Origin of the sequence: Terricaulis silvestris (genome assembly GCF_009792355.1) — a bacterium.
Lineage (GTDB): Bacteria > Pseudomonadota > Alphaproteobacteria > Caulobacterales > Aquidulcibacteraceae > Vitreimonas > Vitreimonas silvestris.
On record NZ_CP047045.1, the window covers coordinates 3,727,485 to 3,782,202 of the forward strand.

The following is a 54,718-nucleotide window of genomic DNA, read 5'->3' on the forward strand; positions in this document are numbered from 1 at the left end:
TCGGAGACGGCAAGGCCGGTGCGGCCCAGTTTGCGATAGCGCATGCTCAAGTTCCTTATGGACGCGAAAGTCCGGCCTGCGTTCGAGCAATCGCGGGCGCACGCGTGTGCGGCGTCATGAGAGCGATGTGAGACGTGAAGGTCGGAGAGCCGCGCCAGATTTGGCGCGACCTTCATTTACTAACATGAGATCGGCGTTTTGTCGAGATTGTCGTGGCGTCAGCGCACGCCGTGCTGGCGGAACCACGCCAACGCACGCGCCCAACCATCCGCCGCGGCCTCTGCATTGTAGCTATCGCGATAGTCGGCGTGAAAGCCGTGATGAACGCCCGGATAGACGACAATCTCCGAGCCCGTCGGATTGTCGGCCGCCGCCAAGCCCGCGCGCATGCTCTCGACAGTCTGCAGCGGAATGCCTTGGTCCTCGCCGGCGTAGAGCCCGAGCACGGGCGCCTCGATCAACGCAGCAACGTCATATGGCCATTGCCGGCCGGCCTCATTCGCGAAGCCACCAGGCTCGGGCGACACCAGGCGCCCGTACCACGCAACGCCGGCCTTGATGTTGGTGAGATGTGCGGCCGCCATCCATACAACTGTGCCGCCCCAACAGAAGCCGGTGATCCCAATGGCGTCGTCATTCACGAATGACTGCGCCTTCAGCCAATCGATCGCGCCTGACGTATCGCCCATCACTTGCGAGTACGTCGCCGCGCCCACGATTTCGCGAATGGCGTTGAAATCCGTCATCGGCGCCGGATCGCCGGCGCGGTCGAAATAGTCCGGCGCGATGGCGCCGTAACCTTCGCGCGCAAAGCGGCGGCAGACATCCTTGATGTAATCATGGATACCGAAAATCTCATTGACGACGATGATTGCACCCTTGCGGCCCGCGCTGCTCGGCCGCGCGACATAAGCGGGCAAACGATAATTGTTGAAGCCGGGAATGTGTACGTCTTCCACGATCAGTTCATCGCTTGGCGTCGTCACCGGCGACGCGCACGAGGACACCGCAGCGGAGGCGTAGCCGGCGAAGAAGAGCGACGTCGCAATGGTGCGGCGGGTGGGATCGAAATTGCCTTCGGGCGTCAGCAGTCTCACGCGCGGGCTCCCCTATCGCAAACGGACCGCGCGCCACGCGCGTCCCCTTGCGCGAGATGTGGGGCGGCGTAAGGCTGGCGGCCAGAAAAATCTTGGGGGATCGGGATGCGTTTGATCGGATTGGCCGCGTTCGCGGCGATGGTTCTGTTTGCTGCGCCGGCAATGGCCGCGGCGCCTGCTTTCGACCCCGAAGCCGCGACCCGCGCCTGGCTTGACACCATGGGGCCCGAAGCAACCGCGCGATCGAACCGCTATTTCGAAGGCGGCTACATCATCGCATTCGTCGGGCCGATCCTGTCGATCGCGATTTCGATGGTCATGATGATGCTAGGCTGGGCCAAGAGTGTGCGCTCGGGGCTCGAGAAGACGGTGAAGCTCTACTTCCTCGTCGCGCTCGGCATGGCGCTGTTCTACCAGTTCGTCTCCACCGTCCTCACTTTCCCGTTCAGCTACTACGTCGGCTTCGTGCGCGAACACGAATTCGGACTCTCGACGCAAGATTTTGCGCACTGGTTCACCGAGTATCTGCAAGCCTCGGCTATCGGCTTGGCGATTGGCGCCATCGCGATCGCCCTGCTCTATCTCATCATCCGCGCCACCAAACGCACCTGGTGGATCTGGGGCACGATCTTCGCGGGCGCGTTCGCCGCTGTGGCGGTGATGCTCGCGCCCGTCTACATCGCGCCGATTTTCAACGAGTACCAGCCGATGCGCGAAGGCGCGCTGAAGGTCAGCATTCTGCAAATGGCGCAGGCCAACGGCGTTCCGGTGAACGATGTGCTGGAGTTCGACATCTCGCGCCAAACCAACCGTGTCACCGCAAACGTTTCGGGCTTTCTCGACACTACCCGCGTTTCACTGTCCGACACCTTGATCGAGCGCGCATCGCCTGGCGCGGTGCGGTCCGTGATGGGGCACGAGATCGGCCACTATGTCTTGCGGCACGTGATGTCGATTCTGCTGATGTTGTTGGTGCTGATCGCGATCACATTCGCGCTGGCGAACTTGATCTTCGAGCGCGTCAGTAAAGGCGAGCGATGGGGCGTCCGAGGCGTCGCCGATCCCGCCGGCATGCCGCTCCTGTTCGCGATCATCTCGTTCCTCGGCATCATCTCCATGCCGATCAACAACAACATCGTGCGTTTCCACGAGAGTCAGGCCGACATCTTCGGCTTGAACGCTTCGCGCGAACCGGATGGTTTCGCTGAAGCCGCGCTGCTGCTCAGTGAGTATCGCAAGATGGAGCCAAGCGCGCTCGAGGAATGGTTCTTCTACGATCACCCGTCGGGTTACGCGCGCGTGCGCATGGCGATGCAATGGAAAGCGCACGAAATGGCGGCAGGTCGCTATCCCGCTGGCCCCGGCGGACCGCCTGCCGGTTGGCGACCGGACTTCGTCGTCATGAGCGCGCGTCCTGAAAACGCGCCGAGCGCTACTGTTGCGCCTGCTGAGCCTGCGCCGCCGGCATCGTCACCCGCCGCACCGTGAGATTGATCCGGCCGCCTTTCGGCAACAGCCGCGAGGTGCCCGGCATCACGCGATCGACGCCGTGATACGCGCGCCGGCTTGGGCCCCCGAGCATGCACACGTCGCCTGATGCAAGGCGCACGCTGCGCGTCGGGTCGGAGCGCAACACGCCGCCGATACGAAACAGCGCGGTGTCACCAAGCGAGATCGACAGCACCGGCGCATCCCACGCGTCTTCGTCGCTATCGACGTGAAGGCCCATGCGCGAATCCGTCTCGTAATAGTTCACGAGGCATGCCTCCGGCGGCGCGGCGTAACCGGAAAGCTCGTCCCACAATTCCCGCACGCGCGGCGGCATCGCTGGCCACGGATGATCGGTGTCGGGATGCGTCGCCTGGTAGCGATAGCCGTGCTCTTTGTCGGTGACCCAACCGAGCGGGCCGAAGTTGGTCATGCGCACGCTCATAGGCGCGCCGGATTTCGGCATGCGCGGAATGTAGAGCGGCCCTGCCCGCATCCGCGCGAACACCTCGTCGCGCAACGCCTCCTGCTCGGCGCGGCTGAGCAAGCCGGGCCACAGGCGGAAGCCATCAAGATCGGCGCTCGCGCGGGTCATCTTCTCCGCCTATCTAGGCATTCGGTTTCTTTTTTGTTCCGCCGCCCCGCAACCCATCCCCTATTCCCATGCGGCGAATGCGGATAGGTCGCCGGAAAGGCTTGCACCTTCCGGGGGATACACCACATGAACCCGGAACGAAGGCGGCTCGAAGCTTGAGGGGGCGACGGGCCGATTTAATATTTGGACTAGAGGCAGGACGCGCGCATCGGGGACGCCAAGATTTGGGTCCAAGAAGCCGAGCCGCGCCGCTGAAGAAAGGAATGAGGACGTAGAGATGGGCAAAGTCATCGGGATCGATCTGGGCACGACGAATTCGTGCGTCGCCGTCATGGAAGGCGGCTCTCCCAAAGTGATTGCGAACTCTGAAGGCTCGAACACCACGCCATCTGTGGTCGCCTTCCGCGACGATGGCGAACGCCTAATCGGTCTTACCGCGCAGCGCCAAGCGGTGATGAATTCCGAGCAGACGTTCTACGCCGTGAAGCGCCTGATCGGCCGTTCCTTCAATGATCCGATCACCAAGAAGGACGCCGAGCTTGTTCCGTACAAGATCGTGCAGGGTCCCAACGGCGACGCCTGGATCCAAGGCCGTGACAAAAAATACGCGCCGTCCGAAATCTCCGCGTTCGTCCTGCAGAAGATGAAGCAGACGGCCGAGGATTATCTCGGCGAACCGGTGACGCAGGCCGTCATCACGGTTCCCGCTTACTTCAACGACGCCCAGCGCCAAGCCACCAAGGACGCCGGCAAGATCGCCGGTCTCGAAGTGCTGCGCATCATCAACGAACCGACCGCGGCCGCCCTCGCCTACGGCTTGGACAAAACCAAGGAACCCGGCACCAAGACCATCGCCGTGTATGACCTCGGCGGCGGCACGTTCGACGTCTCGATCCTCGAGATCGGCGATGGCGTGTTCGAAGTGCGCTCAACCAACGGCGACACCTTCCTCGGCGGCGAGGATTTCGACATCCGGATCGTCAATTACCTGGCCGATGAGTTCAAAAAGCAGACGGGCGTTGATCTGCGTCAGCAGAAGGACGCGCTTCAGCGTCTGAAAGAGACGGCCGAGCAGGCGAAGAAGGAGCTTTCCTCGCGCAGCGACTACGAAGTGAATATCCCCTTCATCACGCAAGACCCGAATACTCGGAATCCCCTTCACCTCAATATGAAACTGACGCGCGCAAAGTTTGAAGCGCTGGTCGAAGATCTGGTTCAGAAGACGATCGCGCCGTGCAAGGCCGCGCTGAAGGACGCTGGACTCTCTGCCTCCGACATCAAGGAAGTCGTGCTCGTCGGCGGCATGACGCGCATGCCGAAGATCCAGCAGGTCGTGAAAGAATTCTTCGGCCGCGACCCGCACAAGGGCGTGAACCCGGATGAAGTCGTCGCCGTTGGCGCCGCGATCCAAGCCGGCGTGCTGCAGGGCGACGTCAAGGACGTCGTGCTGCTCGACGTCACCCCGCTTTCGCTCGGCATCGAAACGCTCGGCGGCGTGTTCACGCGCCTGATCGAACGCAACACCACGATCCCGACCAAGAAGAGCCAGATCTTCTCGACCGCTGAAGACAATCAGCAGGCCGTGACCATTCGCGTCTTCCAAGGCGAACGCGAAATGGCGGCGGACAACCGCCCGCTCGGCCAGTTCGACCTCGTCGGCATTCCGCCCTCCCCGCGCGGCATGCCGCAGATCGAAGTCACCTTCGACATCGACGCCAACGGCATCGTCTCGGTCGGCGCCAAGGACAAGGCGACCAACAAAGAGCAATCGATGCGGATTCAGCCCTCGGGCGGTCTCTCGGATGGCGACATCCAACGCATGGTCAAGGAAGCCGAAGAGCACGCCGGCGAAGACAAATCGCGCCGTGAACTCGCGGAAGCCAAGAACCAGGGCGAAGCTCTGATGCACGCCACTGAAAAGCAGCTGGTCGAAAACGGCGACAAGATTCCAGCAGGCGACAAGGCCAGCATCGAAGCCGCGATCGCAACGCTGAAGACAACGCTCGAGACCGACAACACCGCCGAGATCGCCTCGGCTACGCAGGCTCTTGTGCAAGCGTCGATGAAGATCGGCGAAGCGCTCTACGGCGGCGCGGGCCAAGGGGGCATGGGCGGCGACGACGATGCAGGCGGCCAGCCTAACCAAGAAGGCGTAGTTGACGCCGACTTCGAGGAAGTCGACGGCAGCAACAAGAAAAGCGCTTAAGCGCGGATCGGCTTTGAGGTTAAGCGATGCGGCGGCGCTTTCTTCCAACTGACACGAGGCGGCGCTCCTCCTTGCGAGGCGGCCGCCTCTTTCTCATGTCAGTGCAATCATGAGCGCCGGTCGCGATTATTACGAAGTGCTGGGCGTCGCCCGCGACGCTGACGCGGCCACGATCAAGTCGTCCTTCCGCAAGCTCGCGATGAAGCTGCACCCGGACCAGAACCCGGGCTGCAAAGTCTCCGAAGATAAGTTCAAGGAAATCGGCGAAGCCTATTCCGTGCTCTCGGATCCCGAGAAGCGCGCGGCCTACGATCGCTATGGCAAAGCCGCGTTCCAAGGCGGCGGCCCTGGCGGCGGCTTCGGCGGCGCCGCAGGCGCTGGCGACTTCTCCGACCTCTTCAACGAAATCTTCGGCGGCGGCTTCGAGGAGATGTTCTCGCGCGGCGGCCGTGCTGGTCCGCGCAACGGCCCGCAACGCGGCAACGACCTGCGCTACGACGTCGAGATCACGCTCGAGCAAGCTTTCCGCGGCAGCGAGCGCGAAATCGTCGTGCCGCGCGCGCAAGCGTGCGAACCGTGCGGCGGTACCGGCTCTGAAGGCAAAGCGCCGCTCGAAACCTGCGCCACCTGCCAAGGCGCCGGCCAAGTGCGCGCCAGCCAAGGCATGTTCCGCATCGTGCGCACCTGCCCTGCTTGTCACGGCCGCGGTCAATCGATCAAAACGCCGTGCAAGAGCTGCGGCGGCCGCGGGCTCACCCAGAAGGAGCGCACGCTCTCCGTGAAGATCCCCGCTGGCGTCGAAGACGGCACCCGCATCCGTCTCGCCGGCGAAGGCGATGGCGGCATCCGCAACGGCCCGCCGGGCGATCTCTATCTCTTCCTCTCGGTGAAACCGCACGCGCTGTTCGAGCGCGACGGCGCCGATCTCTACTGCCGCGCCCCCGCGCCGATGTGCAAAGCTGCGCTCGGCGGCGAGATGGAAATCCCAACCATCGACGGCGATCGCGCCAAGGTCACCATTCCCGCCGGCGCCCAAACCGGCCGACGCTTCCGCCTCAAGGGCAAAGGCATGACCCATCTCCGCGGCAAAGACCGCGGCGATCTCCATGTCGAGCTCTTGGTCGAAACGCCGGTAAACCTCACCGCCAAGCAAAAGAAGCTGTTGGAAGAATTCTCCAAGGACTGCACCGAAGAAGCCCACCCGCAGTCCAAAGGCTTCTTCGACAGCATGAAGCACTTCTTCGAAGCCAACACTGAGCCACCGACGCGGTAGGGTCGGTGGTTCGAAGGGAGTGGACGTTCTGTCTTCATAGACCTCCGCGAGACCCTCCGGGCTTGGCGCTATGAGGATTTGCCTTGAACGCCAAAGGCAATGCGGATGCGCCCCTGATCCATCGGCGCGCCGCGCGCGCATTCAATGGCCAGCTTGCCGTGTTGGGAGCGTCCTTGGCGCGAACCCTGGGAAGGTCTCCGCTAGCGATGCCGCATCGGGCAAGATGTAGAACACTCCGCCTCTCTCGAACGTGGAAAGGACGACGCTTTCGTAAAACTCGGGCGCGACGTTGATGCAGCCGTGGGTGATACGGTTGTCGTCCGGCGAGGGCGATGCCAAGCGTTCGGCGCGTCTCTCCGTCGCGACGCCCGTAGCGGTAGGGTGGATGGAGACCGCGGACTCGTAATCCACCCACAGCACGCGCCCCGCGTCGATTGACGGGCCGAAACCGCCTATAAAGCGACCAGCAGGCGTTGTGCGATCACGGCCCGGGATTTCGCGAAGCGCGAGACCAGCGATGCCCGGTGCAACATGATCTCCGGTCGCCGAGCCAAAGAGCCCAGGCGCCGCACCGCGAAGACGGCCGTCGGGACCGAACACCAAGATCTGTGCGGCGCGCTTGTCGATGATCGCGAACGGATAGCCTTGGCTATCCCTGGTGGCGACAACCCAGCCCGCGAGTTCAATCGCGGTCTCGGACACATCCTGGCCTGGCGGAAGCTGATCGACGGCGGAATCCGCTTGTGCGCCGGCATCCTCGGCTTCGGCCACGCCGAAGGTCGCGAACGCCAGCGCCAGCGAGCCAACAACGGCCCTGATTGTTTGCCTCCACATGCTCATGAGGCGGTTCCCTATCTCCCCGAGTCAAACCGTCGTCACGAATTGTGCAGGACGGTACTAACCGCGCGCCCGGCGAGCCGGTTGCGTTTCGAGCTGCTGGATGCGGCCTTCCATTTGGTCCAGCCGTTGGTTGGCGCGCTGCGCCGACTGATTGGCGGATTCGGCGCTCTGGGCCGCGCTCTGCACACGCGCGTCGATTGAATCGAGGCGCGAATTAATCGCTTCAATGTCGCTCCGGGTGGCGCAGGCGCCAAGGCTCAGAGCGGCGAAGATCACGACGCCGAGTGTACGCGCCGCTGTCAGATATTGTTTCATTCTAAAGTTCCCTCATTCTGCGCGGTTGCGGATCGCAACGTACCCCCTCACCGCAAGCGGCCTCCCAAGCGGACGCAACGCGGATGGCAAGAAGTTGTTCCTCGGCAGCGTGTCAGCCGCCGCATAACGCGCCGGCTTTCAAGCAAGGAAAACGACCGGAAAACGGGGCGCGCGAAGCGCGCAGCGCGGTTCAGAGATGAACAGCCCTACGGACTACCGATGTGCGGACCGCGCGCCCCGCTCCCACTTTCGTGTGAGCGAAAGTGTCCCGCCGAAGCCTTGGCGAAGGCGGACGGCACGAAGCAAAGGCCAGAAACCGGCGCGCCGCTTGCGGGTAACGCCGCGAACCGTCATGAGGTGAGCATGACTGTTTCCATTGCCGTCGCCGGCGCGGCCGGCCGCATGGGGCGCGCCATCATCGCCGCCGCCGCCGCCGACAACCGCTTCCGTCTCGCCGGCGGCACCGAACGCACCGACTCACACGCGCTCGGCATGGATCTGGGCGCGCTTGCGGGCGGCGACGGCTTCGGCATCGCCGCCGCCGATAGCGTCCACACCGCCGCCACCAGCGCCGATGTCTGGCTCGATTTCACAACCCCCGAAGCAACGCTCGACGCGCTCGATGCGTTGGCGTCCACGCAAGTGAAAGCCGCCGTGATCGGCACCACCGGCTTGAGCGCCGAACAAGAAGCGCGCGTCGCCGACGCCGCCAAGCGCATCGCCATCGTCCGCTCCGGCAATTTCAGCTTGGGCGTGAACCTGCTCGCCGGCCTCGTGCGCCAAGCCGCGGCAAAGCTCGGCCAAGGCTGGGACATCGAGATCACCGAAGCCCACCACCGCCGCAAAGTCGACGCGCCCTCCGGCACCGCCCTGCTCCTCGGCGAAGCCGCTGCGCAAGGCCGCGACGTCTCGCTCGACAACACGCGTCTCAAACTGCGTGAAGGCATCACCGGCGAGCGCCCCGACGGCGGCATCGGCTTCTCCGCCATTCGCGGCGGCGGCATCGTCGGCGATCACGACGTGGCGTTCGTCTCCGAGCGCGAGATCGTCACGCTCTCCCACCGCGCCCTCGATCGCGCCGTGTTCGCCGATGGCGCGCTGGCGGCAGCACTCTGGGTCGCGGACAAACCGCCGGGGCTCTATTCGATGCAAGATGTGCTCGGTCTCTAAGCGCCGCGTTTGGCGCGAAACAACGCCGCGTCCAACGCCGCCGCAAACGACTCGCATTCCTTCGGCGAGAGAAACGCGCCGATCCGCATTTGCCCCTTCCCTGCGCGAATGAGTACACCCGGCCCGTCGCGCGCCACCCGCGCCCACAACGGATTAAGCACCCAGTGCCGTTCGCCATCGGAATCAAAGCTGGCCACATGCACCTTGCCCGCGACGACGCGCACCCGCTCCACACGCCGCGCGGCCTTGTAATTGAACCGAAACGCCAACCACAACGCCAACACGTCCAGCCCAAGAAAACCCGCAACCGGAAACGCGCCCTGCACCCAAAAGAACACCGCCACCGCAACGTTGATCACGATCACGCCGATCAGCATCAGCTTGAACGCGGCGACGCTCAGGCTGCGATGCGGCCGCAGCTCCGCATCCATATAAAGCGCGCCATCCAGCTCCGGCGGCGCGGGCGTGCGTTCCCAGCGCGGGGTCATGCGCGTTAGACTAACGCCGCCGCGCCGCGCGCCAAGGGACCTTTCAGTGGCAAAACGCCTGACCAAAGCCAAAGCCAAAGAGCTCTACGCGCGCCTCGCCAAAGTTCGGCCCGATCCCAAGACGGAGCTGGACTACGTCAACCCGTACACACTTTTGGTGGCCGTGGTGATGTCCGCGCAAGCCACCGACAAAGGGGTAAACCGCGCGACAGCCGAGCTGTTCAAGACCGTCAACACGCCAGAAAAAATGGTCGCGTTCGGCGAAGAAAAACTCGGCAAGCAGATTCAAACCATCGGCCTCTGGCGCAACAAAGCCAAGAACGTCATCGCGCTATCGGAAGCGCTCATCGCCAACCACAACAGCGAAGTCCCGCACGACCGCGAAGCGCTCGAAGCCCTCCCCGGCGTCGGCCGCAAGACCGCAAACGTGGTGCTGATGGAGATCTTCGGCGAAGGCACAATCGCGGTGGACACGCACGTCTTCCGCGTCGCCAACCGCACCGGCCTCGCCGACGGCAAGACACCCGCGGACGTCGAAACACAACTGATGCGCATCACGCCGCCAGCATATCTCCACGGCGCACACCACTGGCTGATCCTGCATGGCCGCTACACATGTCTCGCGCGCAAACCCGAATGCCCGCGTTGCGTCATCGCCGATATCTGCTTGTATCAGCCCAAGACGCGCGCGATCGCGTCGACAAAGAAGCCGGCGCCCTCAGGCGCGAAGTCCAAGAAGAGATAAGGTTCGATCGCCTCGATCTCGATCACACGCCAACTGCCGTCGTTGGCCATGACGAGATCGATGCGAACATAAAGCAAATCCTGCGGCGCTCGAGCCCGCGCCGCTTCGGCAGCTTCCATCGCAGCAGCAGGCGCTGCTTCCGCAACAAAGTGAGTTTTCCCTGGAATGTTCGCCAGCCAATCGCCGCTCGCCGGCACCTTACGGATCGCATGCGAAAACACGCCGCCAAACCAAAACAGCGAGCGCTCCCCTTCCGTCGCGATCGAATTGAGGAACGGTTGGATCATCGCGGCGCCCGGCGGACCGTCGGCGAGATCGCCCGCGCTCCACGCGTTTTTCTTCAAACGTACCGTAGCCACCGAGCCCGCGCCGACTTGCGGTTTCACCACAATCTCGTCTGCGCCAAGCTCGTCAAACGCACGCGTCACCGTGGCTTCATCGACCTTGTCCGCCCACACCGTCTCGATCGCCGCAGCGCCAAGGTCTTTCAGATATGTCTTGCGAAAATTCCAGCGCACAACGTCGGACGAATTCAGCACGCGCAGGCCAGCGCTCTCATGCGCGCTCAACGTATCGAGAAACTGTCGCGCACGGCTCGTGTAATCCCAGCAGGTGCGGATCACCGCCAGCTCGTACCCGCGCGACGCCAAATCCATCTCGTCCCAATAGACGACATCGAACGCAATCCCGCGTGCGGCGCCCGCGTCCTTGATCAGGCCAAGACTTACAGTCTCAGCATCCGGCACCACGCCTGGCGGCAACGGCGTGCCGCGATACGAGCGCCCCGTCAGATACGCAACGCGCCGCATCTTACGAACCGCGGTTCGATGCTTCCGCCGCGCATGTTTCCAAGCTCGGCGCCGGCTCGCTTGGCCGCCGTGCGCTCGGATGCGCTTCCGCGAGCCGCATAGCGTTGCGCTGATCGGCGACGAACAACAGCAACAGCGCGCAATTCTCAAGACGGTACGTCAGCGCCGTGCCCGCACCCTCGTGGCGCTCGATATCGGGTGCGCCAAGCAAGCGGACCACATCCGCTTGGGTTGCAGCGTTATCGCGCCCCGCGGTCGCAAGCATCTGCCCAACACGCGACGACGCCGGCGCCGAAGCGGTTGGCGTGGGGGTCGCGGTCGGCGCTGTTGCCGTCGTTGTTTCGCACGCGGCGAGCAGGGCAAGGGCGACGAGCGGAATGATGAATCGCATGGCGCGACAATGCCGCTCAAAACCCGACACCGCAATGCTTGCCAGACCAACCGCCACGCGCTTAAACGCCTCAACCCCCACAGGATTCCGTAATGTCCAATTCGAGCTACGACGTCGTCGCCGTCGGCAATGCCATCATCGACATTCAGCAACAGGTCTCCGAGACATTCCTGGTTGAAGAAGGCATCACCAAGGATGCGATGACTTTGATCGACGAGCCGCGCGCCGATCACCTCACGGCGCGGCTCACGTCGGCCACGCCAGCCGCGGGCGGGTCTGCCGCGAACACGGTGACAGGCGTTTCAAGCTTCGGCGGCCGCGCGGGGTATATCGGCAAAGTCGCTGACGACGAACTCGGCGCACGATTCACGCAAGAGTTCCGCGCCGCGGGCGTGAGGTTCAACACGCCGCCGCGGTCCGCTCCGCCAGGCACGGCGCGATCGCTGATCGTGATCACGCCAGACGGCCACCGGTCGATGAACACGTATCTCGGCGCATCCACCTTGCTATCGCCGGAAGACATCGACGCCGATCTCATCGGCGCCGGTGAGACGCTGTTTCTTGAAGGCTATCTATTCGACCGCGACGAAGCAAAGGCGGCTTTCGTTCATGCCGCGGAGATCGCGCGTACTGCAAAGCGTAAAGTTGCGCTCACCTTGTCCGATAAATTCTGCGTCGACAGGCACCGCGATAGCTTTCGCCATTTGGTTTCCGGACACGTCGACATTCTGTTCGCGAATGAATCGGAGATCCTTTCGCTGTACGAAAGCGACGACCTCGGCGTGGCCATGGCGGCCGCGCGCAGGGATTGCCCGGTGGTCGCTGTCACGCGCGGGGCGTCCGGATCGTTGATCGCGGCGCGCGGGGCCACGGTCGAGGTAAAGGCTTTCCCGGTGGACCAAGTGGTCGATTCCACCGGCGCCGGCGATCTCTACGCTGCCGGGTTCCTGTTCGGTTTCGCACAGGAGCGGCCATTGGCCGAGTGCGGCAGTTTCGCTTCATTGGCAGCTGCGGAAGTAATCTCGCATATGGGGCCGCGCCCGGAGCAAAATCTCCGCGCGCTCGCGCTGAAGCACGGCTTTCGCGTTTAGAGAATAAACCGCGACAGATCAGCGTTCTTGGCGAGATCGCCAACGTGTATGCGCACGTACTCAGCGTCAACGTGCACGGTTTCGCCGTTGCGGTCCGGCGCAGTGAAGCTGATGTCGTCGAGCAGCCGTTCCATCACGGTTTGCAGCCGGCGCGCGCCGATATTCTCGACGGCGGCGTTCACGTCCGCCGCTGTCGCCGCGATCGCCGCCACGGCTTCATCGGTAATGTCGAGCGTCACGCCCTCAGTTAGCATTAATGCTTTGTACTGCTTGACCAGGCTCGCTTCCGGCTCGGTCAGAATGCGGCGGAAATCCTCCCGCGTAAGCGCTTTCAACTCCACACGAATCGGCAAGCGGCCTTGCAATTCCGGCAGTAAATCCGACGGCTTGGCGACATGGAAAGCGCCCGAAGCGATGAACAGGATGTGGTCCGTCTTCACCGGACCATGCTTGGTGCTGACGATGGTGCCTTCGATCAACGGCAGCAGATCGCGCTGCACGCCCTCGCGGCTGACATCCCCGCCGCCCACCCGTTCGGAACGCGATGCGATCTTGTCCAGCTCATCCAGAAACACGATACCGTCTTCGGCCGTCACGCGGAGCGCTTCCTTCACCAGCGCGTCCTGATCGACCAGCTTGTCGCTCTCTTCGCGGATCAGCGGCTCGTAAGCCTCATCCACGGTCATGCGCACGCGCTTCGTCCGCCGGCCGAACGCCTTGCCGAAAATGTCGCCAATATTGACCATACCCACGCCGGGTTGGCCGGGAATATCGATGGCGCCGAGCGGCGAACCCATGTCCTCGACATCAATCTCGACCGCCGATTGGCCAAGCTCGCTGTTGCGCAGCTTCTTGCGAAACGACTCCCGCGTCGCCGCCGACGAGCCCTGCCCCACCAGGGCATCCAGTACGCGCTCTTCGGCCGCCGCTTCGGCGCGCGCGCGCACTTCGCGGCGGCGCGTCTCGCGCACCATGTTTAGTGCGACTTCAACGAGATCGCGGATGATTTGCTCGACGTCGCGGCCGACATAGCCGACCTCGGTGAACTTGGTGGCTTCCACCTTCAGGAACGGGGCGTTCGCTAGTTTAGCCAGCCGCCGCGCGATTTCGGTTTTGCCGACGCCCGTTGGCCCGATCATCAAGATGTTCTTCGGCGTCACTTCCTCGCGCAGATCCTCCGGCACTTGCTTGCGTCGCCAGCGATTGCGCAGCGCAATGGCGACGGCGCGCTTGGCGTCGTGCTGGCCGACAATGTAGCGATCGAGTTCCGAGACGATTTCGCGCGGCGAGAAATGGGTCAATGGGCCCTGACTTAACGGGCCGGATGGCGCGCGTGAAGGGCGGCGCACGGTCACGTTTCGGACAACGTTTCCACGGTCAGATTGCCGTTGGTGTAGACGCAAATATCGGCTGCAATAGCCATGGATTTGCGCGCGATGGCTTCGGCGTCGTCCATGTGGTCGTAAAGCGCGCGCGCCGCAGCCAGCGCGTAATTGCCGCCGGAGCCGACCGCAATCACTTTGTGCTCAGGATCAAGCACATCGCCGGCGCCGGTGATGAGAAACGTCTCCCGCGCGTCCGCCACGATCAGCATCGCATCAAGACGCCGGAGCGCGCGATCCGTGCGCCAGTCCTTCGCCAGCTCAACGCAAGCGCGCGCAAGCTGACTGGGAAACCGTTCCAGCTTCTGCTCGAGCCGTTCGAATAGGGCGAATGCATCGGCCGTGGCGCCGGCAAATCCCGAGATCACGGCGCCGTTCGCCAGTGGGCGCACCTTGCGCGCATTGCCTTTTAGAATGGTCGGTCCCGCCGAGACTTGCCCGTCTCCGGCGATCACGACCTTGCCGCCCTTGCGCACGCACAGGATCGTCGTGCCATGCCAATTTTGTTGTTCGCTCATGCCGCTGATGTGGCGGACGGACCCGCCGCAATCAAGCCGCGTCTTCGGCTTCGATCTCTTCGCCGGCCTGGCGGCGCAGCATTTCGCCGAACTCGGGCGCCGACACGGCCGCGCCAAAGAGGAAGCCCTGCACCCAATGGCAGCCGCGCGCCGCGACGAAGTCCACGTCTTCGCGCCGCTCCACGCCTTCAGCCACGACTTCCATGTTGAGCGTGCGCGCCAGCGCCAAGATCATCTCGACGATTGCCGCGGACTGTGGATCGCCGCGCTCCAACGCGCGAATGAATTGCTGATCGATCTTGATCACATCGAACGGCAGCTTCGACAACGCGGCCAAGCTCGAATGCCCGCAGCCGAAATCATCGATCGCCAACCGGACACCCGCTTCCTTCAGCGGGCGGATCACGTGTAGCGCCCGATCGGGATCTTCCATCACTACCGACTCGGTGATTTCCAATTCGAGTTGCGAGGGCGCGAGGCCGGCGTGCTGGACGATGCGCAGTACCTGATCGGCGAACTTGTCGCCTCGGAACTGCAGCGCCGAGACGTTCACCGCGACATTCGTCGGCCGCCCTGCTCGCGCCCAGGACGCCGCCTTCCAGCACGCTTCGCGCATGATGGCGTCCGACAAGGCGCCGATCAGCCCGCTCTCTTCGGCGACCGGAATGAAGCGACCGGGGCTGATGATGGTACGGTCTGGACGGATCCAACGCGCCAGGGCTTCGCACGCTTCGATCCTGCCGGTCGCCAAATTGATCTTGGGCTGGAAGTAGGCGCGAAACTCGTTGCGCTCCAATGCGCCGCGCATTTCGCGCTCGAGGGTGATGCGGGCGACAGCTTCGCGGTCGAGAGAGGGCGTGAACACTTTGAGCCGCGCAGGCGCGGTCTGTGCTGCGCCCAAGGCCATGCGTGCGTGGCGGATCACCGAGTCCGCGTCGCGTCCATCGCGCGGCGCCATTGCCACACCGCAACATGCGCCCAGCGTCAGCTTGTGGCCGCGCCAATCGAAGGCTTGGTTAAGCGCGGCGTTCAAATGCTGTGCAAAGCGCGCGGCGTCGGCCTGCGACGCAACCCCAGGGGCGAACACCGCGAACTCCGCGACGCCGATCCGCGCTACGGTTGCGCCGCGTTCGGTCGCAGCACACAAGCGAATGGTGCGATCGACCGTGCGCACAGAAGCGGTCAGGCGTTCAGCCACAACGCGCAAGAACTCGCGCGCCGTGAGGTTGTCCAAGGTTTGCATCAAGCGCGGCAGCCGTTGCAGCTCGAACACCGCAACAACACCAGTTTCCGGCTTTTCGGCCGTCTGCAGGATGAAGTGATCGATTTCACGCACAAACCGATCCTGGTTCGGCAACCGTGTCACCGGATCGACGAACGCGATTTCCTGGATTTGCCGCATCGACGCGTCGAGGCGGCTCGTCATACTGTTGAAGGCGTTTGCCAGGGTCTCGAACTCATCGCCGGTGCGCAAGTCGATCGGCGCCGCTTCTCCCCGCTCAGCGACGCCTTCAGCAAACCGTGCGAGTTCGTCCAACGGCGCGATGGCGCGGCGAACGAGGTAGGCCGTCAACGGAATCGCGGCGAGGCCGATGCAGGCGATGATCAGCAAGAACGGCGCAAGCGCCGAGAAGGCGGCAAACCGGTAAGCACTGCCATCCCACATGATGAGCGCGACACCGACGAAGTGTCCGTCGCGCACAATGGGTGCGCCCAAGGCCAAGCCGTCGTCTCGACTGCGCTGGAATTGGAACGTTTGCGTTTGCAGCACGCTCGCCGCCACGGATTCGATCACCAGTGCGTCCGGCATCGCGCCGCCGCTTTCCATGATCACCGCGCCCGATGCGTCGCGCACCGAGAGCCGGCGTACATCCGCGCGCTCGGCGGTTTGCGTGATCATGGCCCGCATCGTGGCCATGTCCCCTTCGGCCATCATCTCGCCGGTTATCGTGGCCATGTGCATGGCGAGCGCGCGCGTAGTTTGGAGCTGCTGGCGCTCGCTTTCGCGCTGCGCGCCGAACAGCAGCGTCGCCGCCGACACAGCCGCTGTCACGGCGAGCAACAAGCTGGTGAACAGCACCGCGCGCGCAGCCAGCCCCTTGGGGCGGCGCAGCGAAGCGAGGCTCTTAATCGGCCGCATGACGTCTCCAGAGAGCGCGCATAAGCGCGCACGCGCGTGGGACATTTGCGGCGATTTGGTTAGGGCGGGCTGAATAACGCTCTGTTTTCAGCGCGTTTTTTGGAAAGACTCTGTCAACCACGTTTAAGCAAGCATTGCGAAAAGCGGTCAATCCCGCGGACGCTTCAGGAAAACGTAGTACGCGCCAGTGCCGCCATGGCTGCGATGCGCTTGCGCGAAGCCGCTCACGAGCGCACGCAAATCACTATCCGCCAGCCACTCCGGCAAGGCCCGCTTCAGCACCCCCTCCCCACCGCGACCAGCGCCCGTAATCACGATGACGGTGCGCTCGCCCCGCTTTGCCGCCCCGTGCAAAAAGCGGCCAAGCGCAGCACGACCGCTGTCTTGCGTATGGCCATGCAGGTCCAGTGAAGCACCGATATCCAGCTTGCCGCGACGCACGCGCTTTTCGCCGGCGCGGTTTGCCGGCGGTGTGGCAACAGGGCATTTGACGACTGGCGTTTGTGGCCGCGGCGTCGGCGATGCACGCGCCGGTCGCTCGCGCGCGACATCCCGCGCGGGCTCCGGCGACAGCTTCTTGCGCGTCTTTACGTGTGACGCCACGCGACGCCACAGAGCTTTTTCTTCGTCAGTGAGATCGCGGCCGCGCTTGCTCACGCAGCGGTGACACGCGCCAAACGCCAGTTCGGATCGGGCGAACGCACATCGCGCTCGAACGTCCACTTTTCGCGCGCATCGCGCACGCCATGGGCGCCCTCGGCCAATTCCGCTTCGAACTTCACGGTCACGCGCGCGATATCGCCTTGCAGAGCCGCGTCGGCGATCTCGCCGCTCTTCAAGCGCACCAGCTCGGGTCCAAGCTCGCCCTTCTCTTCACGGGCAGTGATCGCCGCCACGTAAGACTCATACACACGCGGCGTAAGCAGATCGCGCAGCGCGTCTTTGTCGCCCTTGGCGAAAGCGTTGACGATAAGTTCATAAGCGCCACGCGCGCCCGAGACGAAGTACTCGGCGTCGAAGCTCGGGTCGGCGCGGACGATCGCCATCAAACCATCCGCTGCGGCCCCACCTTGCAGTGCGGCGGGAAACGGCGTTGGCGCTGCGACATCAGGCGCCAATCCGGCCTGCGCGGGGGCCGGGCGCGGCTCTGGGCGCTCAGCGCCAGTGCGGCGGCCAAGCGTGGTGTAGAGCCGGAACAGAACGAAACCGGCGACGAACGCCAGCACCAGAATCTCGATCGTGCCCTGATCCAACGAACTGCTCCCGAGCGCCCCAAACCGACGGGGTTAGCACATACCCACATAAGATAGTGCCAACAGGCGCCCTCCGCCAGCTTGGTTGCGTTGGCGCCGGACCCGCAGCATGGTAGCGGGCCTCCCCCCGGCCATTTTCAAACACGAGTTGGCGCATGAACCAGCACGCCGCCACGCCTGAAGGCGCCCCTGTACCAGCGGATTCCCCGCATCTGAGAGTTCTCACACAGTACGTGAAGGAACTGTCATTCCGTAATCCTGCAGCCGCCGTGGCGCAGGCCTACGATGTGCAGCCCACCATCGACATGGGCGTCGAAGTAAAGTCGCGGTCGATGGGCGAGCGCAGCGACGCCTTCGAGGTCGATCTCTGCGTCAATGTCACTGCGCGGCGAAGCGACGAGACGATGTTCTCGGTGAACTTGGTTTATTCCGGCGTCTTCCAATTCATGAACGTGCGCCAAGAAGACATCGAGCCGTTGATCTGGGTCGAGTGCCCGCGCCTGTTGTTTCCATTTGCGCGCCAGATCTTGGCTGAGATCACGCGCGAGGGCGGCTACCCGCCGCTGCTGATCAACCCGATCGACTTCACGCCGCTCTACTGGGCCGAGCTACGCGAACGCCAAGAACGGGGCGCGGAGCCGCTCGCAAAGCAAGCCGGCTTCTAGCTTCCGGTTTTCAGCCAGAGCGCGTTGGGGCCGAGCGTCGCGATGAACGCTTCGTGCGCCGCCATCTCTTCAGTGTTCATGCGTGACGCAAGCGGCGCCGTGCGCGGTTCGCGACGCATGAACTGCACCGGCCGCGCTGATTCCGCGCTCTCGATCGGAACTTCCGCCTCGAACACAAGCCGCTGTTCGCGGCCGCCTCTGAGCTGAAGATATACTTCTGCCAGAATGCGCGCGTCGATCAGAGCGCCGTGGCCCCCCGCCCCTTTGCGCGCGGCAAGGTCGAAGCCGTAGCGATCAAGCTGATAACGCCTTGCCAACGCATCGAGCGAGCAGGACGCGCCGGGAAATTTCTTGCGTGCGATCTGAAGCGTGTCGATGAAGCGATCCGACGGCGCCTCCGTGCGGCCGAGCCGGCGTAGCTCTGCGTTGATGAAGCCTTGATCGAACGCGGCGTTGTGCGCGACCAGCGGAGAGTCCCCGACGAACTCAAGGAACAAGTCCGCGACTTCCGCGAATTTGGAGTGCTGCAGCAGAAAATCGCGCGTGAGGCCATGCACGCGCACGACCTCTTCCGGCACGCTGCGCTCGGGGTTGAGATAGACGTGAAACTCACGGCCGGTGCGTTCGAGATTGACGATCTCGACGCATCCGATCTCGACGATGCGGTCGCGGAATTCCGCTTCCGCGTGGTCCGGGAAGACACCCGTTGTTTCCGTATCGAACACGATTTCGCGCATGAATCCGGGCTATTCCTGTTCGCGCAGCGCGTCCAGTACGGCTCTGACTTGCGCCCGAGTCGCGTCAAGTTCGCCGCTGGTATCGATCACGAAATCCGCCCGGGCGCGCTTTTCGGCGTCGGGCAGCTGGCGAGCTAGCAGCGCTTCAAACTTCTCCTCCGTCATACCTGGTCGCGACAGAACACGCGTGCGCTGCACTTCCGCCGGCGCCGACACGACGACAATCTTGTCCACCAGCGCCGAGCCGCCGCTTTCGAACAGGAGTGGAATGTCCAGCACAACGGCGCTGACGCCAGCGTCTCGATTGGCTTGCAGGAACTCTGCCTGGGCTTGCCGGACGAGCGGATGCACGATGCGTTCAAGCCGTGCGATGGCTTCGTCATTGTTCACGACTTGCGCGGAGAGCAGCGCGCGGTCGACGGCGCCATCGCGCACCACGCCGGGAAACGCTTCTCTTACCGGGGCCACTGCCGCGCCGCCGGGGGCGTAGAGTGCATGCACCGCGTCGTCGGAGTTGAACGCCGGCGCGCCCTGCTCGGCGAACATCGCGGCCACGGTCGACTTACCCATGCCGATCGAACCGGTGAGACCAATAACGATCATTTCAGCGCCGCGATCAAACGTTCGCGAGCCTTCGCCGTATCCGGCTTGATGCCGAACCACAGATCAAATGCGCGCGCGCCCTGATGGATCAACATCCCGAGACCGTCCATCCCAAGCAGTCCCCGCGCACGCGCGGCGCGCAAGAACTCGGTTTCCAGCGGGCGATAGACGATATCGGCGGCGATCACCGTCGGCCGGCAATAGTCGAGCGGCCAAACCTGCTCGGGCTGACCGTCCATGCTCAGCGTCGTCGTTTGCACCACCAGATCCGCGGCGCCGAAGCCGCGCTCAAGATCATCCCAGCGCAACACACGCCCGTTGCGGATCGCGCTGGCTGCCGTTTCCGCGCGTGCTGCGGTCCGGTTGGCGAAGTGGATGGTGACGACGTGCGGTGACAGCGCTTGGCCAATTGCTTGCGCCGCACCGCCGGCGCCGAGCATCAGCACGCGTTGCACCCGTCCGCGCCAATCCGGGGCGGTTTCGCTCAGCGCGTCGAGAAAGCCCGCGCCATCGGTGTTGAACGCCGAGACCGAGCCGTCCTCTTCCCAGCGCAACACGTTGGCGACTGCGCCTTCGCTGCGGTCAGCAGCCGCGGCAGCCGCTTCCTTGTGCGGCACCGTGACGTTCAAGCCCGAGAAGCCTAAGCCTTTCATTGCGCGGATAGCGGCGGTGGGGTCGTCGCTCTTCAGTGGCAGCGCGACATAAACCGCGTCCAGACCGTGATCAGCGATCCAAGCATTGTGCATGATCGGCGACAAAGAATGGCCGACTGGATCGCCGATGATGCCGAAAACTTTGGTGGCGGCAGTGATGCTCATGCTTGCGCGATACCGTGTTCGCGCAGGAACGCCAGCAGCGGCAGCAGCGGTAAGCCGAGCACTGAAAAGTAGTCCCCGTCCACGCGCTCGAACAATTGTGCGCCGAGACCTTCGAGCTGATAGGCGCCGACTGAATGCAACGTCGTGTCACCGGCGCGCGCGAGATAATCATCCAAGAAGGCATCCGAGAACGCGCGCATCTTCAGCTTGGGCGTATCGACATGCCGCCAAATGATCGCGCCCTCGCGCGCCACCACGGCGGCCGTCAGCAATTCATGCGTCCGACCACGCAGCCGCAGCAAATGCTCGCGCGCTTCGGCAACGCTCTTCGGCTTGTCCAGCGTATCGCCTTCAATCGCCAGCATCTGATCGGCGCCGATGACGAACCCGTCGCGTTTGCGTGAAACCGAGAGCGCCTTCAGTTCGGCCAGCGCATCGGCCTGATCGCGCGGCTTCAACCCATCAGCGCGCAAGCTGGCCTTCGCCGCTTCCTCATCCACACGCGGCGTTTCGACTTCAAACGTGAGGCCAACGTCCTCAAGCATGCGCCGCCGCGCAGCGCTCCCGGAAGCAAGAATGAGCGTCACGGCTCGCGATGCTCCGCCAGCAAGTTCAACACGGCCGCCGCGGTTTCCTCGATCGAGCGGCGTGAGACATCAACCGTCGGCCACCCTTCCCGCTCGAACAATTTCTGCGCATCCATCACTTCGCGGCGCACATCTTCTTCGTCTGTGTAACTGCCCGCGCGCGTCTCTTTCATCGCAACCAGGCGATTGCGCCGGATGTGAATGAGGCGATCTGCCGAGATTAACAGGCCAACCACGAGCGGGCGATCCTTCGCGAACAATTCCGGCGGCAACGGCACACCCGGCACCATCGGCACGTTCGCCGCCTTCACACCGCGGTGCGCGAGATAGACGCTGGTCGGTGTTTTCGAGGTGCGGCTAACGCCGACCAGGATCACGTCGGCTTCGCTCAGCTCGATGTGCTGCTGACCGTCGTCGTGGTACATCGCGAAATCCAGCGCATCGATGCGCTTGAAATATTCCGCGTTGAGCTTCCGCGCCGCGCCGACCCGATGGTTCAGCTCCTGGCCCAAATAGCGCGAGGTGATGTCTAGCACTGGGTCGAGCACGGCCACGCAGGGCATGTCCATTGCCTTGCAGGCATCTTCCAGCAACGCCCGGTGCTCTAGGTTCGAGAGCGTGAACATTACGATCCCAGGCGCCTCCTCGATTTCCTTGATCACCCGCTCGAGCTGCCGGGCGGATCGAACCAGGAAGTAGGAGTGTTCCACTGGCAGGATGTTGTCGAACTGAGCGCAGGTCGCGCGCATGACGCCGGCCAAGGTCTCGCCGGTCGCGTCCGAGACCAAGTGGACGTTGCAATAGATGGCCAGCCGTTCACGCATGGGGTTCACATATCAGCCCTGTAACCGTTGTGGACAAGCTGTTGAGCAAAGCAGGGACTGGGGTGGCTTCTCGAGTGGAAAGCCTCCGACGAGCCGATCCACTCTCCCCTCGTGGGCGATTCCTCCCCGCGATGCTCACAGCGCGACAACGCGTGCACAAAGGAATCACCGCGACCCACTCACCCCACCAAGCCGTTTCCGTGTAAGCACTTTCTGGCTGGCGCCGGCAGGAGCAAGTCTGTGAGCAGCATGTGGAGAACGAACTTCTCCCGCTTTGAATGTCGCTACAACAACGAGTCCCAATACATTCGGATTCAAATTTAAGTTTAAGAGGGAGCAATGGGGACACGGGAGAACCTTCCTGCTCTCTTACGTGTCTTGAGCGGAGAGAGGCTCGATCCTCCTCCGATCTGGATCATGCGCCAAGCAGGGCGATACCTCCCGGAGTACCGTGAGCTTCGAACCCGGGCGAAGAGCTTCCTTGATTTTTGCTATTCCCCTGCCCTGGCGACAGAGGCCGTGATGCAGCCGCTCCGGCGCTTCCCGCTCGATGCCGCTATTTTGTTCTCCGACATCCTGGTCGTGCCCGATGCGCTGGGTCGGAAGGTCTGGTTCGTCGAAGGCGAAGGCCCAAGGCTGGAGCCGCTGATCGGTGAGCAGCGCTGGAGCTTCGGTGAAGCTGAGAAAGCGATCCAACGGCTCGCGCCTGTCTATGAAGCTGTCGAACGGATCAAAGCAGCCATCCCGGCTGGCACTGCGCTGATCGGATTTTGCGGCGGGCCGTGGACGGTCGCGACTTACATGCTGCAGGGTCGTGGTGGCGATAAGGACGAAGCGCGCCGCGCGGCCTACCAGCGGCCCGAGGACGTCGACGCTCTTCTCTCCCTGCTCGCCGAAGCCAGCGCGCAGCATCTCGCGGCCCAAGTCGCCGCCGGTGCTGATTGCGTACAGATTTTCGAAAGCTGGGCTGAGGGGCTGTCGCAGCCGTTGTTCGATCGGCTGATCATCAAGCCCACTCAGCAACTCGTGAAACGGTTGCGCGCGCTTGGCGTCACAGTACCGATCATCGGATTTCCGCGCGGCGCGGGCCTGCTCATTGCTGAGTATGCACAGCACACCGGCATCGATGCGATCGGCTTAGACACCGCTGTTCCCTCCGCGGCGGCGCTCCCTTCTTCAATGCCCGTGCAAGGCAATCTCGATCCACAATTGCTCGTCGTCGGCGGCGATGCGCTGAGGCGCGGCGTTGAAGAAGTGCGCGAGCGTTTTTGTGGAACACCGCACATCTTCAATCTCGGCCACGGCATCACGCCACAAGCGTCGCCCGAAAACGTCGCAGAACTCGTACGCTTGGTGAAAGGCGCATGAGCGCAGTGCCGATTGAAGACGATGGCCCGCGTGAGGATGGCCACGGTCTGCGCGTGATGACATCGCGCCGCGTCGCCATCATTCTCTTCAATCTTGGTGGGCCGGATAAGCAGGATGCGGTGCGCCCGTTTCTATTCAACCTCTTCAACGACAAAGCCATCATCGGCGTACCGCAACCCTTTCGGTATTTCATCGCGCAACTGATTTCGCGCCGACGCGAAAAGTTGGCGAAGGCGAACTACGCACTGATGGGCGGCGGTTCGCCCATTCTGACGGAGACACGCAAACAAGCCGAAGCGCTCGAAACCGAGATGGCCAAACGCGTCAGCAACGTGACGTTTCGATGCTTCATCGCGATGCGTTACTGGAAACCGTTTATCGTTGAAGCGGCCGAAGCCGCGATCGATTGGCACGCGACGGACGCGATCCTGCTCCCGCTCTATCCGCAATTCTCAACCACCACGACAGCCTCGGCTCTCGAGGCATGGACGAGCATTTGCGACCTGCCGGTTTCCACGATCTGCTGCTACCCGGCTGGCCAAAAGCTCGCGCAATCCCATGCCGACGCCATTCTCAATGCCTGGCGTGAAGGCGGCTCGCCGGAACGGCCCCGCGTCCTCTTCTCGGCGCACGGCTTGCCGCAAAGCATCGTCGATCGCGGCGATCCCTATCAGTGGCAAGTCGAGCAAAGCGTCGCCGCCGTGCGCAAATTGCTGCCCGCGGAATGGGACACGCGTATCTGTTACCAGTCGCGCGTCGGTCCAATGAAGTGGCTCGCGCCGTCCACTGAGCACGAGATCAAGGTCGCGGCGAAAAACAAAGCCGGCGTCATCGTCGCGCCGATCGCCTTCGTCTCGGAGCACGTTGAAACGCTGGTCGAACTCGACATCGAGTACCGTGCGCTTGCGAAACGCTTGCAGCTCCCCTTCTACCTCCGCGCCCAAACGCCTTCCGCCGCGCCGCGCTTCATTGACGCGCTGGCGGATCTGACCGAGCGCGCTTTGTCGGCGCCGGGTAAGCTGCAGTCGGAAAGCGGCGGCCGGCTCTGCCCGGCGGCATTCGGCCTGTGCGCGCAGGGAAGCGGGACCTGATGGAACACCTGATCGGCTACGACCTCGCGCGCGGGCTGCACATCATCGCGGTGATCGCCTGGATCGCGGGCCTGCTGATGCTGCCGCGCTTCTACGCCTACATCACCGCCAGCCAGCCCGGCGGCGAGATGGAAGCGGCGATGCTGAAGGCGGCCCGCAGCCTCCGCAGCATCATTCTCATCCCCAGCTTCATCCTGGCCTGGGCGTTCGGCATCTTCCTGTTCGCAACCTACCTGACGGGCGACTGGACTGGCCCGATCCCCGAGGTGCTCTCCCACGTCCCGCACTGGTTCTGGGCCAAGTTTATCCTGGTGCTGGGCTTGAGCGGGTATCAAGGCTTCCTATCTGCGCAGGGCCGCAAGCTCGCTCAGGGCCAGCGCCCCCACTCAGAGAAATTCTGGCGGCTGATGAGCGAGATTCCCTTCCTGGTCGCCATCGCCGCCGTGCTTCTGGCGACACTGGAACCTTAATTTCGGCGAGGGGACCCGGTAACTCCGGCTTGACCCTTTCGGCTGTATGTGGTGTTCCTGCGCTCAAGCGCGCTTTCCCAAAGCGTGTGCGCGACGGCGGCGCCCAAACTTCTCCACCCGCTGAATTTTCCTTTCCCAACTAACGGCCCTGCCCGCGCGACATCACGCGCGAGGTCCGTTCCCCGAGATAGATATGACTGACGAACAAGCACTCGAAGAGCTCACGTCGATGACGCTGCAAGAGCTCAAACGCAAAACCCCCGCCGAAATTCTCGCTCTCGCTGAATCGCTTGAGATCGAGGGCGCCAACACGCTCCGCACCCAGGACATGCTGTTTTCGATCCTGAAGGCGGTCGCTGAGCGTGGCGTCGAGATCGGCGGCGCTGGGGTCTGCGAAATTCTATCTGACGGCTTCGGCTTTCTTCGCTCGCCGCAATCGAGCTATCTGCCAGGGCCTGACGATATCTACATCTCGCCCCAGCAGATCCGGAAATTCGGCCTGCGCACCGGTGATACGGTTGAAGGCCAGATCAAAGCTCCGAAGGATGGCGAACGCTATTTCGCGCTGACCAAGGTGAACTCGGTCAATTTCGAAGACCCGGACAAGGTCCGTCACAAGGTTCACTTCGACAATCTGACCCCGCTCTATCCGACCGAGCGGCTGAAGATGGAAATCGAAGACCCGACACTCAAAGACAAAACCGGCCGCATCATCGACATCGTTGCGCCGATCGGTAAAGGCCAGCGCTCGCTGATCGTCGCGCAGCCGCGCACGGGTAAGACCGTCATCCTGCAGAACATCGCCAAGGCGATCGAAGCCAACCATCCGGAAGTGTTTCTGATGGTGCTGCTGATCGACGAACGCCCCGAAGAAGTCACCGACATGCGCCGCACCGTGAAGGGCGAGGTCATCTCCTCCACCTTCGACGAACCGGCCACGCGCCACGTCGCGGTTGCCGAAATGGTGATCGAGAAAGCCAAGCGCCTCGCCGAGCACGGCAAGGATGTTGTGATCCTCCTCGATTCCGTTACGCGCCTCGGCCGCGCCTACAACACCGTCGTGCCCTCTTCCGGCAAGGTGCTGACGGGCGGCGTCGACGCCAACGCGCTGCAGCGTCCGAAGCGCTTCTTTGGCGCGGCGCGTAATCTCGAAGAAGGCGGTTCGCTCACCATCATCGCGACGGCGCTGATCGATACCGGCTCGCGGATGGACGAAGTCATCTTCGAAGAGTTCAAGGGCACCGGTAACAGTGAACTCCAGCTCGACCGCAAAGTCGCCGACCGCCGCATCTTCCCGGCTATCGATGTGCTGAAGTCCGGCACCCGGAAAGACGAACTCATCACACCGAAAGAGCACCTGCAGAAGATGTACGTGCTCCGCCGCATCCTCTCGCCGATGGGTACGCAGGACGCGGTCGAGTTCCTGCTCGACAAGCTCAAAGGCTCGAAGAACAACGACGACTTCTTCCAGTCGATGAATACGTGAGGCACGAAACGCTATGGCGAACGATCTCTACTACGCAGTAGCGAAGGCGGCGGCGAAGAAAGTGAAAGGCCACCCGATTGGGCAGGAGCGGATGCTGGTCTGCTGGACCAAACTTGGCGGCGGCAACGAGCAAGCGCGGATCAAGCAACGGCTCGCGCAAGAAGGCTGGGACGTGATCGACTTCCGCGACAGCAAGCCTGTGTCGAGCGACGATGACGCCGGCGACGAAGCCATTCGCGCTGCGCTAGACGAAGCCCGCAAAAACGGCTTCGCGTTCATCGTCTTCTCCCGTCCTCCACTCTAAGCGGAGCTCACATGCTCAAAGTCTATCACTCGCAAGGCGCACGCTCGCTGCGCGTGCTTTGGCTGTGCGAGGAAATGGGCGTGCCGTACGAAACGGCGGAAGCCTCGTTCTTCAAACCCAGCGATGAGTTCAAGGCGGTCAACCCGCTCCGCACCGTGCCGGCGATGACCGACGGCGACGTGCGGATGATCGAGTCTGTCGCCATGATGATGTACATCATGTCAAAGTACGGCCCGACCGAACTCGAAGTGAAACCCGATGAGTCGGGCTACGCCAGCTATCTGCAATTCATGCTGTTTGGCGAAGCCGGCGTCGCCGCCTACGGCAACCCCCTCGTCGCCACCCGCTTCATGGCGCCCGACGACCAAAAGCAAAACTGGACCGCGGGCTATCTCAAGACCGCCATCCTGAAGCGCCTCGAATTCGTCGCCGATTGTCTCGGCGGCAAAGACTTCCTCGCCGCCGATCGCTTTACCGCCGCCGATATCTCCGTCAGCTACATCGTCACCGGCGCCAAATTCGCTGGCATCGAGGGCGACATTCCCGCCGGTGTGAAGCTTTACGTCGACAAGCTCTGGCAGCGCCCGGCGTTTCAGCGGGCCGCCGCGGTGAAGTAACTACGGCGCCAGCACCAAGCTGCCGGTCGTCTTGCGGCCTTCCAGATCGCGATGCGCTTGCGCGGCGTCTGCCAATGGATAACGCGCTGGCGCCGCAATCTTCACCGCGCCGCTTTCGAGCACCGCGAACAAACCTGCGGCTGTCTTATCGAGCTTCTTGGTTGTCGCCGTGTAGTGAAACAGCGTCGGCCGCGTCAGAAACAGCGAGCCCTTTTGCGAGAGCACCAGCGGATTGATATCTGGCGGCGGGCCGGATGCGTTGCCGAACGACACCAACATCCCGAGCGGCCGCAAGCTATCGAGCGATGCGAGGAACGTGTCTTTGCCAACGCTGTCGTACACAACGTGCGCGCCCTTTCCATCCGTCAGCGCGCGCACGCGCTCAGCGATGTTCTCGCGCGGCGTGACGATGACGTGATCGGCGCCAAGCGCGCGCACGATATCGGCCTTCTCATCGCCACCAACGATCGCAATCACGGTCGCGCCAAGATGCTTGGCCCATTGCACGGCGATCTGACCAACGCCGCCGGCGGCTGCGTGGATCACGACGACGTGGTCACGTTCCACGCGAAACGTCTTTCGCAGAAGATAACGCGCAGTCATGCCCTTCAGCATCGAGGCCGCCGCAACGTCGAACGAAACCGCTTCCGGCAGTTGGACGGCGCGATCATCTCGTACAACATGCATCTCGCTGTAAGAACCGATTGGCCCGGTGCAATAGCCGATGCGATCGCCGACCTTGAAGCGCGTCACGTCCGCGCCAATCGCATCGACAACACCAGCGCCTTCTTGCCCCAAGCCGCTCGGCAGCGGGATCTTGTACAAGCCGGTGCGATGGTAGGTGTCGATGAAGTTCACGCCGATCGCGTGATTGCGCACGCGCACTTCATGCGGGCTCGGCTCCGGCGTCGCGACGTCCGCCAGCGCCATGACTTCGGGCCCGCCGTGTCGCTCAATCCGTATCGCCTTCATCGCGCGCTCCTCTGCGCTGCAGATATGGGGATCAGCGCGCCGCGGCGCAGCGGAGCGACGCCAGCCCGTCAGCGCCATCATTGGCGTCGAGCTCGCGGGAGGCCTCCACCGGCCGATCAGTCGCAATAATCTCAAGCCCCGTGTCCGCGAACGCCGCATACTGTTCGCGACCCTCGCGCGCAAAGCGGCCGTCCCATGAGCGCTCCGGATTGCCCAGCGTCCCGAAGATCGTCTCCACCCCACGCTGGTCGAGCGTCACGTTGAGCGCGGCGTTCGGCTCTTCCGTTCCGGTCCATGCGAGCATGCGCGACAGATCAATGCCGCGACGCTCTAGCGCGTCGATGTCGCTCGCCTCATCGACTGAGATCGAGAGCATCATCTCCGGCGCGAGGCCGTGCACGCGCACGGCCGCATCGTCGCTGTAGGTAATGAACACGACCCTGCCCATCGCGTCCGCTGCGCGCACTTCGGCGATCACGTCCTCGTACGAGACGCCCCGCTTCACATCGACCTCAAGGATTGCCTTGCCTAAAGCCCAATCGAGCGCCTCGCGCAGCGTAGGCGGATGCGCATCCAGCACCCGTCCGTCATTGTCGCGCAGCCTAAGCGCCTGAATCTCTGCCAGCGTATGCTCGCGCACCAGGCCCGCGCCTGTGGTCGTGCGATCCAGTTCATCGTCGTGCATCAACACGAGCTCATTGTCGCGCGTGCGCGCAATGTCGATCTCCAGGATCGCCGGCGTCCGCGCCACCGTGTTGGCGAACGTCTCGACCGAGTTCTCGGCAAAGCCTGGCGCCGGCCCGCCGCGATGCGCCGCGTCGATGGTGCGGCTGTTCTCGCGCAAGCAATCGAAGAATGCCGGCAGGTTGTACGGCGCCAATGTCGATGTTGGCGCGGCGCTTCCGGCCACCAGCGCGTCTTGAACATCGCACGCACTCAGCGCCAACACCGCAGCAATCAGCGCGAACTTCATGCGAGATACTGATTGAAGAACGCGATGGTCCGGCTGTTCGCCAGCTCGGTCGCTGCCGCGTCGTAGTGCTTGCCGCCTTCGCGGGTGAAGGCGTGATCCTGCTCCGCGTACTCGTGCACGGTCACCAGCGGATTGGGCGCTAGCGTCTCGCGGATCTGGTTCAGTACCTCGACCGGGATGAAAGCGTCTTTCATCGGGTTGTGCAGCATCACCGGCTTTTTGATGCCCCCGGCCTCGCCGAGCGCCGTGTGGATGCCGCCGCCGTGGTAGCAGACCGTCGCGTCGGTATCGGTGCGGCACGCCGCCAAGAACGCGATGTAGCCGCCCATGCAATAGCCCATGACGCCGGCCTTGCTGACGCCCATGCCGCGTGCATGCGCCAACGTCGCCGCCACGTCCGTGACGCTTGCGTTCTTGTCGAGCGCATTCATGTGATCGATGGCCTGCTTCCATTCTTCATCGGTTTGATCCGTCAGTTCGATACCTGGCTTGATGCGCCAGAACAGATCCGGCGCGATCGCGAGGAAGCCTTCGCGCGCCAGCCAATCGGCCTTGCCGCGCATCACCGCATTGACGCCGAAAATCTCCTGCACCGCGACGACCACGCCTTTGGGCGTTCCACTGGGCCGCGCCACGTAGGCTTTGAACGAACCATCCGGTCCCTGGACTTCGACCCAATCACCCATAGCTCGCTCCCAACGCTGTCTCTGAGGCTTTGGCCGCGTTATAGACCGGCAACGCGCACGCCGCGCGCAGGAAGTGGTTCGATGAAGTTCACCGTCAATGTGGAGTGCAGCCCCGAGGAAGCCCGCCGCTTCATGGGCCTGCCGGATGTCACGCCGATCAACGAAGCCCTGGTCTCCGAGATGACCACCCGCATGCAGAAGAACCTCTCGCTGATGAGCGGCGAAAGCATGATGAGCTCGTGGATGAGCGTCGGCACCCAGGCTCAGGACGCCTTCGTAAAGCTGATGACGTCGGGCGCCGCGGCCGCCACGGCTTCACGTGAAAAGCCCTAAACGCGCCTTAGCTGTTTTCACATGAAACCGGACACCATCGCAGCGCTCGCGACTGGCGCTGGCCGCGCCGGCGTTGCGGTGATCCGGCTCAGCGGGCCCGCTGCCGGCGCTACGCTGCAAGCGCTGACCGCCCGCGATCTGCCGAAGCCCCGCGTCGCCACCCGCGAAGCCTTCTGCGATCCGCGCAACGGCGTTTCGCTGGATGACGGCATCGCGCTCTGGTTTCCCGGCCCACGCAGCTTCACCGGCGAGGATGTCGCCGAACTCCAGATTCATGGCGGCCCCGCGGTAATCGCCGCTGTGATCGACGCCTGCCTCAGCCAGCCCGGCGTTCGTGTCGCCGAGCCTGGCGAATACACCCGCCGCGCCTTCGAGAACGGCAAGCTCGACCTGGCCGAAGCCGAGGGCCTAGCGGACCTCGTGGACGCCGAAACCGAGGGCCAGCGCCGCCAAGCGCTCCGCCAGCGCCGGGGCGCGCTGAGCAGCGTCTATGAGGGCTGGCGTGGCCGCCTGATCGAGGCGGCGGCGCTGATCGAAGCCGAGATCGATTTCCCGGACGAGGACTTGCCCGGAGCCCTGGCGCAGCGGGCCGGGCCCGTCCTGCAATCCCTGGCCGCCGACATGGCCAGCCACCTCGACGACGCCCACCGCGGCGAGCGCATCCGCGACGGCTTCCGTATCGCCATCATTGGCCCACCCAACGCCGGCAAGTCGAGCCTGCTTAATGCGCTGGCGCAACGCGAGGCGGCGATCGTGAGCGAGCTTCCGGGGACCACGCGGGACGTGGTCGAGGTCCGACTGGTGCTGGCGGGTTACCCCGTCTGGATCGCCGATACGGCGGGGCTCCGCGAGGCTGCTGACGCTATTGAAGCCGAGGGCGTGCGCAGGGCGCTGGCTCGGGCCGAGGAGGCCGATCTTAGAGTCCTCGCGGTGGAAGCCGGTCCTGATGGACCAGCCTGGGCTCAGCGCCTTCTGCGCCACGGCGATATTTGGCTCCACACGAAGCGCGACCTTCGGTGGGGGCAGCCGACCGAGATCCCGGGCTACAAGCGGCGCATTCGCTACGAAGACCTCATCAAGGCTCTTCCGATGATGGGGACGCATCCGCCGGGTCCAATCCCGTTCTCGGTTCTCGACGAGATCGACGTGGCCAACTTGGTCGATCACATCGCTGCCAAGGTCCACCAAGCCCTCGGCCGCGAGGAGGCGCCGGTGCTCACGCGAGCGCGGCATCGGCGGCTCGTGGAAGAGGCGCGATCGGCGCTGCAGCGCGCGATCCCGGCGCTGGACCAGGCCGCCGAATTGGCGGCCGAAGACGTGCGCGTTGCGGCTGACCAGATCGGACGTTTGACGGGACGCATCGATGTCGAAGATCTGCTCGACGAAATCTTCTCGAGCTTTTGCATCGGCAAATGAGATCGCACGAAAACCCACGTTTGACGCGGGTTTCACGCGAAACTGGTGAATTGAAATTAGCGGGTTGCACGTGAAGCGCTGATGCGTAGCGTCGTGCTTCGACAAGCTCAGCATGACGCCAATTCAAACACTGCGCCGCTCCATCAATCGCGTCACCCTGAGCCTGTCGAAGGGCGGCGCGACGCACCGGCGGTAGTGAGCAAGTGACGCGGCAAACCCGCTCCTATATGAACCCAGCACATGAGCTCTGGACCTGCATACGACGTCATCGTCATCGGCGGCGGCCACGCTGGCTGCGAGGCTGCGGCGGCGGCGGCGCGTCTGGGCGCGCGCACGCTGCTGCTGACGCACAAGCTCGAGACCATCGGCGAGATGAGCTGCAACCCGGCCATCGGCGGCCTCGGGAAGGGCCACCTGGTCCGCGAGATCGACGCCCTCGACGGCGTCATGGGCCGCGTCGCCGACGCTGCCGGCATCCAGTTCCGGCTGCTCAACCGGTCCAAGGGCCCGGCCGTCCGCGGCCCTCGCGCCCAGTCCGACCGCAAGCTCTATCGCCAGGCCATGCAGGCTGCGCTGACGGAGCAGGCCAACCTCGACATCCGCGCCGCCGCCGTCGAGGACCTGATCCTCACCGACGGCGTCGTCACCGGCGTCGCCACGGCTAACGGCCGGCTCTTCATCGCGCCCCGGGTGGTGCTCACCACTGGGACGTTCCTGAAGGGCGTGATCCACATCGGCGACAAGCGCATCGCAGCGGGCCGGCACGGCGAAGCGCCAGCCATAGGGCTCTCGGACCGCTTGTACGGCGCGGGTTTCGCGATGGGGCGCCTGAAGACCGGCACGCCGGCGCGGCTGCAATCCAGCTCGATCGATTGGGCGTCGCTTGAGAAGCAGCACGGCGACGAAGAGCCGACGCCATTCTCGTTCCTGACCCAGCGCATCACTAACGCGCAGGTCGCCTGCGGCGTCACTTACACCAACGCCGAGACGCACAAGATCATCGAAGAGTCGCTCTCGAAGTCCGCCGTCTATTCCGGCGCGATCAGCGGGCGAGGGCCGCGCTATTGCCCGTCGATCGAAGACAAGGTCGTACGCTTCGCCGACAAGTCCGCGCACCAGATCTTCCTCGAACCCGAAGGCCTGGATGACGACACCGTCTACCCGAACGGCATCAGCACGTCGCTGCCGGAGGACGTGCAGGAGCGTTTCATCCGCACCATCGCCGGGCTCGAGAACGTCGTCATCAAACGCCACGCTTATGCGATCGAGTACGACTACGTTGATCCGCGCGAGCTGATGCCGACGCTGGAGACGAAGCGCATCAAGGGCCTCTATCTCGCCGGCCAGATCAACGGCACCACCGGCTACGAAGAAGCCGCCGCGCAGGGACTCATCGCAGGCCTCAACGCAGCCCGCGCCGCATCCGGAGCAGGGCCGTTCGAGATCACGCGGGCCGAAGGCTACATCGGCGTGATGATCGATGACCTCGTCACGCGCGGCGTCACCGAGCCCTATCGCATGTTCACCTCGCGCGCCGAGTACCGCCTCTCGCTGCGCGCCGACAACGCCGACCAACGCCTCACGCCGAAGGGCATTGAGCTTGGTTGCGTCGGTTCGGAGCGATCGCGTGTTTTCGCCGATAAAATGCGGGAAATCGACACGGCGCGAACACTGAGCAAATCACTCCAACTCACGCCGCAGCAGGCGGAAGCGCACGGCCTCAAAGTCAATCAAGACGGCCAGCGCCGCGATGCGCTGCAGCTCTTGGCGTATCCCTCGATCGACTTCGCTCAGCTCGCTGCAATCTGGCCGGAGCTGGGCTCGTTCTCGCGCCAAGCGCGTGAGCAGCTTGAGATCGACGCGCTCTATTCCGGTTACCTCGAACGCCAGGCGCTCGACGTCGAAGCCTTCAAGCGCGACGAAGATCTGCGCCTCGATCCATCGCTCGATTACGCCGGCGTTGGCGGGCTCTCCAACGAAGTGCGCGAGAAGCTCGCGGCCGCGCGTCCGGTCACGCTCGGCCAAGCCTCGCGCATCGAAGGCGTCACCGCCGGCGCGCTCACCGCGCTGCTGGCGCATGTCAAACGCGAACACAGGAAACGTGCATGAGATTGGCGCGCGATACGTTGTTCATCCTGCGCGCGCCGTTCGAGGATCCCGAACTTGAGGGCACGTGGTTCTGCACCTCGTGCGCGACGATGGAAGGCGCGCTGCTCGCCAACCCGCACTGGGCGCGCTCGATCGATGTGAAGCGCTCCGCGTATCCGCGGCCGCGTCACGAGGTGATCGCGCTGATCGGCGAGGAGAACCAATCACTGCCGGTGCTGGTGCTGGCCGACGCCTCGACACCGCCGGACGGCGCCAAGGAATTCGAAGGCCGCTTCTTTCTCGACGAGCCCAAGCCCATCACCCGCTATCTCGCCGCCAGCTACGGCGGAGCAGGGCCGCATCCGTGAGCCATGCTGGCTGTAAGTTGGAGCGCGGGCCTCCGGCCCGCATGCGCGCCGGGAGGCGCGCGCTCCGGCCTGCCAAGGGCGGCGCCACGTGAGCTACGGCCCGGACGAATTTCAGCGGGACCTAGGTTCCACCGTTCCCCGTGAAACAATCGCCCGCCTGGAAACCCACCGGAGGCTCCTGGAGGAGTGGTCCGCCCGGATGAACCTGGTGGGGCCCAAGGAACTGGACCTGTTCTGGTCCCGCCATGCCCTCGACAGCGCCCAGCTCATTAAATTCGCGCCACAGGCGAAATCCTGGGCGGACCTCGGTTCCGGGGCAGGGTTCCCCGGTTTGGTGGTTGCAGCCTTCCTGGCAGACACACCTGGCGCCTCCGTCCATCTGGTCGAATCCACCGGAAAGAAGGCCGCTTTTCTTCGCGCCGTGGCCCAAGAGGCGGGGCTGCCGGTGACCGTCTTCAACCAGCGGATCGAGGACTTTGGCCGGGGCCAGGGCCCCTATGACGTCGTTACCGCCCGTGCGCTGGCGACCTTGCCGCGACTCATCACCTATGCGAAGCCGATTCTGGATCGCGGCGCGATCGGGCTCTTCCATAAAGGCGCAGACGTTGACGCCGAGCTGGCCGCCGCATCCGACGCTCTTAATGGTGGGGCGTTCCAAGCAGACGTGCTGGAGAGCCTCAGCGATCCGCGCGGCCGCATAATTCGTGTCACGAAGGCCGCGGCGCGATCCTGACGCCTCCGAGAAGGAGACGGGGACATGCGTGTTTTGGCGATCGCCAACCAGAAGGGCGGCGTGGGCAAGACGACGACGGCCATCAATCTCGGCACCGCTTTGGCGGCCGCCGGGAAGGGCGTCTTGATCTTCGACACCGACCCGCAAGGCAACGCGTCGACGGGCCTCGACATCCATCCGCACGACCGCACCGTCACGAGCTACGACGTGCTCGTTGGTCAGCTGCCTTTGTCGAAAGCGATCATGCCGACGAAGGTGCCGAACCTTTACATCACTGCCGGCGATGCGCGCCTCTCTGGTGTTGAAGGCGAACTGATGGGCGAAGCGCAGCCGCAGTTTTTCCTGCGCAACGCGATCGACAAATTTCGCGCGGAATCGCAGCTGGGCGTGGATTATATGCTGATCGACTGCCCGCCGTCTTTGAACGTGCTGACGGTGAATGCGCTCACCGCGGCTGATGGCGTGCTGGTGCCGCTGCAAACAGAATACTTCGCGCTCGAAGGTCTCGCGCAATTGGTTGCGACCATCAACGCGGTGAAGGTCAATCTCAACGCCGCGCTCGAGATCCAGGGCGTGGTGCTGACGATGTACGACAAGCGCACCACGCTCTCTGAGCAAGTCGCGCAAGAGGTGAGGGCGCACTTCCCGGATAAGGTCTATGAGACCGTGATCCCGCGGAACGTCCGCATCAGTGAGGCGCCGAGCCACGGCCTGCCCGCGATCATCTACGATCAGAACGCAACCGGCAGCAAAGCCTACATCAAGCTTGCCAAAGAGCTGATCGAACGCGAGCGGATGCTGAACGCAGCGTAGGTTTGGCCGGAAATTTTTACCGGTGGGCAAGGATTGCCCATCAAGTTGTTAAGCATACCGAATCGGGTCGGACGAAGGACGAGGGCGATATGAGCGATTTGAGACCGCGAGGACTGGGCCGAGGACTCTCCGCTCTGCTCGGCGAACCCGTGCGCACTGAAACGCCGCCCGCGCCGGCGAACCAGCAGACCGCGCAACCTGTGCAACAGCGCGCGCCGATCGAGCCGCCGCGCAATGTATTCGAACTGCCGGTCACGCAGCCCGCTGCGCCCGCGCCGACGACTACCGCGCCTGCGCCGATGTCGTCGAACGACGCTGGTCCGCGAGGCCTCGCGATCGACTTGGTGCAGCGCAATCCGCAACAGCCGCGCAAGCATTTCGACGAAGCCGAACTCAACGACCTGGCCTCGTCGATCAAGTCGCATGGCGTGCTGCAGCCGATTTTGGTGCGCCCGATTGCGGGTGGCAAGTACGAGATCGTCGCCGGTGAGCGCCGTTGGCGCGCCGCGCAAAAGGCAGGCCTGCATTCGATCCCGGCCGTGATCCGCGAGCTCAATGAAGTTGAAGTGCTCGAAATCGCCATCGTCGAAAACGTCCAGCGTATGGACCTCAATCCGATCGAAGAAGCGCAAGGCTTCCAAGCGCTGATCGATCGCTTCGGCCGCACACAACAAGAAATCGCCGACTCTGTCGGCAAGTCGCGCCCGCACATCGCAAACATGCTTCGCCTCTTGGCGCTGCCTGACGATCTGCAGGAAATGGTGCGCGACGGCCGGCTCTCGTCCGGCCACGCGCGCGCCATTCTCACTGCGCCCGATCCGCGCGGCCTTGCTCAACGCGCAATCAGCGAAGGCCTGAACGTCCGCGAGATCGAGCGCTTGGCGCAGGTTGCCAAGGACGAAAAGCACGGCCCGCGCGTCAACACCGGCGCCTCGACCGATGGCAAGTCCGCCGACACGCGCGCGCTGGAGCAAAGCTTGTCCAATGCGCTCGGTCTCGACGTGACGATCTCCGAGAAGGGGACGGCGGGCGAGCTGAGGGTCAGCTACAAGACGCTGGAACAGCTCGACGACGTGATCCGGCGCTTGCGCGGCGGCTTCTAAACGCGCGACGCTGTTCGCATGAACAGCGTCTACGCGTCCCTTGGGACCACTGTTTTCGAGACCATGTCACGTCTCGCCGCCGAACGCGGCGCGGTGAATCTCGGGCAGGGATTTCCCGAGGACGACGGACCGCGCGATATTCTTGAAGCAGCGGCGCGCGCCACGCTGGACGGACCGAATCAGTATCCACCGATGCGTGGCTTGCCGGATCTGCGGCAGGCGGTCGCCGCGCACTATCGCGAGCGCCAGCGCGTCGATCTCGATTGGCAGCGCGAAGTCACCATCACCTCCGGCGCAACCGAAGCGATCGCCGCGGCGTTGCTCGCGTTCATCGAGCCGGGCGACGAAGTGGTGCTGTTCGAGCCTTTGTACGATGCGTACGTGCCGATGGTGCGCAGGGCAGGTGGCGTGCCGCGTATTTTGCGCTTGCAGCCGCCGCATTGGCGGCTGGAGCGTGAAGCTGTCGAGGCGGCGTTCAGCGACAAGACTCGCGTCGTTGTCATCAACACGCCGCTCAATCCAAGCGCGTCCGTGATGAGCCGCGCTGAGCTGGAGATGCTCGCGGCGCTCTGCGTGGAACACAATGCGATCGTCGTTAGCGATGAGGTCTGGGAGCACGTTCTGTTCGACGGCGCCGAGCATGTCTCGATGCTGGAGGTGTTGCGCGATCGTACGCTGAAAATTGGCTCGGCCGGGAAGATGTTCTCGCTCACCGGATGGAAGGTCGGGTTCGCGTGCGGCGCGCCGGCGCTCATGGATCAGTTCGCCAAGGCGCATCAATTCCTGACGTTCACGACTCCGCCCAATCTGCAGCGCGCGGTGAGGTACGCGCTCGGGAAGGAGAGGGCGTACTTCGATGCGATGCGCGCTGGCTTTCAACGCGCGCGCGATCGGCTGGTGAACGCCCTCACCGCCGAAGGGTTTGTCACGCTCCCTGCATGCGGCGCCTATTTCGTCAGCATCGATCTTCCAGCTTCGGGCATTGCCATGAGCGACGAAGCGTTCGCCAAGCATGCGGTCGAACACGGCGTGGCGACAATCCCGATCTCGGCCTTCTACGCCAATCCGGGCGCGCCGGCCCTCATCCGGCTCTGTTTCGCCAAGCGTGACGAAACGCTCGATCGCGGCGCGGAGGCGTTGGTGCGGGCCAAACGGGCGGCGTGACGGCGTCCTGCCGGCTAGCGATTTCGGCCGTCCGAGGTTATGGAGCCGCTTCAAGTTTCGAAAAGGTGGGACATGGCTGAATACAAAAAGAAAGATTTTACCGGGCAGAACGTCGCCATGGACGGCAACAAGTACGAGGACTGCAACTTCACCGGTTCGTCGCTGACCTTCAACGGCGCCGCGGCGAACACCGTGGTGCTGCTACAGGCCCTGGCGAAAGATCCAGTGTTGATCGGCGTGGTTCACGGCTTTCTGCCGCAGTTCAAACCGAAATCGTAACGCGACGCGCTAAGTTCGCTGTGTCAGCCGCTCGGTGGCCTTGTTGTCGATGCAGCGAAGCAGGCTGCCGTTGAGATCGATCAGCGCGAACAGTCGAAGGCCGAAAGGCTCGGTCAAGGGCGGCGTCAAGCGCGGAATGGCGCATCGGTCGTTCGTCACGCCAGCGCGCGAGAAATCGGCGTAGAGCGCGTCGAGATCATCAACGCGGATGCAGGCTGAGAACGAACTTTGGAACGGATCGAGATCCGGGAAGGGGAAAAACTCCAGTTCCAGCGATCCGCGCCGCAGGATCATCCAGCCGGAATCCTTCCAGGACGCGGTGAAGCCGAGCGGCGCGTAAAATGCCTCCGTCGCGTCGAAGTTGATCGCCGGCAGGTTTGCGGTGATGCGGTCGGGCATCTAGACTGCGGGCGCAATCGGTTCGGGTTCAGCGGTGACCGGGTCCTTCTCGCCGCGTGAAACAACGGTCGCGACGACGAGATCGCCGGTGACGTTGAGCGTGGTGCGGCACATGTCGAGGAAACGGTCGACGCCGAGGATGAGGCCGATGCCTTCAGCTGGCACGCCGACCATGACCAGGATCATCGCGATCACCGGCAGCGAACCCGCGGGCACGCCGGCGGTGCCGATGCCGCCGAGGATGCAGACCAGCATCACGACGATCTGCTGATTGAGCGAAAGATCGACGCCGAAGAATTGCGCCAGGAAGAGAACCGTCACGCCCTCGAACAGCGCGGTGCCGTTCTGGTTGGCCGTCGCGCCGACCGTCAGCACGAAGCGCGCGATCTTGCGCGGCAGCTTCAGCTCAGTTTCCGCGGCGCGGAGCGAGACGGGCAGGGTGGCGTTCGACGATGCGGTCGAGAACGCGACGACCATCGGGTCGCGGACTTGAGCGAAGAACGCGAACGGGTTCTTGCCGCCCAAGACCCAAACGAAAATCGGATAGACGATGAACATGTGGATCGCCATCGCGGCGACCGCGACGCCGACATAGGCCGCCAGCCGCGCCAGCAAATCCCAACCGAACAGGGCGGCGAGATTGAACATCAAGCAGGCAATCGCGATCGGCGCCACGCTGATGACGATGGTGAGGAGCTTCATCATCACTTCGAACAAGCCGGTGATGGCCTGTTGTAGCGCGTCCGTCGCTTTGGAGCGGACGAGGACGAGGCCGATTCCGAAAAACACCGCGAACACCATGAATGGCAGCACCTGGTTTTCGGCGGCGGCGGCGAACACGTTGCGCGGCACCAGGTCGAGAAAGAACTGGCCGAGATCGACGCGCTCGGGCGCATTCTCAACGATGCCGCGCGCGCTATCGGCATATTGCGCGAGCAAGCTCTGGGCGAGCGCTGGATCGACGCCGTCGCCAGGTCGGAAATAATTTACCAGCGCGAGGCCGATCAGCACGGCGATCGACGACACCACCACGGTCAGCGCCAATGTTTTCCATCCGACACGGCCAAGCGAACCCAGATCGCCCATCTCGGCGACGCCGACGACGATGGCGCTGAACAACAGCGGCAGCACCAGCATGAACAGAAGGCCGAGGAAGAGCTGGCCGATCGGCCCAGTGACGCTCGACGTCACCGTCTGCACCCAGGGCGTCTCGGCGCCGACATAGAGGTTCACATAGAGCCCGACCGCGAGGCCGATGAAGAATCCCAGAAACATCAAGACGTGGAACGGGATGCCGCCCTTTTTTGTCGTGTCCATCGTGTCTCGGCTCCTGGTGTTGAGCGTGGCTAGCGGCGCGAGCGCGGGGGATCAAGCGAACATGCGTTCTCGCCGTCGCTTCGCGGCTGCGAAAGCGAGAGGAGGGCGGAGACGCGGGACGGCAGTTAGTCGCCGGCAGCGGACACTTTTCAGGCAAGATACTTTCACCTCGACGGCTTGGCTGCTGAGGATCGCTGCAATAGTCTTCACCCGCATCCTCATGGGGGTTTCGATGACAGCGACGACAAGCGCTCCGTCGGCGAGCCGAGCCAAGCCGTCTTTTTACGTTTGGATGATGGTGGCATGCGCGGCCACCGCTGTGCTGGGCTTTGCGCCCACCTACTTTTTACCCATGGCGCAAGGCGCCTTTCGCGGCAGCGCTTTGGTGCATATCCATGGCGCCTTGTTCTTCGCCTGGACCGCGTTCGTAATCTACCAGACGAGTTTGGTCTCATCCGGCCGCGTAGCGCATCACCGCGAAGTTGGATTGGCCGGGATCGCTCTCGCGACCACCATGACGGTTCTCGGCATTGTGGTCGCGATTGTCGCGGCCAACCGCCAGATCGCCGCGGGTTTCGAGCAAGGAGCGAAGGCGTTTCTCATCGTGCCGCCGAGCGTGATGATCTTCTTCGGCGTCGTCGTAGCGTTTGCCATCGCCAATGTGCGTCGGCCCGAATGGCACAAGCGGTTGCTACTGGTAGCGACAGTTTCTCTTCTCGAAGCGCCGATCGCCCGCTGGTTCTTGGTTCTCCTTGCGCCGCCGGGCGCCAATCCGCTGGCGCCGCCCCCAGTTGCCGTCGCACTGATGCCGGGCCTTATCAGCGACGTGCTGATCATCGCGGCCATGATTTACGATTGGCGGACGCGCGGCAGACCACATCCGGCTTACCTCATTGCCGGCGGCGCATTGTTGGTGCTTCAGTTGGTTCGCGAGCCTATTTCCGCGACGCAAGCGTGGGGCGCCATAGCCACTTGGCTAACCGCGATTGGCGGCTGACTCAGCGAGCATCCGCATCGGGCCAGCAGTCGCCATCGGAGTTCACGTCGTCGTATCACCCAAAACGCGTGAAGGGCGCTGAGGGGGGAGCAACCCTCAGCGCCCTTCTTCAGGACCAAACCTAAATCGTCAGCTTGGGAGCTACGCGACGATCTGGGCGGCTTGGTTCATGGCGGACATCGCGAACGGCGCGAACACGGCGCAGGCGGCGATCAGAGAATAAAACTTGGTCATCGGACTGGCTCTCTTCGAAACTTGCTTCAGGACATGATCTGCGCGGCTTGGTTCAGCGCGGCGTAGGCGAACGGCGCGAACAGGGCGGCGGCGAGGAAGAGGCTGTAAAACTTGGTCATTGGTGGCTCCCGTTGGTGAAGCGCCATCGCTTCGATGAAGCTAACCTAATGGGCGCCTAACCTTGTCGCCGTGACGGTGGTCACGCAGCTGCGGCGGGGAGGGCGGATGCGGTAGTTCCGCAGGAACGGCGCTGCGTGCGCAGCCGTTCACGGGCGAACCTCATTCCTGGAGCGCTCCCATGATCGATCTGTCGCCGCTGTTGTGGATTTCGCCCTACGTCGCACTCGCGGCGCTGCTGTTTCTCATTCCCACGGTTGATCGTTGATCGCGAACTAGCCGCCGACCAGCTTCGCAACACCGCGATACGCATCCGCTGCGATCAGCTCCTGCGGCGCGCCGGCGGTTTTGCTGCGGAGTTCGGCGCTCCAAAGCACGTCGTAGGCGGCGTTCAGTTTCTTAGCGGACCAAAGCCGCGCTTGGGCGGCGACGGCGTCGCGTTCTTTCCAGAACACGGGCGGGCGAAGCTTGGCGACGGCGTCGATGGGTGACGCGCCAGCGTCGATCAGCGCGCGCGCTTCGCGGAGCTGGTGCAGGCGGCGGAGCAGGGCGCGCAGCGCCGAGACGCCGGAAAGCGCATCGATCCGGGCGAGCGATTCTACCGCTTGCGCGGCTTTGCCTTGCGCTGCGGCGAGGGAGGCGGCGTCGAGCGCGCTTTCGGCTTCGCTGGCCATCAGCGCTTCGAGATCCTCGGTGGTGACGGCGCGGCCGAGGTCGTGCGTGAACAGCGCGAGCTTCTCGATTTCCTGACGCGCAAGCCCGCGATCGCTTGGCAGGAGCGCAAGGAACGTATCTTCAGCGCCGCGATCGAAGGCGATGTTGAGTTCTTTGGCGAGCGCTTTCGCGAAGACCGCGCGTTCGGCCTCGGTCTCTTCGTAGAACGGAATGACAGCCCCGGCCTTGGCGTTCGTAAACTGTTTCACCAGCGGCGCGGTTGAGCCGAGATCGCCGGCTTCGATGATGAGATAGCCGCCGGGATCGCCGCGCTCGATGGTGTTGAGCGCATCGACGATGGCGTCGTCGGCCGCTTTGCCGCTAATGCGCGCCCAGACGATGGTGGGGCCGCCGAGTAGTGATTGCGCGGAAAGCGCATCCGACAGCTTGGCGCCGTCCTTCTTGATCTCGCCTTCATCGAGCTTGGTCACGGCATACGGATCGTCGCTCTTGCCCATCGCCCAGGCGCTCAAGCGCTGCGCGGCTTCGTGCACGAAGCTTTCGTTGGGGCCGTAGAGCAGGACGGCGCGGACCGCTTTGTCCGGCTTGTCGAGAAAGCGCCGGATCGAGGCGCCTTGGATCTTCACCGTTGCGCGCCCTCGTCGCGCGCTTGCGCCATGCGGAGCGCGAGTTCGGCGCGGAAGCGCTGCGCCATGGTTTCGGCGGCGCGTTCGCGCGCGTCATCCTGCGCGGTGATTTCGCCGAAGGCGGCGGTGGGGATGGCGTAGTTCACGACGGTGAAGACGGAGCCGCGCATCACCTGCGCGCCGGGGGCTGCGGGCGTCAGAATGTAATTGGCGATCAGCCGAAGCTCCGCGCGCGTGGCGGATTCGTCGATGCGGATGCCGAGGGGGGTGACGGTTTCGGAGAGGGTGATCTGCAGCATCGCCGGCGTCGTGCCGTTGTTCTCGACCGAGAGGAGGCGATCGAGCTCGGTTTTTAGAACGTGACCGGCTTTGCCTTCGATCATCTCGACCGTCACAGGTCCGATCGCGGCACCGCCGCCGGGCGGGGCGTACATCGGCGAGAAGCCGCAAGCGGCAACGAGCAGGGTGAGACTGGCGATCAGTGCGCGCATGGCTTCCTCAGTTCGCGACGATATTGACGATCCTGTCGGCGACCACAATCACCTTGCGGACGGTCTGTCCTTCAAGGAATTGCGCCACGGACGGGTGTTTCAGGGCCATTTCCCGCACATCGGCTTCCGGCGCGCCCTTGGGCGCTTCGATTTCACCGCGTTTCTTGCCATTCACCTGGATCGGCAATGTGACGCTGTTGCGCGCCGCCAGTTGCGGATCGGCCACAGGCCAGGGCGCGATCGCCAGCAGGCCCTCGCCGCCGAGCGTCTCCCAGCACTCTTCGGCTAGGTGCGGCATGTAAGGGGAGATCAGCTGCGCCAGGATGCGCAGCGCCTCGCCGCGTGCGTAGATGCTGGCTTCGTCGTCGCCCTTCAGCTTGGCGATGGCGTTCACCAGTTCGTAGCAGCGCGCGATCGCGACGTTGAAGCGGAAATGCTCGATGTCGTCGGTAACGCTTTGAATGGCGCGGTGTGCGAGTTGGCGCAGCGCCAGCGACTCGCCTTCGGCGGCGCGGTTGGGTGGCGTGTCGGTTGCCTTTGGCGCCGGCTTTCCGTGCGCGTCGACCAACGTCCAAACACGCTGCACGAAACCCCACGCGCCTTTGACGCCGGCGGCCGTCCATTCGACGTCGCGCTCCGGCGGTGAGTCGGACAGCACGAACCAGCGCGCAACGTCGGCGCCGAAATCGGTGATGAATTCGCTGAGATCGACGACGTTCTTCTTCGACTTCGACATCTTCTCGATGTCGCCCGTGAGGTAGAGACGGCCTGCTTTCAGAGATTCCCGTTCTTCTGGGAGCAGCCATCCACCCATCGCCACCCTTGTTCCTGAAGCGCCGGCGACACTGTCGAATTCAAGAACGACGGCCGAATGGGGCGACTTTCCGAGCGCTTCCGCAACGGATCTCGCCCTGGAAGGTTCGTCTGGCGGGAGGGGATCGTCTTTGCTGAAATCCGTTGCGGCGTAGTTGTGCGTGAACGGCACGACCTCTCTATACGTCTCGTGCACGACCATGCCTTGCGTGAACAGGCTAGCGAACGGCTCGCCGTTGGCGGGACCTTCGAGGTAACCGCAATCGCGGAGGCCGCGCGTGAAGAAGCGCGAGTAAAGCAGGTGCAGCACCGCGTGCTCGACGCCGCCGACATATTGGTCGACCGGCAGCCAGTAGGCGGCCTTTTTCTGATCGAACGGCGAGGTTTCGTTTTTCGGATCGGTGAAGCGGGCGAAGTACCAGCTTGAGTCGACGAACGTATCGAGCGTGTCGGTTTCACGCGTGGCCTTGCCGCCGCACGTCGGACAGGCGGTGTGTTTCCAAGTCGGGTGGCGGTCGAGCGGATTGCCCGGATGCTCGCGGTCGAACGTGACGTCGTCCGGCAGCGCGATCGGCAGATCGCTTTCCGGCACGGGCACGACGCCGCATTTTTCGCAGTGGATCGCCGGAATCGGGCAGCCCCAATAACGCTGCCGCGAAACGCCCCAATCGCGCAGCCGCCATTGCGTCGTCGCCTCGCCTGCGCCGAGCTTCACCAATTCTTCGACGGCGCGCGCAATCGCGGCGCGTGAGCCGAGGCCATCGAGGAAGCGCGAATTGTAGGCGACACCGTCGTCTGTGTAGGGCTTGTCGGCAACGCTGAACGTCGCCGCGTCTTCGCCGTTCGGCAGCACCACCGGGATGATCGGCAGCTTATACGTGCTGGCGAAAGCGTGGTCGCGTTCATCGTGGCCCGGGCAGCCGAAGAGCGCGCCGGTGCCGTACTGCGACAGCACAAAGTTCGCCGCCCACACCGGCAATTCCCAGCTCGGATCGAACGGGTGTTTCACGCGCAAGCCCAGATCGACGCCGAATTTCTCGGCTTTTTCGATGTCGGCTTCGCTGGTGCCGAGGCTTTGCGCGCGCGTGATAAACTCGGCCACGTCGGCGTTTTCGATCGCGGCTTGCTTGGTCAGCGGGTGATCGGCGGCGAGCGCGACAAAGCTCGCACCGAACAAAGTATCGGGCCGCGTTGTGAAGACTTCGATCTGGTGCTCGCCGCTCGTGCCGCCCGGTTCGCGATCGACAATGTCGAACTTGAAGCGCGCGCCCTGGCTTTTGCCGATCCAGTTCGACTGCATCAGCCGCACTTTGTCGGGCCATTTGTCCAAGCCGCCGATCGCGGTCAGCAGATCTTCAGCGTAGGCGGTGACGCGGAACATCCATTGCTCTAGTTCGCGCGTTTCAACCGGTGCGCCAGAGCGCCAGCCCTTGCCATCCACCACCTGCTCGTTGGCGAGCACGGTGTTGTCGACCGGGTCCCAGTTCACCTTTTGCTTTTTGCGATAGACCAAGCCCTTCCGCCAAAACGCCAGGAAGATGGCTTGCTGGTGCTTGTAATAGCTCGCGTCACACGTCGCGATTTCGCGCGACCAATCGATCGCGAGGCCCAGCAATTTGAGCTGCTCGCGCATCGCGTCGATGTTGTCGTAGGTCCAGCCTTTGGGATGGACGTTCTTTTCGATGGCGGCGTTTTCCGCTGGAAGCCCGAACGCGTCCCAGCCCATCGGGTGCAGCACATTGTAGCCGTTGGAGCGGCGGAAGCGGGCGACGACATCGCCCATCGTGTAGTTGCGCGAGTGGCCGACATGGATGCGTCCCGACGGATAGGGAAACATCTCGAGCACGTAGGCTTTCGGCTTGCCGTTAGCCTCTTCGGGTGAAAGCGCGCGGTCGATGCCTGCCGCGGCCCAACGCGCGCGCCACTTCGGCTCGACTTCTCGATGATTGTAACGCGACATTCCAACGCCCTCTTATGGGGCGTTTCGTGGCGGCAAACGCCCCGCCTGTCTAGTTGCCAACCGTGCTCAGCCGAAGCTGACGCGCGCGCGTAAGGATCGCGTTCTCGATCTGCACTTCGGTGTCCGGATCAACCGTCGCGTCCACCCAAGCGCCGTTCGCTTGCTGCTGGCGGAAGATCGACACGTTCAGCGCGTCAGCGCGGAGGCGCGTATCGAGGATATAGACGGTCGCCTTGAAGCGTTCGCTCGGCGTGGTTGGATCGGAATACCAATCGGTGATGATGACGCCGCCGAAAGGATCAGCCGACGCAAGCGGCATGAAGTTCAGCGTGTCGAGCGAAGCGCGCCACAGGAACGAGTTGACGCCGATGCCGGCATCGCCGCCGCCACCACCGCCGCTGCTGCTCGAGCCGCCGCCGCCGAGTGTCACGCCGCCGCCGCGGCCAGCGTTGTCGTCAGCGCGCGAGCCGCCGCTATCGTCGCCTCGGAACATCGAGCAAGCGGAGAGCGCGAGGGCCGCGACCATGAAAAGTGCGCCCCTGAAGAGCAAACGCCCAGCCGTCATTCGAATTTCCTCCGCTTTCGTGTCGCCACGCCATCCCCAGGCGCTCGCTCCTATATCATGGGCGATTGGCAGGGCCAGTGGGGCACTGCGAAGCTGGCGATGTTGTGACGGGGTTCGCTTAGATGGTTAATCCACCGGAACCGAAACAACTGCCCCGGTTTTGACGAAATATTCGCGGGGGCTGTGTCCTAAAGTTCACTGCGGATCAGTTCCTCTTAAGCTATATTGGCTGGTCAGGTGCTGAAGCTGAGGGGAAAAGTCCGGTGTTTAAAGGGTCTACATGGGTGATCGCGGGAGCCGCCGTCTTGGCGTCGGCCGGCGTCGCGCATGCTCAGGACCGCGCTCCGGTCGCCCCAGTGACTGCGCCAGGCGTGTCCGCCCCCTCGTCGGCGGTACCTTGGTACCAGCGCTTTACCACCTCTAGCGGCGTCACCGAACAGATCACCGGCGAGAGCGAGAACGACCGCTTGCTCGCCCCGGCGTGGACGCTGAACCAGCGTTGGGGTGTGACCCTGGATGTCCGCGAGGCCGAGCGTATCGAGCGCCTGCCAGAAGTCAGCCGCGGCGATCAGGCGTCTGTGGGCGCCTATTACCAGTTCACACCGAGCATGCGCGTGGGTGGTCAGTTGAGCGTCGAGACGCCGGATACGGCGCCGATCACAGCGCAGCCGCAAGAGCACGAAGAGCCGAACGCTGGCGTTCGGATCGAGTCGGCGTTCCGCTTCTAAGCATTCATCAGAGCATCAATTGCAGCGACGCCGGCGAAACCGCGTCCAGCGAGTAGCCGTGCATTGTGCGCGGTGACGCCGCCCAGTGCGATCACGGGAATGGCGCTGCGTTGTGCAAGTTGGCTGGCGCGGAAAACGCCGAGCGGCTCGCGCCGCAGCTTGCTGCGTGTGGGAAAGACGGGACTGAGTATGCACGCATCGGCGCCGCATGCGGCGGCGCGGGCGATGGCGTCAACGTTATGCGCGGCTGCGATTATGAGACCTGGTCCGTCGCGCGCGAGGATGCGTGTCTCCGGCCAGTGCACACCGGCGCCGACGCGGCGTGCCAGTTCGGGATCCGCCGCGATCAACAGAATGAGCGCCCGGGACCGGCAAATCGCGGCGAGTTGGCGCGCGATGTGCGCACGGTCGGTTGCACCGAAATGGCGATAAACCACGGCTGTGCCGCGCGGCAGCCGCTTGGCGGCGGCCACTGGATCGGGCGTGCGCTTTGGATCGGTCAAGAAAAACAGTGCTGGAATCGCCGGGCTGCCCGCGGCGCGGTTGAGCCGGCGCGCCAGCGCGGCTAGCTGATAAGGCGAACCCATGAGCGCTTCTTACTCCGACGTCGCCGCTTCACGCGCCGAGATTCTCGCGCGGATAGCGGCTGCCGCGAAAGCGGTGGGACGTGCGGCGGACGCCGTTGGTCTGGTCGCGGTGTCGAAGCTGCAGCCGGATGAGCGCGTCGACGCGGCGTTAGCGGCAGGGCTGCGCCTGTTCGGTGAGAACCGGGTCCAGGAAGCGCAAGCGCGCTGGGTCGATCGACGTGGCCAGTTCGATGCTTTGCGCCTGCGTCTGATTGGGCCGTTGCAGAGCAACAAGGCCGAGGACGCGGTGCGCTTGTTCGATGCGATCGATGTGCTCGATCGCCCGAAGCTTGCCGCTGCGATTGCAGGCGCCGCGCAGAAGGTGGGGCGGTGTCCCGAGTTGCTGGTGCAGGTGAATACCGGCGAGGAGCCGCAAAAGGCCGGAATCGCACCGCCCGAAGCGGACGCTTTCATCAAGGAAGCGCGCGAAACCTACGGGCTCCCCGTCGTCGGCCTGATGTGCATTCCGCCTCTGGAGGAGGAGCCGGCGATGCACTTCGCGCTCTTGGCGAAGATCGCCGCGCGCAACGGATTGGCTGAGCTCAGCATGGGGATGAGCGACGATTTCGAGACGGCCATCCGCTTTGGCGCGACGCAAGTGCGCGTCGGATCAGCGCTTTTCGGCGCCCGGGTTTAGGCGACAGTCATTCCCTAGTGCATACCTTGTCCTGTAAGCTGGGGCGGACATGACGCGCGAAACCACTATCCTGATCATCGATGACGATACCGACCTCCGCCAGGCGCTGGTGGAGCAGTTCGATCTTGAGCCCGGTTTTGGCGGCGTCGGCGCGGCGAACGCGGCCGAAGGCCTCGCGGCCGCCGAGAGCGAAAAGCCGGCCGTGATCGTGCTCGATGTGAGCCTGCCGGACATGGACGGGTTCGACGCGTGTCGGAAATTGCGCGAGCAGGGCGTCAAGGCGCCAATCATCATGCTAACGGGCGCGGCGCAGGAAGAAGAGCACCAGGTGCAAGGCCTCGACGCCGGCGCCAACGATTACGTGCTGAAGCCGTTCAAGTTCTCGGTGCTGCTGGCGCGCATACGCGCGCACTTGCGCAGCCACGAAGCCAGCGAAGACGCGGTCTATCGCATTGGGCCGTACGAGTTTCGTCCGTCGATGCGGGTGCTGGTCGATCAGACGCAGAAGAAAGTACGGCTGACCGACAAGGAAACCTCGATCCTGCGCTACCTCTATCGCTCCGGCGAAAAGCCGGTCGGGCGCGAGGAGCTGCTGCGCGAAGTGTGGGGCTACAACTCCAACGTCACCACGCACACGCTGGAAACGCACATCTATCGCCTGCGCCAGAAGATCGAGCCGGACGCGCAGAGCCCAAAACTGCTGATCACCGAAACCGGCGGGTATCGGTTGCAGGTTTGATTCAGTGCGAGCACTGATTAACCGCGTCGGCTGCCGCAACTCTTAAATATGCCTTGCTAGCGTGCTCCTTGGAGCATCGGCATGAAACGCTTTTTGGCGGCGATGGTGGTGGTTGGCGCACTGAGCGCCACGACGCCCGCGTCCGCGGATGAATTGTGGATGTACGGCGCGGTGGTCTGCCAGGGCGACCGCGCGATGGTGCGTTTCGCCGCTGCCTACAATGAAACTGCGCCGGTGTTTTCGGCGCCACCCGCCGCGGTCGATCGCGGACTCTCCAGAATTGCGATTCGTGATCCCTCTACTTGCACGTTCGATGACGGTCGCGTCGTTCACCTCGCTCACACCATGCTCGCGGATGCGACCCCGTACGGAATGGCTGGCGGGATTTCCTCGAACGTCTTTACCCTCAGCATCGGCGATCGCGTGCTTTATCGACGCGATGCGATCTGGCGGACCAGAGAGCCATTTCAGACGCTCGCCACCGTCATCATCGAGCCGGAGCGCGTGCTGGAGTGCCGCTACACCGAAGGTAGCTTAGAGCCCGAGCAGCCTGGCCGGCCGCAAACCTGCACGAACGCGTCGCAGCGCTTGGCGGGTCTCGAACCAGACCGTTCGCGCGGCGCGCCGGGGACGCTGCATCTCGAACGGTCAGCGCCGGGTGAGGAGGGTTTCTGCCGCGCGCTCGTTGTGCCGGCGGCGCGGCTATTCAGCTCGCCACTGGATGCCTGGCCCGCGTTCGTGAGCAGCTTGCCCGCGGAGATGATCGTGGATCGAGAAGACGCAAGATATCGCTTGAGGGATAAATTGCTCGCGGACGGCTTTGATCTCGACAATGACGGCGTTCACGACCGTCCGGTCTTGATCGAGAGCGAGGGTAATTACATCGACGCGGCATATTGGGCGTTGCCGCCACGGCCGGTGCGAGAACGAAGGATCATGCGCGCCGACGCGCACGACTTCACCGACAATGTCGATACGCTCCGTGCCGAAGGCTGGCGCGTCTTTGCTGGGGACCAAACCACGTACGGTGAAATCCGCTACGTGACGTTGACGCCGATCTTTCGCTTCGGCGACACCTATTTTCACGCGCGTTGGGCTGTTCCGAACCAGCCGCTCAGCGACCTTGTCATGCGGCCAGGGCCAGATGGCGGCATGGACGAGGTTTGCGTCTTCACGGTCGTCCCGGCGCTCTAAACGGCGCGCCGCTAGCCGAGTTTGGCGAAGTCCGGTGGGCGGCGTTCGAGGAAGGCGGCGAAGGCTTCCGCGGCTTCAGCCGATTTGAGTCGCTCGCCGAACAGTTTGCCCTCTTCATTCATGCGCTCACTCAACGCGGCGCGATTGCGCATTAGGTTCTTGGTGAGCCGCAGCGATTCCGCTGGCTTCTTTGTCAACGCCACGGCGGCCGAGCGTGCGCGTGTTTCCACTTCGGCGGAGGGCAACGCAGCGTTGGCGATGCCGAAAGCAGCGGCATCCGCGCCGCTCAACGGTTCGCACAAGCCGAGCAGCGCGAAGGCGCGGGCGTGGCCGATGCGGGCGGGGAGCGTGAGGCTGGAGGCGTTCTCCGGCACGAGGCCGAGGTCCGTGAACGGCGTTGTGAGTTTGGCGCTTTCGGCGACGTAAACCAGATCGCACTGGAGCAGCATCGTCACACCCACGCCGACGGCGTTGCCTTGCACGGCGGCGACCACCGGCTTCTCCGCTTCGATCATGCGCCGCAGGAAGCGCTCAACATGGCGCGGGCCGCTGACGGACCCAGCATTCTGCGCCGCGAAATCCATCAGGTCGTTGCCGGCAGTGAAGAAATCGCCGGCGGCGGTGAAGAGGATGGCGCGCACGGCCTTGTCTGCTGCGGCGCTCTCCAGCGCATCGGCCATCGCGCCGTACATGGCGTTGGTGATGGCGTTCTTTTTGGCCGGGCGGTTGAAGCGGATTTCCAACACCGCGCCGTCGCGCGTGACCAGGATGTGTTCGTCGCTCATGGGTAGGGCCTCCGAGCGAGTTTCTACACTGCGCCTTCAATCACCGCGAGGATGCGCCGTTAGGTCAGGTGTTGGAAAGCTGGAGCGCGCGCCTCCCGGCGCGCATGCGGGCCGGAGGCCCGCGCTCCAACCTGCAAACAGTTTAGTTGGCGTTCGCTTCTTTCGCGGTAGCGCGCGGTTGGCTGACGCCACGCGCAGCGGCGGCGCGCATCGGCGTGCCGGCCTTGGCGGCGCCGAGGCGATTCACCAGCGCGGCGTACTCGTCCCACAGCCGTTGCGGCAGACGATCGCCGAACTTTTCGTAGTGGCCGGGGATCAGGTCAGCCTCTTCCGCCCAGACGTCGAGATCGACGCTGGTCAGCGTGTCCATCGCTTCGTCGCTGATGGTGAGGCCGCTGACATCAAGAGCGCCTTTGGTCGGCACGAAGCCGATCGCGGTTTCCTTCGCTTCGGCATTGCCATCAAGACGGTCGGAGATCCACTTCAGCACGCGGGCGTTGTCGCCGAAGCCCGGCCAGATGAACTTGCCGTCGGCGCCTTTGCGGAACCAGTTGACGAAGAAAATCTTCGGCAGCTGCGCGCCGTTGGTTTCGCCGACCTTCAGCCAATGCGCGAAGTAGTCGCCCATGTGGTAGCCGCAGAACGGCAGCATCGCGAACGGATCGCGGCGGAGTTCGCCGACTTTGTTTTCCGCGGCGGCCGTACCTTCGCTGGCGACGTTCGACGCCAAGAACACGCCATGCGCCCAGTCGAACGCTTCGGTCACGAGCGGCACGGCGCTGGCGCGACGGCCGCCAAAGAGAATGGCGTCGATCGGCACGCCTTTCGGGTCTTCCCACTCCGGCGCGATCACCGGGCATTGGCCGGCGGGCACGGCGAAGCGCGAGTTCGGATGCGCGGCCGGAAATTTGGAATCAGGCATCCAGCGATTGCCTTGCCAGTCGGTGATGCCGGCCGGCGGCGGTTCGCTCAAACCTTCCCACCACACATCGCCGCTATCCGTGAGCGCGACGTTGGTGAAGACGGTGTTGGCGAAAAGCGTATCGAGCGCGCTCTTGTTGGTCTTGGAGCCCGTTCCGGGCGCGACGCCGAAAAAGCCGGCTTCCGGGTTGATCGCGTAGAGACGGCCATCGTCGCCGTACCGCATCCAGCAAATGTCGTCGCCGATGGTCTCGGCTTTCCAGCCGGGAATAGTCGGCTGCAGCATGGCCAAGTTGGTCTTGCCGCACGCCGACGGGAAGGCGGCGGCGATGTACTTGTGCGCGCCCTTTGGGTTGGTGAGCTTCAAGATGAGCATGTGCTCGGCGAGCCAACCCTCATCCCGCGCCATCACCGAAGCGATACGCAGCGCAAAGCACTTCTTGCCGAGCAGCGCGTTGCCGCCGTAGCCCGAGCCGTAGCTCCAGATTTCGCGTGTTTCGGGGAAATGGACGATCCACTTCTCTTCGTTGCACGGCCACGGCACATCCTTCTGGCCGGCCGCGAGCGGCGCGCCGAGCGTGTGAACGGCCGGAACGAAGAAGCCGTCTTCGCCAAGCTGATCGAGCGCGCCTTTGCCCATGCGGGTCATGATGCGCATCGAGACGGCGACGTAGCCGGAATCGGTGATCTCAACGCCGAGCTGGCTGATCTTGGAGCCCAGCGGTCCCATGCAGAACGGCACCACGTACATGGTCCGGCCGCGCATGCAGCCATCAAACAGGCCAGCGAGCTTGGTGCGCATCTCGGCGGGCGCGATCCAATTGTTGGTCGGGCCGGCGTCGGCTTCGTCTTGGCTGCAGATGTAAGTTTGCTTTTCGACGCGGGCGACGTCCTTCGGATCCGACGCGGCGTAGAACGAATTCGGACGCACTTCCGGGTTGAGCTGCTTCAGCGTGCCCGCCGCAACCAAGTCCTTGGTCAGCCGATGCCACTCGATTTCCGAGCCATCGCACCAATAGACGCGGTCCGGCTTGGCCAGCGCGGCGATCTCTTCGACCCAAGCAACGAGCTTCTTGTGGTTGGTCGGCGCTGGATGCAGGCCTGGAATATTTGCGGACACGGAATCCTCCACGGCGTCGCGGCTCGAAGTGGCGCGGCGCTCGGTCTTTGACGCCCAAAATGTGTGAGCGCGGCTTTATGTCAAACGTGTTCTACGGACCACTGTGACAGGGCCGCGCATTCGCCTTTGCCACCGGTAGCAATCGCCTTTGCGGGGCAGAATTGCCGTAGCGGTTAGCTCCCGAAGGAATGACCCTGGAACGTTAAGCACGAAGCCGGCTGGCCGCCCATTCGTTCATGATGGCGTCGAGAACCGAAAGCGGCACCGCGCCATTGCCCAGCATGGTGTCGTGGAAACCCTTCAGGTCGAACCGCGCGCCTAGCGTGTTCTGCGCCGTCTCACGCATGCGGTTGATGGCCTGGCGCCCGACCATGTAGCTGCAGGCCTGCCCCGGCCACACGCTGTAGCGCTCGATCTCAGTGGCGACGGATGTTTCGAGATCGCCGGTGGCTTGCATCATGGATTGGATTGCTTGTTCGCGAGTCCAGCGCTTCGCGTGCATGCCGGTGTCAACGACGAGACGCGAGGCGCGGAATGTCATCGATTGCAAATAGCCCAAACGGCCAAGCGGATTATCGGCATAGACGCCGAGTTCGTCCGCGAGCTGTTCGGCGTAAAGCCCCCAGCCTTCGCTGAACGCGCTGAAGCCCAGCAGCGCACTCCGGATGAAGGGGATCGAGCCGGATTCCTGTTGGATCGAGATCTGCCAGTGATGGCCTGGTACGCCCTCGTGGTAGCTCAGCGTCGGCAGTGAGAACTTCGGCCATTCGCGCGTGTCGCGCAGGTTGATGTAATAGGCGCCGGGGCGTGATCCATCGAGCGAGGCGCGCTCGTAATAGCCGCCTGGCGCACCCGCTTCAGTGGTGACCGGCACGCGGCGGATTTCGAGCGGCGCTTGCGCCAGCGTGGTGAACGCGTTCGGCATCAGCGCGGTGACGGCTTGGATCTGCACGTTGAGATCGGCCAGCAACTGCGTGCGGCCGGTGTCGTTATTCGGATAAAGCTGCTCTGGGCGGCGCGAGAGCGCTTGGATGCGCTGCGCCACGGTGCCTTGCGTCATGTTCTGACGCTGCAGGATGGCTTCCATTTCGCTGGTGTATTGCGCGACAAGATCGACGCCCACGTCGTGGATTTCATCCGGCGTCATCGATGTTGTGGTGCGCTGACGCAGCGAGACCGCGTACATTTCCGCGCCCTGGTTCAGCCGCCACACGCCAGCGTCATGCGGCGCGCGCGCGCGAATGGCGCGCAGCGCATCGATTTGGCGCTGATACGCGGGCAGAATCTGATCGCGCACGGCGGTTTCGGCGCGGGTAAGATATCCGGCGCGATCGGCTTCCGGAATCTCGCTGACTTCAGGCAAGCGTCGCACCAGCGACTGCACCAGCACGGTTTGCGCCGGTGCAGCTCGTGCGAATTGGTTGAGCTGCGTGATGGCTTTGTCGATCGCAAAGTCTGGAGGGATGACGCCGGTG

The 54,718-nt window shown here is 63.7% G+C and carries 58 protein-coding genes (2 of these 58 only partly in view); 27 read left to right on the forward strand and 31 right to left on the reverse strand.

Features of this window, described 5'->3' with window-relative positions; all coding sequences use genetic code 11:
- Together DSM104635_RS19070 and DSM104635_RS19075 are read right to left on the reverse strand one after the other, a co-directional pair.
- On the reverse strand, positions 1 to 44 hold the 5' end (the start) of the coding sequence (locus DSM104635_RS19070) for an aldo/keto reductase (protein ID WP_158767815.1). It extends 1,024 nt beyond the left edge of the window; only the first 44 of its 1,068 coding nucleotides appear in the window; the start codon lies at positions 42 to 44; its stop codon lies off the left edge, out of view.
- 174 nt (positions 45 to 218) lie between these two features.
- Complete coding sequence (locus DSM104635_RS19075) at positions 219 to 1,097, reverse strand: dienelactone hydrolase family protein (RefSeq protein ID WP_158767816.1); 879 nt, start codon at positions 1,095 to 1,097, stop codon at positions 219 to 221.
- Between the two features lie 105 nt (positions 1,098 to 1,202).
- Here DSM104635_RS19075 and DSM104635_RS19080 point away from each other — a divergent pair, with 105 nt between their 5' ends.
- Positions 1,203 to 2,585, forward strand: coding sequence for a M48 family metallopeptidase (locus DSM104635_RS19080; RefSeq protein WP_158767818.1), 1,383 nt, complete (start codon positions 1,203 to 1,205; stop codon positions 2,583 to 2,585).
- Here DSM104635_RS19080 and DSM104635_RS19085 read toward each other — a convergent pair.
- Complete coding sequence (locus DSM104635_RS19085; protein ID WP_158767819.1) at positions 2,530 to 3,180, reverse strand: alpha-ketoglutarate-dependent dioxygenase AlkB; 651 nt, start codon at positions 3,178 to 3,180, stop codon at positions 2,530 to 2,532. The genes DSM104635_RS19080 and DSM104635_RS19085 overlap by 56 nt on opposite strands.
- Before the next feature lie 277 nt (positions 3,181 to 3,457).
- Here DSM104635_RS19085 and dnaK point away from each other — a divergent pair, with 277 nt between their 5' ends.
- Both dnaK and dnaJ read left to right on the forward strand, forming a co-directional pair.
- Entirely contained in the window at positions 3,458 to 5,386 is a 1,929-nt protein-coding gene (gene dnaK, locus DSM104635_RS19090) for a molecular chaperone DnaK (protein WP_158767821.1), read from the forward strand.
- A 109-nt stretch (positions 5,387 to 5,495) separates the two neighbouring features.
- Positions 5,496 to 6,659 carry a molecular chaperone DnaJ gene (dnaJ, locus tag DSM104635_RS19095; RefSeq protein WP_158767823.1) on the forward strand — a complete coding sequence of 388 codons (1,164 nt, stop codon included), beginning with the start codon at positions 5,496 to 5,498 and terminating at the stop codon, positions 6,657 to 6,659.
- 141 nt (positions 6,660 to 6,800) lie between these two features.
- Here the strand turns inward: dnaJ and DSM104635_RS19100 are convergent, their stop codons facing one another.
- The gene (locus DSM104635_RS19100) at positions 6,801 to 7,499 is read right to left on the reverse strand and encodes a L,D-transpeptidase (protein ID WP_228445764.1); all 699 of its coding nucleotides are present in this window, start codon (positions 7,497 to 7,499) and stop codon (positions 6,801 to 6,803) included.
- Positions 7,500 to 7,556: 57 nt separating this feature from the next.
- The gene (locus DSM104635_RS19105; protein ID WP_158767825.1) at positions 7,557 to 7,814 is read right to left on the reverse strand and encodes a hypothetical protein; all 258 of its coding nucleotides are present in this window, start codon (positions 7,812 to 7,814) and stop codon (positions 7,557 to 7,559) included.
- Between the two features lie 363 nt (positions 7,815 to 8,177).
- Between DSM104635_RS19105 and dapB the strand changes: the two genes are divergently transcribed.
- Positions 8,178 to 8,984 carry a 4-hydroxy-tetrahydrodipicolinate reductase gene (gene dapB / locus DSM104635_RS19110; protein ID WP_158767827.1) on the forward strand — a complete coding sequence of 269 codons (807 nt, stop codon included), beginning with the start codon at positions 8,178 to 8,180 and terminating at the stop codon, positions 8,982 to 8,984.
- Here the strand turns inward: dapB and DSM104635_RS19115 are convergent.
- Positions 8,981 to 9,472: a DUF2244 domain-containing protein gene (locus DSM104635_RS19115; RefSeq protein ID WP_158767829.1), complete on the reverse strand. Its 492-nt coding sequence runs from the start codon at positions 9,470 to 9,472 to the stop codon at positions 8,981 to 8,983. The genes dapB and DSM104635_RS19115 overlap by 4 nt on opposite strands.
- 46 nt (positions 9,473 to 9,518) lie before the next feature.
- On the opposite strand from DSM104635_RS19115, the gene nth reads away from it, so the two are divergent.
- A complete protein-coding gene (nth, locus tag DSM104635_RS19120) occupies positions 9,519 to 10,217 on the forward strand; it encodes an endonuclease III (RefSeq protein WP_228445765.1) in 699 nt (232 codons plus the stop codon).
- Here nth and DSM104635_RS19125 read toward each other — a convergent pair.
- Positions 10,145 to 11,026: an ATP-grasp domain-containing protein gene (locus DSM104635_RS19125; RefSeq protein ID WP_158767833.1), complete on the reverse strand. Its 882-nt coding sequence runs from the start codon at positions 11,024 to 11,026 to the stop codon at positions 10,145 to 10,147. The two genes, nth and DSM104635_RS19125, sit on opposite strands and share 73 nt — an antisense overlap.
- Before the next feature lies 1 nt (position 11,027).
- The gene (locus DSM104635_RS19130; protein WP_158767834.1) at positions 11,028 to 11,474 is read right to left on the reverse strand and encodes a hypothetical protein; all 447 of its coding nucleotides are present in this window, start codon (positions 11,472 to 11,474) and stop codon (positions 11,028 to 11,030) included.
- Between the two features lie 35 nt (positions 11,475 to 11,509).
- Between DSM104635_RS19130 and DSM104635_RS19135 the strand changes: the two genes are divergently transcribed.
- Positions 11,510 to 12,508: an adenosine kinase gene (locus tag DSM104635_RS19135; RefSeq protein ID WP_158767836.1), complete on the forward strand. Its 999-nt coding sequence runs from the start codon at positions 11,510 to 11,512 to the stop codon at positions 12,506 to 12,508.
- Here the strand turns inward: DSM104635_RS19135 and hslU are convergent.
- The 5 genes from hslU to DSM104635_RS19160 all read right to left on the reverse strand — a co-directional run bounded on the left by hslU (position 12,505) and on the right by DSM104635_RS19160 (position 17,801).
- Positions 12,505 to 13,809: an ATP-dependent protease ATPase subunit HslU gene (hslU, locus tag DSM104635_RS19140; protein ID WP_158767838.1), complete on the reverse strand. Its 1,305-nt coding sequence runs from the start codon at positions 13,807 to 13,809 to the stop codon at positions 12,505 to 12,507. The genes DSM104635_RS19135 and hslU overlap by 4 nt on opposite strands.
- 50 nt (positions 13,810 to 13,859) lie before the next feature.
- Positions 13,860 to 14,408, reverse strand: a complete 549-nt coding sequence (hslV, locus tag DSM104635_RS19145) for an ATP-dependent protease subunit HslV (RefSeq protein WP_158767840.1) — start codon at positions 14,406 to 14,408, stop codon at positions 13,860 to 13,862.
- A 31-nt stretch (positions 14,409 to 14,439) separates the two neighbouring features.
- Positions 14,440 to 16,548 carry a putative bifunctional diguanylate cyclase/phosphodiesterase gene (locus DSM104635_RS19150; protein ID WP_158767841.1) on the reverse strand — a complete coding sequence of 703 codons (2,109 nt, stop codon included), beginning with the start codon at positions 16,546 to 16,548 and terminating at the stop codon, positions 14,440 to 14,442.
- Positions 16,549 to 16,695: 147 nt separating this feature from the next.
- Entirely contained in the window at positions 16,696 to 17,205 is a 510-nt protein-coding gene (locus DSM104635_RS19155) for a Smr/MutS family protein (RefSeq protein ID WP_158767844.1), read from the reverse strand.
- Positions 17,202 to 17,801, reverse strand: a complete 600-nt coding sequence (locus tag DSM104635_RS19160) for a Tim44/TimA family putative adaptor protein (RefSeq protein ID WP_158767846.1) — start codon at positions 17,799 to 17,801, stop codon at positions 17,202 to 17,204. The genes DSM104635_RS19155 and DSM104635_RS19160 overlap by 4 nt, the downstream gene beginning before the upstream one ends.
- A 155-nt stretch (positions 17,802 to 17,956) precedes the next feature.
- On the opposite strand from DSM104635_RS19160, the gene secB reads away from it, so the two are divergent.
- On the forward strand, positions 17,957 to 18,466 hold the full coding sequence (gene secB / locus DSM104635_RS19165) for a protein-export chaperone SecB (RefSeq protein WP_158767847.1): 510 nt from the start codon (positions 17,957 to 17,959) through the stop codon (positions 18,464 to 18,466).
- Here secB and dnaQ read toward each other — a convergent pair.
- The 5 genes from dnaQ to DSM104635_RS19190 are packed head-to-tail and all read right to left on the reverse strand — an operon-like array spanning position 18,463 to position 22,035.
- Positions 18,463 to 19,203, reverse strand: coding sequence for a DNA polymerase III subunit epsilon (dnaQ, locus tag DSM104635_RS19170; RefSeq protein WP_158767848.1), 741 nt, complete (start codon positions 19,201 to 19,203; stop codon positions 18,463 to 18,465). The genes secB and dnaQ overlap by 4 nt on opposite strands.
- 9 nt (positions 19,204 to 19,212) lie before the next feature.
- Positions 19,213 to 19,806, reverse strand: a complete 594-nt coding sequence (gene coaE, locus DSM104635_RS19175; protein ID WP_158767849.1) for a dephospho-CoA kinase — start codon at positions 19,804 to 19,806, stop codon at positions 19,213 to 19,215.
- Complete coding sequence (aroE, locus tag DSM104635_RS19180) at positions 19,803 to 20,624, reverse strand: shikimate dehydrogenase (protein WP_158767850.1); 822 nt, start codon at positions 20,622 to 20,624, stop codon at positions 19,803 to 19,805. Before aroE ends, coaE begins: the two co-directional genes overlap by 4 nt.
- Entirely contained in the window at positions 20,621 to 21,211 is a 591-nt protein-coding gene (locus DSM104635_RS19185; RefSeq protein WP_158767851.1) for a Maf family protein, read from the reverse strand. The genes aroE and DSM104635_RS19185 overlap by 4 nt, the downstream gene beginning before the upstream one ends.
- Positions 21,208 to 22,035 (reverse strand): pyruvate, water dikinase regulatory protein, encoded by an 828-nt coding sequence (locus DSM104635_RS19190; protein ID WP_158767852.1) that lies wholly within the window; start codon positions 22,033 to 22,035, stop codon positions 21,208 to 21,210. The genes DSM104635_RS19185 and DSM104635_RS19190 overlap by 4 nt, the downstream gene beginning before the upstream one ends.
- 339 nt (positions 22,036 to 22,374) lie before the next feature.
- Here DSM104635_RS19190 and hemE point away from each other — a divergent pair, with 339 nt between their 5' ends.
- From hemE to DSM104635_RS19220, 6 genes are all read left to right on the forward strand, one after another.
- Entirely contained in the window at positions 22,375 to 23,403 is a 1,029-nt protein-coding gene (hemE, locus tag DSM104635_RS19195) for a uroporphyrinogen decarboxylase (RefSeq protein ID WP_158767853.1), read from the forward strand.
- 56 nt (positions 23,404 to 23,459) lie between these two features.
- Positions 23,460 to 24,494: a ferrochelatase gene (gene hemH / locus DSM104635_RS19200; RefSeq protein ID WP_158768158.1), complete on the forward strand. Its 1,035-nt coding sequence runs from the start codon at positions 23,460 to 23,462 to the stop codon at positions 24,492 to 24,494.
- Positions 24,494 to 24,964: a HemJ family protein gene (locus DSM104635_RS19205; protein WP_158767854.1), complete on the forward strand. Its 471-nt coding sequence runs from the start codon at positions 24,494 to 24,496 to the stop codon at positions 24,962 to 24,964. The genes hemH and DSM104635_RS19205 overlap by 1 nt, the downstream gene beginning before the upstream one ends.
- A 124-nt stretch (positions 24,965 to 25,088) precedes the next feature.
- Positions 25,089 to 26,450, forward strand: coding sequence for a transcription termination factor Rho (gene rho, locus DSM104635_RS19210; protein WP_407703520.1), 1,362 nt, complete (start codon positions 25,089 to 25,091; stop codon positions 26,448 to 26,450).
- A gap of 13 nt (positions 26,451 to 26,463) precedes the next feature.
- Positions 26,464 to 26,754 (forward strand): hypothetical protein, encoded by a 291-nt coding sequence (locus DSM104635_RS19215; protein WP_158767856.1) that lies wholly within the window; start codon positions 26,464 to 26,466, stop codon positions 26,752 to 26,754.
- Between the two features lie 11 nt (positions 26,755 to 26,765).
- Positions 26,766 to 27,371: a glutathione S-transferase family protein gene (locus DSM104635_RS19220; RefSeq protein WP_158767857.1), complete on the forward strand. Its 606-nt coding sequence runs from the start codon at positions 26,766 to 26,768 to the stop codon at positions 27,369 to 27,371.
- On the opposite strand, the gene DSM104635_RS19225 is transcribed toward DSM104635_RS19220, so the two are convergent.
- Genes DSM104635_RS19225 through DSM104635_RS19235 form a run of 3 tightly spaced genes read right to left on the reverse strand, consistent with a single transcriptional unit; the run spans position 27,372 to position 30,002 of the window.
- Positions 27,372 to 28,343 (reverse strand): quinone oxidoreductase family protein, encoded by a 972-nt coding sequence (locus DSM104635_RS19225; protein WP_158767858.1) that lies wholly within the window; start codon positions 28,341 to 28,343, stop codon positions 27,372 to 27,374.
- A gap of 31 nt (positions 28,344 to 28,374) precedes the next feature.
- Complete coding sequence (locus tag DSM104635_RS19230) at positions 28,375 to 29,316, reverse strand: glycerophosphodiester phosphodiesterase family protein (RefSeq protein ID WP_158767859.1); 942 nt, start codon at positions 29,314 to 29,316, stop codon at positions 28,375 to 28,377.
- Complete coding sequence (locus tag DSM104635_RS19235; RefSeq protein WP_158767860.1) at positions 29,313 to 30,002, reverse strand: dienelactone hydrolase family protein; 690 nt, start codon at positions 30,000 to 30,002, stop codon at positions 29,313 to 29,315. Before DSM104635_RS19235 ends, DSM104635_RS19230 begins: the two co-directional genes overlap by 4 nt.
- An 81-nt stretch (positions 30,003 to 30,083) precedes the next feature.
- Between DSM104635_RS19235 and DSM104635_RS19240 the strand changes: the two genes are divergently transcribed.
- The 9 genes from DSM104635_RS19240 to DSM104635_RS19280 all read left to right on the forward strand — a co-directional run bounded on the left by DSM104635_RS19240 (position 30,084) and on the right by DSM104635_RS19280 (position 38,299).
- Complete coding sequence (locus DSM104635_RS19240) at positions 30,084 to 30,335, forward strand: DUF6489 family protein (RefSeq protein WP_158767861.1); 252 nt, start codon at positions 30,084 to 30,086, stop codon at positions 30,333 to 30,335.
- A 21-nt stretch (positions 30,336 to 30,356) separates the two neighbouring features.
- The gene (mnmE, locus tag DSM104635_RS19245) at positions 30,357 to 31,751 is read left to right on the forward strand and encodes a tRNA uridine-5-carboxymethylaminomethyl(34) synthesis GTPase MnmE (RefSeq protein ID WP_158767862.1); all 1,395 of its coding nucleotides are present in this window, start codon (positions 30,357 to 30,359) and stop codon (positions 31,749 to 31,751) included.
- Between the two features lie 240 nt (positions 31,752 to 31,991).
- Complete coding sequence (mnmG, locus tag DSM104635_RS19250) at positions 31,992 to 33,860, forward strand: tRNA uridine-5-carboxymethylaminomethyl(34) synthesis enzyme MnmG (protein ID WP_158767863.1); 1,869 nt, start codon at positions 31,992 to 31,994, stop codon at positions 33,858 to 33,860.
- The gene (locus DSM104635_RS19255; RefSeq protein ID WP_158767864.1) at positions 33,857 to 34,207 is read left to right on the forward strand and encodes a DUF3088 domain-containing protein; all 351 of its coding nucleotides are present in this window, start codon (positions 33,857 to 33,859) and stop codon (positions 34,205 to 34,207) included. The genes mnmG and DSM104635_RS19255 overlap by 4 nt, the downstream gene beginning before the upstream one ends.
- Before the next feature lie 88 nt (positions 34,208 to 34,295).
- Entirely contained in the window at positions 34,296 to 34,940 is a 645-nt protein-coding gene (rsmG, locus tag DSM104635_RS19260; protein ID WP_158767865.1) for a 16S rRNA (guanine(527)-N(7))-methyltransferase RsmG, read from the forward strand.
- Between the two features lie 24 nt (positions 34,941 to 34,964).
- Positions 34,965 to 35,753: a ParA family protein gene (locus tag DSM104635_RS19265; protein WP_158767866.1), complete on the forward strand. Its 789-nt coding sequence runs from the start codon at positions 34,965 to 34,967 to the stop codon at positions 35,751 to 35,753.
- A gap of 89 nt (positions 35,754 to 35,842) precedes the next feature.
- The gene (locus DSM104635_RS19270; protein ID WP_158767867.1) at positions 35,843 to 36,856 is read left to right on the forward strand and encodes a ParB/RepB/Spo0J family partition protein; all 1,014 of its coding nucleotides are present in this window, start codon (positions 35,843 to 35,845) and stop codon (positions 36,854 to 36,856) included.
- A gap of 18 nt (positions 36,857 to 36,874) precedes the next feature.
- Positions 36,875 to 38,020 (forward strand): aminotransferase, encoded by a 1,146-nt coding sequence (locus DSM104635_RS19275; protein ID WP_158767868.1) that lies wholly within the window; start codon positions 36,875 to 36,877, stop codon positions 38,018 to 38,020.
- A 72-nt stretch (positions 38,021 to 38,092) separates the two neighbouring features.
- Positions 38,093 to 38,299 (forward strand): hypothetical protein, encoded by a 207-nt coding sequence (locus tag DSM104635_RS19280; protein ID WP_158767869.1) that lies wholly within the window; start codon positions 38,093 to 38,095, stop codon positions 38,297 to 38,299.
- A 9-nt stretch (positions 38,300 to 38,308) separates the two neighbouring features.
- On the opposite strand, the gene DSM104635_RS19285 is transcribed toward DSM104635_RS19280, so the two are convergent.
- Both DSM104635_RS19285 and DSM104635_RS19290 read right to left on the reverse strand, forming a co-directional pair.
- Complete coding sequence (locus DSM104635_RS19285) at positions 38,309 to 38,698, reverse strand: bleomycin resistance protein (protein ID WP_158767870.1); 390 nt, start codon at positions 38,696 to 38,698, stop codon at positions 38,309 to 38,311.
- The gene (locus DSM104635_RS19290) at positions 38,699 to 40,015 is read right to left on the reverse strand and encodes a dicarboxylate/amino acid:cation symporter (RefSeq protein WP_158767871.1); all 1,317 of its coding nucleotides are present in this window, start codon (positions 40,013 to 40,015) and stop codon (positions 38,699 to 38,701) included. It abuts the gene before it with no gap.
- A gap of 232 nt (positions 40,016 to 40,247) precedes the next feature.
- On the opposite strand from DSM104635_RS19290, the gene DSM104635_RS19295 reads away from it, so the two are divergent.
- The gene (locus DSM104635_RS19295) at positions 40,248 to 41,012 is read left to right on the forward strand and encodes a hypothetical protein (protein WP_158767872.1); all 765 of its coding nucleotides are present in this window, start codon (positions 40,248 to 40,250) and stop codon (positions 41,010 to 41,012) included.
- Positions 41,013 to 41,638: 626 nt separating this feature from the next.
- Here the strand turns inward: DSM104635_RS19295 and holA are convergent.
- The 4 genes from holA to DSM104635_RS19315 are packed head-to-tail and all read right to left on the reverse strand — an operon-like array spanning position 41,639 to position 46,493.
- The gene (gene holA / locus DSM104635_RS19300) at positions 41,639 to 42,664 is read right to left on the reverse strand and encodes a DNA polymerase III subunit delta (RefSeq protein WP_158767873.1); all 1,026 of its coding nucleotides are present in this window, start codon (positions 42,662 to 42,664) and stop codon (positions 41,639 to 41,641) included.
- A complete protein-coding gene (locus tag DSM104635_RS19305) occupies positions 42,661 to 43,155 on the reverse strand; it encodes a hypothetical protein (protein ID WP_158767874.1) in 495 nt (164 codons plus the stop codon). Before DSM104635_RS19305 ends, holA begins: the two co-directional genes overlap by 4 nt.
- A 7-nt stretch (positions 43,156 to 43,162) precedes the next feature.
- Positions 43,163 to 45,928 (reverse strand): leucine--tRNA ligase, encoded by a 2,766-nt coding sequence (gene leuS, locus DSM104635_RS19310; RefSeq protein WP_158767875.1) that lies wholly within the window; start codon positions 45,926 to 45,928, stop codon positions 43,163 to 43,165.
- 49 nt (positions 45,929 to 45,977) lie between these two features.
- Positions 45,978 to 46,493 (reverse strand): DUF3576 domain-containing protein, encoded by a 516-nt coding sequence (locus DSM104635_RS19315; protein WP_158767876.1) that lies wholly within the window; start codon positions 46,491 to 46,493, stop codon positions 45,978 to 45,980.
- 284 nt (positions 46,494 to 46,777) lie between these two features.
- On the opposite strand from DSM104635_RS19315, the gene DSM104635_RS19320 reads away from it, so the two are divergent.
- Complete coding sequence (locus tag DSM104635_RS19320) at positions 46,778 to 47,221, forward strand: NtrZ family periplasmic regulatory protein (RefSeq protein ID WP_158767877.1); 444 nt, start codon at positions 46,778 to 46,780, stop codon at positions 47,219 to 47,221.
- On the opposite strand, the gene DSM104635_RS19325 is transcribed toward DSM104635_RS19320, so the two are convergent.
- Positions 47,218 to 47,808, reverse strand: coding sequence for a thiamine phosphate synthase (locus DSM104635_RS19325; protein ID WP_158767878.1), 591 nt, complete (start codon positions 47,806 to 47,808; stop codon positions 47,218 to 47,220). The genes DSM104635_RS19320 and DSM104635_RS19325 overlap by 4 nt on opposite strands.
- On the opposite strand from DSM104635_RS19325, the gene DSM104635_RS19330 reads away from it, so the two are divergent.
- The 3 genes from DSM104635_RS19330 to DSM104635_RS19340 all read left to right on the forward strand — a co-directional run bounded on the left by DSM104635_RS19330 (position 47,807) and on the right by DSM104635_RS19340 (position 50,417).
- Positions 47,807 to 48,484 carry a YggS family pyridoxal phosphate-dependent enzyme gene (locus DSM104635_RS19330; protein ID WP_158767879.1) on the forward strand — a complete coding sequence of 226 codons (678 nt, stop codon included), beginning with the start codon at positions 47,807 to 47,809 and terminating at the stop codon, positions 48,482 to 48,484. The genes DSM104635_RS19325 and DSM104635_RS19330 overlap by 2 nt on opposite strands.
- A gap of 49 nt (positions 48,485 to 48,533) precedes the next feature.
- The gene (locus DSM104635_RS19335; protein WP_158767880.1) at positions 48,534 to 49,223 is read left to right on the forward strand and encodes a response regulator transcription factor; all 690 of its coding nucleotides are present in this window, start codon (positions 48,534 to 48,536) and stop codon (positions 49,221 to 49,223) included.
- Between the two features lie 81 nt (positions 49,224 to 49,304).
- Positions 49,305 to 50,417: a hypothetical protein gene (locus tag DSM104635_RS19340; protein ID WP_158767881.1), complete on the forward strand. Its 1,113-nt coding sequence runs from the start codon at positions 49,305 to 49,307 to the stop codon at positions 50,415 to 50,417.
- Between the two features lie 11 nt (positions 50,418 to 50,428).
- On the opposite strand, the gene DSM104635_RS19345 is transcribed toward DSM104635_RS19340, so the two are convergent.
- From DSM104635_RS19345 to DSM104635_RS19355, 3 genes are all read right to left on the reverse strand, one after another.
- On the reverse strand, positions 50,429 to 51,202 hold the full coding sequence (locus tag DSM104635_RS19345; protein ID WP_158767882.1) for an enoyl-CoA hydratase-related protein: 774 nt from the start codon (positions 51,200 to 51,202) through the stop codon (positions 50,429 to 50,431).
- A 142-nt stretch (positions 51,203 to 51,344) separates the two neighbouring features.
- Positions 51,345 to 53,243, reverse strand: a complete 1,899-nt coding sequence (locus DSM104635_RS19350) for a phosphoenolpyruvate carboxykinase (GTP) (protein ID WP_187448157.1) — start codon at positions 53,241 to 53,243, stop codon at positions 51,345 to 51,347.
- Between the two features lie 202 nt (positions 53,244 to 53,445).
- Positions 53,446 to 54,718, reverse strand: partial view of a DUF885 domain-containing protein gene (locus tag DSM104635_RS19355; RefSeq protein ID WP_158767883.1) — the 3' portion only. The gene runs 566 nt beyond the window's last position; 1,273 of the gene's 1,839 nt are visible here — the last part of the coding sequence; its start codon lies beyond the right edge, outside the window; its stop codon occupies positions 53,446 to 53,448.

What these genes read in the sequence shown, in the direction of transcription:
- DSM104635_RS19080 (WP_158767818.1), top strand. Translation starts at nt 1,203, where the DNA reads ATGCGTTTGATCGGATTGGCCGCGTTCGCGGCGATGGTTCTGTTTGCT.
- DSM104635_RS19085 (WP_158767819.1), bottom strand. Translation starts at nt 3,180, where the DNA reads ATGACCCGCGCGAGCGCCGATCTTGATGGCTTCCGCCTGTGGCCCGGC.
- dnaK (WP_158767821.1), top strand. Translation starts at nt 3,458, where the DNA reads ATGGGCAAAGTCATCGGGATCGATCTGGGCACGACGAATTCGTGCGTC.
- dnaJ (WP_158767823.1), top strand. Translation starts at nt 5,496, where the DNA reads ATGAGCGCCGGTCGCGATTATTACGAAGTGCTGGGCGTCGCCCGCGAC.
- DSM104635_RS19100 (WP_228445764.1), bottom strand. Translation starts at nt 7,499, where the DNA reads ATGAGCATGTGGAGGCAAACAATCAGGGCCGTTGTTGGCTCGCTGGCG.
- DSM104635_RS19105 (WP_158767825.1), bottom strand. Translation starts at nt 7,814, where the DNA reads ATGAAACAATATCTGACAGCGGCGCGTACACTCGGCGTCGTGATCTTC.
- dapB (WP_158767827.1), top strand. Translation starts at nt 8,178, where the DNA reads ATGACTGTTTCCATTGCCGTCGCCGGCGCGGCCGGCCGCATGGGGCGC.
- DSM104635_RS19115 (WP_158767829.1), bottom strand. Translation starts at nt 9,472, where the DNA reads ATGACCCCGCGCTGGGAACGCACGCCCGCGCCGCCGGAGCTGGATGGC.
- DSM104635_RS19125 (WP_158767833.1), bottom strand. Translation starts at nt 11,026, where the DNA reads ATGCGGCGCGTTGCGTATCTGACGGGGCGCTCGTATCGCGGCACGCCG.
- DSM104635_RS19135 (WP_158767836.1), top strand. Translation starts at nt 11,510, where the DNA reads ATGTCCAATTCGAGCTACGACGTCGTCGCCGTCGGCAATGCCATCATC.
- hslV (WP_158767840.1), bottom strand. Translation starts at nt 14,408, where the DNA reads ATGAGCGAACAACAAAATTGGCATGGCACGACGATCCTGTGCGTGCGC.
- DSM104635_RS19150 (WP_158767841.1), bottom strand. Translation starts at nt 16,548, where the DNA reads ATGCGGCCGATTAAGAGCCTCGCTTCGCTGCGCCGCCCCAAGGGGCTG.
- secB (WP_158767847.1), top strand. Translation starts at nt 17,957, where the DNA reads ATGAACCAGCACGCCGCCACGCCTGAAGGCGCCCCTGTACCAGCGGAT.
- dnaQ (WP_158767848.1), bottom strand. Translation starts at nt 19,203, where the DNA reads ATGCGCGAAATCGTGTTCGATACGGAAACAACGGGTGTCTTCCCGGAC.
- coaE (WP_158767849.1), bottom strand. Translation starts at nt 19,806, where the DNA reads ATGATCGTTATTGGTCTCACCGGTTCGATCGGCATGGGTAAGTCGACC.
- aroE (WP_158767850.1), bottom strand. Translation starts at nt 20,624, where the DNA reads ATGAGCATCACTGCCGCCACCAAAGTTTTCGGCATCATCGGCGATCCA.
- DSM104635_RS19190 (WP_158767852.1), bottom strand. Translation starts at nt 22,035, where the DNA reads ATGCGTGAACGGCTGGCCATCTATTGCAACGTCCACTTGGTCTCGGAC.
- hemE (WP_158767853.1), top strand. Translation starts at nt 22,375, where the DNA reads ATGGGGACACGGGAGAACCTTCCTGCTCTCTTACGTGTCTTGAGCGGA.
- hemH (WP_158768158.1), top strand. Translation starts at nt 23,460, where the DNA reads ATGACATCGCGCCGCGTCGCCATCATTCTCTTCAATCTTGGTGGGCCG.
- DSM104635_RS19205 (WP_158767854.1), top strand. Translation starts at nt 24,494, where the DNA reads ATGGAACACCTGATCGGCTACGACCTCGCGCGCGGGCTGCACATCATC.
- DSM104635_RS19215 (WP_158767856.1), top strand. Translation starts at nt 26,464, where the DNA reads ATGGCGAACGATCTCTACTACGCAGTAGCGAAGGCGGCGGCGAAGAAA.
- DSM104635_RS19220 (WP_158767857.1), top strand. Translation starts at nt 26,766, where the DNA reads ATGCTCAAAGTCTATCACTCGCAAGGCGCACGCTCGCTGCGCGTGCTT.
- DSM104635_RS19225 (WP_158767858.1), bottom strand. Translation starts at nt 28,343, where the DNA reads ATGAAGGCGATACGGATTGAGCGACACGGCGGGCCCGAAGTCATGGCG.
- DSM104635_RS19230 (WP_158767859.1), bottom strand. Translation starts at nt 29,316, where the DNA reads ATGAAGTTCGCGCTGATTGCTGCGGTGTTGGCGCTGAGTGCGTGCGAT.
- DSM104635_RS19235 (WP_158767860.1), bottom strand. Translation starts at nt 30,002, where the DNA reads ATGGGTGATTGGGTCGAAGTCCAGGGACCGGATGGTTCGTTCAAAGCC.
- DSM104635_RS19240 (WP_158767861.1), top strand. Translation starts at nt 30,084, where the DNA reads ATGAAGTTCACCGTCAATGTGGAGTGCAGCCCCGAGGAAGCCCGCCGC.
- mnmE (WP_158767862.1), top strand. Translation starts at nt 30,357, where the DNA reads ATGAAACCGGACACCATCGCAGCGCTCGCGACTGGCGCTGGCCGCGCC.
- mnmG (WP_158767863.1), top strand. Translation starts at nt 31,992, where the DNA reads ATGAGCTCTGGACCTGCATACGACGTCATCGTCATCGGCGGCGGCCAC.
- DSM104635_RS19255 (WP_158767864.1), top strand. Translation starts at nt 33,857, where the DNA reads ATGAGATTGGCGCGCGATACGTTGTTCATCCTGCGCGCGCCGTTCGAG.
- DSM104635_RS19265 (WP_158767866.1), top strand. Translation starts at nt 34,965, where the DNA reads ATGCGTGTTTTGGCGATCGCCAACCAGAAGGGCGGCGTGGGCAAGACG.
- DSM104635_RS19270 (WP_158767867.1), top strand. Translation starts at nt 35,843, where the DNA reads ATGAGCGATTTGAGACCGCGAGGACTGGGCCGAGGACTCTCCGCTCTG.
- DSM104635_RS19275 (WP_158767868.1), top strand. Translation starts at nt 36,875, where the DNA reads ATGAACAGCGTCTACGCGTCCCTTGGGACCACTGTTTTCGAGACCATG.
- DSM104635_RS19280 (WP_158767869.1), top strand. Translation starts at nt 38,093, where the DNA reads ATGGCTGAATACAAAAAGAAAGATTTTACCGGGCAGAACGTCGCCATG.
- DSM104635_RS19285 (WP_158767870.1), bottom strand. Translation starts at nt 38,698, where the DNA reads ATGCCCGACCGCATCACCGCAAACCTGCCGGCGATCAACTTCGACGCG.
- DSM104635_RS19290 (WP_158767871.1), bottom strand. Translation starts at nt 40,015, where the DNA reads ATGGACACGACAAAAAAGGGCGGCATCCCGTTCCACGTCTTGATGTTT.
- DSM104635_RS19295 (WP_158767872.1), top strand. Translation starts at nt 40,248, where the DNA reads ATGACAGCGACGACAAGCGCTCCGTCGGCGAGCCGAGCCAAGCCGTCT.
- DSM104635_RS19305 (WP_158767874.1), bottom strand. Translation starts at nt 43,155, where the DNA reads ATGCGCGCACTGATCGCCAGTCTCACCCTGCTCGTTGCCGCTTGCGGC.
- leuS (WP_158767875.1), bottom strand. Translation starts at nt 45,928, where the DNA reads ATGTCGCGTTACAATCATCGAGAAGTCGAGCCGAAGTGGCGCGCGCGT.
- DSM104635_RS19315 (WP_158767876.1), bottom strand. Translation starts at nt 46,493, where the DNA reads ATGACGGCTGGGCGTTTGCTCTTCAGGGGCGCACTTTTCATGGTCGCG.
- DSM104635_RS19330 (WP_158767879.1), top strand. Translation starts at nt 47,807, where the DNA reads ATGAGCGCTTCTTACTCCGACGTCGCCGCTTCACGCGCCGAGATTCTC.
- DSM104635_RS19325 (WP_158767878.1), bottom strand. Translation starts at nt 47,808, where the DNA reads ATGGGTTCGCCTTATCAGCTAGCCGCGCTGGCGCGCCGGCTCAACCGC.
- DSM104635_RS19335 (WP_158767880.1), top strand. Translation starts at nt 48,534, where the DNA reads ATGACGCGCGAAACCACTATCCTGATCATCGATGACGATACCGACCTC.
- DSM104635_RS19340 (WP_158767881.1), top strand. Translation starts at nt 49,305, where the DNA reads ATGAAACGCTTTTTGGCGGCGATGGTGGTGGTTGGCGCACTGAGCGCC.
- DSM104635_RS19345 (WP_158767882.1), bottom strand. Translation starts at nt 51,202, where the DNA reads ATGAGCGACGAACACATCCTGGTCACGCGCGACGGCGCGGTGTTGGAA.